This window comes from Streptomyces camponoticapitis, assembly GCF_014646115.1.
Classification (GTDB): Bacteria; Actinomycetota; Actinomycetes; order Streptomycetales; family Streptomycetaceae; genus Streptomyces; species Streptomyces camponoticapitis.
Genome location: NZ_BMMV01000019.1, coordinates 112998 through 168034, shown reverse-complemented (window position 1 = coordinate 168034; position 55037 = coordinate 112998). Strand labels below are relative to the sequence as shown.

The following is a 55037-nucleotide window of genomic DNA, read 5'->3' as shown; positions in this document are numbered from 1 at the left end:
CGTACCGGACCAAGACCTCCCGGACGCGGACGCCGGGCCCGGCCGGGATCCAGGTCCACACCGCCGTCGATCCGCAAGTGGCCGCTTCCGGCGACGGTCTGGTCAAGCGGATCCCGGCGGTCATGAAGTGGGGCGAGAGGACCTTCGGCCCGTATCCGTTCTCCGCCACGGGCGTGATCATCGGGCGGCCCGGCGACGCCGACTACAACCTGGAGACCCAGAACAGGCCCTTCCTGCCCGGCCCCAGCGGCGTCGAGATCCTCGTCCACGAGCTGGCCCACCAGTGGTTCGGCAACTCGGTGACCCCCAAGTCGTGGCGGGACATGTGGCTCAACGAGGGCTTCGCCGAGTACGCCGAGTGGCTCTGGGCCGAGGACATGAACGGCGTCCCGGCGAAGAGCAGCTTCGACCGGGCCTACGACGACCCGGAGAACTGGGGCTTCCCCCCGGCCAGACCGCCGAACGCCGCCCAGCTCCTGGGGCGGCCGGTCTACGGGCGCGGCGCGATGGTGCTGCATCAGCTCCGGCGGGCGGTCGGCGACGAGGAGTTCTTCGCGCTCCTGCGCGGCTGGGCGCGGGCGTACCGGCACGGCAACGCGTCCACCGCCGACTTCACCGCCTTCGCGCAGAAGCGGACGGACCGCGATCTGACGCCCCTCTGGGACACCTGGCTGTACGGCTCGGGGAAACCGCCGCGTCCGGCCGTCTGAGGCACCGCGCGTCGCCGCCGCACGGTCCCGCACCGACCGACGCGCACGGTCCCGCACCGCCGCGCCCGGGTCGGGCACCGGTCGGGCACGCCAAAGGCCCCCGGCCGCGGCCGGAGGCCCTTCGCACTCACTCGGCCGGCGGAGTCACCCGGTCAGGAACCGGGCTGTCGGCGACCGGGACGTCGGTCACTCAGAGGTTGACGCCGAAGTCCGTGGCGATGCCCGACAGGCCGGAGGCGTAACCCTGGCCGACCGCGCGGAACTTCCACTCGGCGCCGTTGCGGTACAGCTCACCGAAGACCATCGCGGTCTCGGTGGCGGCGTCCTCACTCAGGTCGTAGCGCGCGATCTCGGCGCCGCCGGCCTGGTTGACGATGCGGATGTACGCGTTGCGGACCTGGCCGAAGTTCTGGCTGCGGGTCTCCGCGTCGTAGATCGAGACGGGGAAGACGATCTTGTCGACGTCGGCGGGCAGACCCGCCAGGTTGACGTTGATCGCCTCGTCGTCGCCCGCGCCCTCGCCGGTGCGGTTGTCACCGGTGTGGACGATGGTCTGGTCCGGCGTCGACTTGTTGTTGAAGAAGACGAAGTGACTGTCGGAGACGACCTTTCCGGTGGCGTTGACCGCGATCGCCGAGGCGTCGAGGTCGAAGTCCGTACCGGTGGTGGAGCGGACGTCCCAGCCGAGGCCGACCGTGACGGCTGTCAGGCCCGGTGCCTCCTTGGTGAGCGAGACGTTGCCGCCCTTGGACAGGCTTACAGCCATGGGGATGGTCCCTTTCGTTGTCTACGAGCTCTGGTGCGGGCTTCGATCGGCTCCGAAGCTACCGTCACCCCGCATAACGCAGACAGAGGACTCAGAGGTTCCTTAACGCCTTTGATTTGTCTGTGCGGACACGGGACCATGGACACATGTCCGGTTCCCCGCACGTCATCCGCGGCTCCGTCTCCCTTCCGGAGGCCGAGCTCATGTGGCGTTTCTCGCGCTCCTCGGGACCGGGCGGGCAGCATGTCAACACCAGCGACTCGCAGGTGGAGCTGCGCTTCGACCTCGGCAAGACGGAGGCCCTGCCTCCGGTGTGGAAGGAGCGGGCGCTGGAGCGCCTCGGGAGCCGGCTCGTGGGCGGTGTGGTGACCGTACGGGCGTCCGAACACCGTTCACAGTGGCGCAATCGCGAGACGGCGCTGGTCCGGATGGCCTCGCTCCTGGCGGAGGCGACGGCGCCGCCGCCCCGTCCGCGCCGGGCCACGAAGATCCCGCGCGGCATCAACGAACGCAGGCTTCGGCAGAAGAAGCAGCGCGCGGAGACGAAGCGCGGGCGCAACGGCCGGGATTGGTCCTAGGAAACCCGCGGCGGCCGGAGCCGCGGGGCCCGCTCAGCTCTTCCCCAACTGCCGGTATTTTCCCCGGAAGTACGTCAGCGGGCCCGCGTCCCCGGTGCCGCCAGGCACCGACGCCGTCAGCACCCGGCCCACGACCAGCGTGTGGTCGCCCGTCACGATCCGCTGTTCCGTACGGCACTCCAGCACCGTCAGCGCGCCGTCGATCAGCGGCGCGCCACTGACCTCGCCACGCCGGTGGGACACGTCCTCGAAGAGCAGCCGGTCGCTGATCCGGCCCTTCATGGAGAAGCGGCCGGCGATCTGGACCTGGTTCTCGGAGAGCATCGACGCCGCCCACATCGGCTGCTCGTCCAGCAGGTCGTCCATCCGGGAGCCGGTCCGCAGGCTCACCACCACCAGAGGCGGGTCCAGGGACACCGACATGAAGGCGGTGGCCGTCATCCCCGCGTCCGCGCCGTTCGGGCCGTCGTCCGGGTCGTACGCGGTCACCAGCACCACCCCGGCGGCCAGCCGGGAGAGCGCGGCACGGAACTCGTCATTACTCACACCCTCAGGATGCGGGACGGCCTCGGCCTCAGGGGGGACGGCCTCGGGAGGGACGGCCTCGGTACGGGGGGCGGTTGTCTTCTGCAGCACGTCATCCACGCTAGCCCCGGCGGTGGCATACCCGCATCGGGCCACAGGACGAGCCAGGACCTAGGTCGTGCCCTCGGTCCAGGGACGGCCGGCGAGTGTCACGGCCCCCGCGGGCCACTGTGTGCGCCCTCGATGCGCCCCCCGGCGCGCCCCCGGCCCGCACCCCCACGCGCCCCCGTCGCGGACGCCGCCGTACGACTCCTACCATGACTCCCACCTCGATATTTGCGTTCACGAAAGCTCTGGAGCGCTCCCACGCCCCCACCCAACTCTCCCTCCCCTCGTGTGACTTGACTCACAGGGACCAGGAATTGTTGACCCTGTGTACCGAGTGCACAGCTCGCTGTGATTCAGTGGCCGGGATACCGCATCAAGCGAGCCGATGAGAATTCTGGAGTTGCTGTCGAGGTCTCGGGGAGAGCGAACGATGGAGACCGAGTCGGAGCCGTACGTCCGCCTTGCGACCCTGCGGCAGCTGCATGAAGTTGTCGGCGAGCTCAACACCGCGCGCAGCCTGGCCGACACCCTGCAGACGGTTGCCGACGGCATAGTCAAGGGTCTGGGCTACGAGCTGGCCTGCGTCAATCTCGTACAGCCCGACGGTGACCTGGTCGTCGCCGCCTTCTCCGGCAACGCGTCCGCCGAAGCGCTGATCACCGGCAGGGTCGGCGCGCGCGCCTCCTGGGAACGCCGGCTCAGCATGGGCGAGAGCTGGGGCGAGCTGCGGTACATCCCCCACACCGAGGGCTGGATCCTGCTGGAGGACGACGTCCCCCAGTGGTACACCGAGGGACCCGACCCGCGCTTCGAGGACGAGTGGCACCCCCAGGACCGCCTCTACGCCCCCATGTACGCCTCTGGGGGCGGACGCGAGCTGCTCGGGGTCATATCCGTCGACCGGCCGCGCGGCGGGCGCCGTCCGGGCCCCTGGGGGCGCGAAGCGCTCCAGATGTACGCCTCCCAGGCCGCCATTGCGATAGGCAACGCCCGCCTCAGAGCAAACATGCAGCGCGCGCTGGTCCGGCTGGAGCGCGAGCAGCAGGCGCTGCGTGCCAGCGAGGAGTCCTTCCGGCAGGCGTTCGAGTACGCGCCCAGCGGTATGGCCATCGCCGAGATGGGCGGGGACCAGCACGGCAGGCTGCTGCGGACGAACGACGCGCTGTGCCGGCTGCTGGGCCGCTCCGCCTCCGCGATCCGCCGCTACTCCTTCTCCGACCTCGTCCACCCCGAGGACATCGGCACCCTGCTCCGTACGTCAGCCGAGGGCGGCCGCGCCGAACTGCGGCTGGCGCGGCGGGACAACAGCTACGTGTGGGTGTCGCTGCGCAACTCCGTCGTCGCCGACACCACCGACGGCCCCCGCTTCCTCCTCACCCATGTCGAGGACATAGAGGAGCGCAAGCGCAACGAGCTCCAGCTGGCGCACCGCGCCTCGCACGACTCCCTGACCGGCCTGCCCAACAGTGCCGAGCTGCGCGCCCGTCTCAGTGCCCGTCTCTGCGAGCGGCCCAACGCGGTCGCGGTGCGGGAGACGGCGGTGCAGGCCGTGGACAAGGCGTTCGGCGGATACGAGGCCGAGTACGACCCCAACGCCGGGGCCGGCAACGGCGGCTACGACGAAGCCTCCTACGGAGGCGTCGTCCCCTACGGCTCCGGACAGGGGGCCTACAACGGGACCAGCGGCGCCTCCTACGCGCCCGTGCCCGCCGCCGGCTACGGCCCGCCTCCCGGCGGCGCGGGCTACGGCGGCGCGGTCGAGGGCTACGAAGGCTATGAGCCGTACGAGCCCTACGAGCCGTACGGCACGGAGCCCTCCGGCGAGCGCCCCTTCCACGGAGACGGCTACGACCCGTCCTCCGGAGTCGCGCCGCTCGACCACCACGTGCACACCGTCGCGCCGGGCGCCGACCCCGACGACGGGAGCAAGGGCCTCGCCGTCCTCTTCTGCGACCTGGACGGTTTCAAGTCGATCAATGACCGTTTCGGCCATAACACCGGCGACGCCGTCCTCATCGAAGTCGCCCGCAGGCTGAACACCGGCGTGCGGGACGGCGACACCGTCGCGCGCCTCGGCGGTGACGAATTCGTCGTCCTCGCCGACGGCCTCGGCGCGACCGACGCCGCTGACCTGGCGGTTCGGCTGCGGAACGCGATCATTCCGCCGATCAGGGTGGACGGCAGGGCGGTCCGGGTGGGCGCCAGCTTCGGTATCGGCTGGGCCAGTTGCGGCATGACGGTCGAGGAAGTGCTCCAATCCGCGGACCAGCGGATGTACATCGAGAAGCGCTCGCGGAGCAAGGTCCACCGCCGGGCGGGATAACGTCGTTGCTGTATCGGGGGCGCCGGGACCCGCCGTGTCCTATCTCTCTGTACGGCGGTTCACCGCTGTCCACCGATGTCCCCGGAAGTTCATCGTGGGAACGGGCAACCGCCCACTCCCGTCAAGGCCCGTCCGTATGCTTGCCCAATCGAGGTAGGCTCGGCCGGTCGGCGACGCTGGCGAGATGGTAAGGAGTGACCCAGGGATGACGGCCGGGAACAACGGCGCGAGTACGCCCGAGGACGACGATCCGTTCGGCTATCTGTACGAGGACGGACAGACGGCGGCGAACGGTGCGCAGGCCCGGCGCGGCGGCTACGGCTACCCCGGTCCCGCCTCCCAGCCCGGTGTGCCGAGAACGTCGTACAACCAGGTCAGGACCGTCGGCGAGCGCCAGTACGGCCAGGTCCCGCAGCAGGGCGCCTACGGACAGCAGCCTCAGTACGGAGGCCAGCAGCAGTACGGCCAGCAGCAGCCGAACGGCCAGGCCCCGTACGGTCAGCAGCCCTACGGCCAGTCCCCCGACGCGCACTACGCGGCGCCCGAGGCCGGCGGTGCCCAGACCCGTTCGGTTCCGTCCCAGCGCGGTCGCGGCAACGGCGGCGGACCCAACACGAAGGGTCTGCTCATCGGCGCGGTCGCCGTGGTGGCGGTCGTCGTGATCGGGATCACGGCCGCGCTGCTCACCAACGGTGACGACGACAGCAAGAACGCCGACGGCGGTCCGACGGACGCCCCGACCACCGGCGAGACGACGGCTCCCAGCGAGGACTCCGGCAAGCAGGAACCGGGCGACGACAAGCCGGTCGAGCTTCCGAAGCAGGACGCGGCGACGCTCAAGCTCGGTGCGCCGGCGGTGCTGGCGAAGGACATCCCCGGCGCGAAGGGCGCGGACGGCGCGTATGTGACGTTCAACGGACCTGGTGGGTCCGCGAGTTGGACGGTCGAGCTGCCCGAGGCCGGTCCGTACACGCTCTTCATCACGTACGGCGTGCCGGGCAAGGACGCCAAGACGTCGCTCACGATCAACGACGAGAAGCCGCGCTCGGTGAACATGTCCAATTTCGCCAAGGCGAAAGAGGGTGACTGGGAGAAGGGCTGGACCACCACCTACGCCTACGTCAACCTCGACAAGGGCAGCAACACGCTGAAGCTCTCCTGCGAGGTGGGCGACCAGTGCGAGGCCATCCTCGACCAGGTCTCGCTGGAGCAGGGCCAGACAAAGGGCTGAGCCCGCGCACGACGGCCGTGGGCGGCCCGGATCTCAGGGCTCCCCGGCTATCACCTTCAGGAACGCCGCCACCGTCCCGGTCATCGCCTCGCGAGCCGGGACGAGGTATTTCCGGGGGTCGACCAGCCTCGGGTCGGCCTCCAGGCACCCGCGGACCGCTCCGGTGAAGGCTGTGTTCAGCGCCGTACCGACGTTGATCTTGACCATGCCCGCGGCGACCGCCTGCCGGATCTCCGCGTCGGGGACGCCCGACGAGCCGTGCAGCACCAGCGGTACGGGCACGGCCCGGCGCAGCGCGCCGATCAGGTCGTGGTCCAGGGCCGCCGTGCGGTCGGTCATCGCGTGCGAGGAGCCGACCGCGACGGCGAGCGCGTCGACGCCCGTGTCGCGTACGTACGCCACGGCCTCGGCCGGGTCGGTGCGGACACCGGGCGCGTGGGCGCCCAGCGGGGGTTCGCCGTCCTTGCCACCGACCTTGCCCAGCTCCGCCTCGATCCAGATGCCGCGCGCGTGGCCCCAGGCGACCGCCTCCGCGGTGGCGGCGACGTTCGCCCCGTAGCTCAGTCTCGACGCGTCGAACATCACCGAGCTGAAGCCCTCGCCGTCGGCCGCGCGCAGCAGGGCGGCCGATTCGACGTGGTCGAGGTGGAGCGAGAGCGGGGCGTCCGAGGCGCGCGCGACGGCGGCGGTGGCGGCGGCGACGGCGGTCAGCCGGCCGCCGTGGAACTTCACCGCGTTCTCGGAGATCTGGAGGATCGCGGGGCGGCCCGCGCGTTCGGCGCCGGCGGCGATCGCCTCGGCGTGCTCCAGCGTGATGACGTTGAACGCGGCGATGCCGTACGGGTGTTGGTCTGCTCGGGTCGCGGAAGCCGCCGCGGCCGAGACGAGTTCACCGGTGCTGACGAGTGGCATGAGGCCCCTGTTCCGACTGCTCGGACTGTTCTGTCACATCGATCTGGCGCAGCAGGTCCGCGTACGCCTCCCGGTCGAACTCGCCCGCCGCCGGCGCCAGGACCGTCGCCGTGGCCAGCGCGACCGCCCTCGCGAGCCTCTCCGGCCACGGCAGCCGCTCCACCAGCCCCGACAGCAGCCCGGCCACCGCCGAGTCGCCCGCGCCCGTCGGGTTGCCGCGCACGGTTCTCGGCGGGGTCGCCCGCCACGCGCCGTCCGGTGTCGCGGCGAACAGCCCGGCGGCGCCGAGCGAGGCGATCACGGCGCGGCCGCCGCGCCTGCGCGCGTCACGGGTCGCGCGGACCGGCTCGCGCGAGCCGGTGAGCTGGGCGAGTTCGTCGGCGTTGGGCTTCACGAGGTCCGGGCGGGCGGCGATGCCCCGGCGCAGCGGTTCGCCGCTGGTGTCCAGCAGGACGGGCAGGCCGGCGGCTCGCGCGGCGCGTACCAGCTCCGCGTACGCGCCGACGTGGATGCCGGGCGGCAGGCTGCCGCACAGGGCGACGGCGTCCGCGCGGGCGACGAGACCTTCGTAGGAGGTGAGGAAAGTGGCCCATTCGGCGGACGTGACGGTCGGGCCGGGTTCGTTCAGCTGTGTCGTGTCGCCGGTCGCCTCGTCCACGACGGCGACGGTGCGGCGCGTGGTGCCCTCGATGGCCACGAGCGCGTCGGACGGGCCGTCGGCGGCGAGCAGTTCGCGCACCGCGTCCCCGGTCCGGCCGCCGGCGAAGCCGGTCACGACGGTCTCGTGGCCGAGCGCCGACAGCACGCGGGCGACGTTGACGCCCTTGCCGCCGGGCCGCTCGGAGACCTCGGCGACGCGGTTGGTGGTGTGCGGGGTCAGTGCGGCGGTCCGGTAGGTGATGTCGAGGGCGGTGTTGAGCGTGACGGTGAGGATCATGCGCCGTGCCCTCCCTCGGGGATACGTCGGGGAGCGGGCCCGCCTGCCCGCTCCGTTCCGGACCTGATCATGCCAAACGCGAAGCGTCAGGTGGAGGGGTCGTCCCCGAACGCCCGTGCGGCTCCCGATGGGATGTACGACTTGCGGGCCGCGCGAGCCTTCCTCAGTGCCCGCCGGCCGGACGGAGTTTGCCGGACACGACCTAGCCCACTTGGGGCTTGACCACCCATTCGCCCTGGCGCAGCACCCCGGCGACCGCGAAGTCCGCGTCCAGGATCACCAGGTCGGCGTCCTTCCCCGGTTCCAGCGAGCCCACCCGGTCGTACACGCCCAGCAGCTTCGCCGGGTTGGCGGAGATCGCCCGCACGATGTCGGCGACCGGCAGCCGGTCGATCGTGACGGCGCGTCTGAACGCCGTGTCCAGGGTGAGCGTGGAGCCCGCGATCGACCCGCCCACGGCGAGCCGCGCGACGCCGTCCTTGACCTCGACCTCCAGCGGGCCGAGTTGGTAGACCCCGTCGCCGAAACCGGCCGCGTCCATCGCGTCCGTGATGAAGGCGACCCGGTCCGCGCCCGCGCGGTGGAACGCCAGCTCCAGCGCCGCCGGATGCAGATGCGTGCCGTCGTTGATCAGCTCGACGGTGACCCGTTCGTCCTCCATCAGCGCGGCGATCGGTCCCGGCGCGCGGTGGCCGAGCGGGGGCATCGCGTTGAACAGGTGCGTCGCGACCGTCGCTCCCGCGTCGATGGCCTCGACGGTCTGCTCGTACGTCGCGTCCGTGTGCCCGATCGCCGCGATCACGCCGTGCTCGGCCAGCAGCCGTACGGAGTCGATGCCGCCCGGCAGTTCGGTGGCGAGGGTCACCATCCTCGCCGTGCCACGGGCCGCGTCGAGGAGCTTGCGCACCTCGGCCGGGTCCGGGTCGCGCAGCAGCTCCTCGCTGTGCGCGCCCTTGCGGCACGGCGAGATGAACGGGCCCTCGAAGTGGATGCCGGCCAGGTCGCCCTGCTCGACCAGCTCGGAGAGGAACCCGGCGCGCTGGGCGAGGAAGTCCATCTCGCCGGTGACGGTGGAGGCGACGAGCGTGGTGGTGCCGTGCTCCTGGTGCGTACGGACGCCCTTGAGGACGGCGTCCGCGTCGCCCGACGTGAAGGACGCGCCGCCGCCGCCGTGGTTGTGCATGTCGACGAAGCCGGGCACCACCCAGTGGCCGGTCAGATCGAGCGCCCCGGCGTCTCCTCCCACGGAGGCCGCCCCGGTCGCGGAGGCCGTCGGCCCCGCCTCGGTGATCCGTCCGCCTTCGACTCTCACCCGTCCGTTCTCCACGACCCCGGTCGGCAGCACCACCCGGGCGCCGGCGAGAACAGTGCTTTCGGCGCGTGCGGCCATCAGGCGGATACCTCCGTCGAGAGAAGATCCCAGGCGAGCAGGCCCGCGCCCAGGCATCCGGCGGTGTCCCCGAGGGCCGCCGGGACGATCTCGGGCAGCTTCTGGAACGTGACCCGCTCCTCGACCGCGGCCCTCAGGGGTGTGAACAACGTTTCCCCGGCCTCGGCGAGACCGCCACCGATGATCAGCCTTCGGGGGTCGAGCAGGGTGAGCGCGGTGACCAGTCCGGCGGCGAGCGCGTCGACCGCGTCCGCCCAGACCGCCGCGGCCCTCGGGTCGCCCGAGGCCACGGCCTTGGCGCAGTCGGCCGCGTCCGCCTCGGGATCGCCGCTGGCCGCCGCCCACGCGCGGGTCACGGCCGCGGCCGAGGCGAGCGCCTCCATGCAGCCGGTCTGTCCGCAGCCGCACACGGGCCCGTCGGGCCGGACGACGACATGCCCGATCTCACCCGCGTAGCCGTGCGCGCCGGCCTCGATGGCGCCGTCGATGCCGATGGCGCCCGCGATGCCGGTGCCGAGCGGTACGAAGAAGAACCGGTCCGAGCCCTTGCCCGCGCCGATCCGCCCCTCGGCGAGCCCGCCGGTGCGTACGTCGTGCCCGAGGGCGACCGGTACGCCGCCGAGGCGCGCGCCGAGCAGATCCCGCAGCGGTACGTCACGCCAGCCGAGGTTCGCCGCGTACAGCGCCATCCCGCGCTCGGCGTCGACGATCCCCGGTACCGCGACCCCGGCGGCGACCGCGCTCTCGCCGAAGTGCGCGATGCCGTGGGCGCGCAGATCCGCCGCGAAGTCGAGGATGGTCTCGACGATCGCGTCGGGGCCGCGCTCCCTGCCGGTGGCCCGGCGCGCCTCGTACAGCAGCGCGCCGTCCGCCCCGACCAGGGCGGCCTTCATACCGGTGCCGCCCACATCCAGGGCGATGACGTGTCTCACAAGCGCATTCTCGCGCGAAAACCCAAGAAAGGTCTAGTCCACTGTGCGGGATTGTTGCCAGCCCATACAAAGCCTTCGCCAAACCCCCCTGGCAGAGAAGTTGCCGAAGCGATATGGGACTGGAGTAGACCTCCGACAGCGCATCGTGGAAAATCGCAGCTCGTCAACGCAGGACGTCGCGGGGGACTGACTGGGACTCAAACGCCGTACAGACGGCCGAGAAAAACAAGGGTGGGAAAAGAGCTGTGCAGCGCTTCCTTAGGGCTTCCGCGGCGATAGCCGCACTGGGCATGACGATGGCGCTGAGCGGCTGCGGCAGCTCCAGCGGATCGGGTGACGTCACCCTGAAAGTCGTCGCGGCGGATTACGGCAGCAGTCCCGCCAACAGCTCGGAGAAGTACTGGAACAGTCTGGCCAAGGAGTTCGAGTCCAAGAACCCGGGCATCAAGGTCGACGTCGACGTCCGTTCCTGGAAGACCGTGGACGCCGATGTGGCGAAGATGGTCAGGGAGGGCAAGGCCCCCGACATCGCGCAGATCGGCGCCTACGCGGACTACGTGAAGCAGGAAGAGCTGTACAGCGCGGACGAGCTGCTCTCCATACCCACCCAGGCGAACTTCCTCTCCCGCTTCGCCGACGCCGGAAAGGTCGAACAGACCCAGTACGGACTGCCGTTCGTGGCCAGCACCCGGCTGCTCTTCTACAACAAGGGCCTCTTCGCGCAGGCCGGTCTGTCGGCGCCGCAGAACTGGAACGACATCAAGTCGGACGCCGAGGCGCTCAAGGAGAAGGGCGTACCGACCCCGTTCGCCCTCCCGCTCGGCGCGGAGGAGGCGCAGGCCGAGACCATGATGTGGATGCTCAGCGGTGGCGGCGGCTACACGGACACGGTCGACGACGCGTACGCCGTCGATTCCGACGTGAACATCAGCACCTTCGAATGGCTCCAGACGGAGCTGGTCGGCAAGGGCCTCACCGGTCCCGTGGCCCCCGGCGAACTGGACCGCGCCGACGCCTTCAAGGCGTTCACCAGCGGCAAGGTCGGCATGCTCAACGGGCATCCGACGATGATGCAGGAGGCCGAGAAAGCGGGCGTCGAGGTCGGGATGGTGCCGCTGCCCGGCGTCAACGGCAAGTCCAAGGCGACGATGGGTGTCGCCGACTGGATCATGGCCTTCAAGCAGGCCGGGCACCGCGAAGAGAGCGGTAAATTCCTCGACTTCACCTTCGAGGACAAGAACGTGATGGACTTCGTCGGGCAGTACGACCTCCTGCCGGTCACCTACAGCGCGTCCGAGACGATGGTGGCGGACGACGAGCACAAGGACCTGCGGAAGTTCCTGGAGGCGCTGCCCACCGCGGAGCTGTACCCGTTCGGCAAGACGTCGTGGGCGGGTGTCAGCGAGGACATCAAGAAGAACATCGGCAAGGCGGTGCAGCCCGGCGCGGTGCCCTCCGAGATCCTGGCGAGAATCGGCCGGGACGCGACCACGGCGGAGAACGCCGAGTAGCGTGTCAGCCCTATGACCGCACCCACCCCTGAGTCCGGGCCCGAGCCCGCGTCGGAACCCGGGCCCGAGCCCGAGACCACGTCGGAACCCGGGCCCGGGCCCGCGTCGCACGAGGGGCGTGGTCCCGCCGGACGGTCGGAACTGACCGAGCGGGACCGCGCCGTCCTCGCCGTGGAGACTTGCTCCTGGCCGGGCCCGGGCGCCAAGGAACGCGTCATCCGGGAGGAGCTCGGTATCTCGCCGACCCGGTACTACCAGCTGCTCGGCGTGCTGATCGACGATCCGCTGGCCCTGGCCCACGACCCGGTGACCGTCAACCGTCTGCGCCGGATCCGGGACGCCCGCCGCGCCCGCCGCTGAGCGGCGTCCTTCGCCGCCCCCCCCGCGGCCTCACGCGGATAGGGTCGGACCATGGGCAGCCACTCGAACCCCCTGCCGACCCCCGTCACCTCCGCCGGCGCCGAAGGCCTGGCCGCGCTTCTCGCCCGGCCCGGGAAGGCCGTCGTCGCGCTCGACTTCGACGGCACACTCGCCGACATCGTCCCCGACCCCGAGAGCGCCCGCGCCCATCCCGGCGCGGTCCCCGCGCTCGCCGCGCTGGCCCCGCACGTCGCCTCCGTCGCCGTGATCACCGGCCGCCCGGCCGATGTCGCCGTGCGGTACGGCGGCTTCGCCGGCGTACCCGGCCTGGAACACCTCGTGGTGCTCGGCCATTACGGCGCCGAGCGCTGGGACGCGGTCAGCGGCACCGTGACCGCCCCGCCCCCGCACCCCGGGGTCGCCGCGGCCCGTGACGAACTCCCGCGACTGCTCGAACGGTTCGAGTCCTGGAGCGGTACGTGGATCGAGGAGAAGGGCCGGGCGGTCGCCGTCCACACCCGCCGCGCCGCCGACCCCCAGGGGGCCTTCGACGCCCTGCGCGGGCCCCTCGCGGACCTCGCGGCCCGGCACGGCCTGGTGCTCGAACCGGGCCGCATGGTCCTGGAGTTGCGCCCGCCGGGCATGGACAAGGGCGTGGCCCTGACGGAGTACGTCCGCGAGACCGGCGCCGAGACGGTCGTGTACGGCGGCGACGACCTGGGCGACCTCCCGGCCTTCGCGGCGGTCGACGCCCTCCGTGCGAAGGGCCGTTCGGGCCTGCTCCTGTGCAGCGGTACGGGGGAGGTCCCCGAACTCGCCGAGAGGGCCGACCTGGTGCTGCCGGGCCCGGAGGCGCTGACCGGCTTCCTCGCGTCGGTGGCGGCCCGCCTCTGAGGGCCGCGGCCGTCGACCGGTCGCCGGACCGGGCCCGGTCGACGGCCCGAAACGCGGAAGACACCGGGCGGACGCCTCGCGCATCATGGTCGTTCGGTGTGAGCGGGGGGCGAGGGGTCGATGGACGACGAGCGGATACAGGCGACGCTGGAGTTGCTGAACGAGGCACGGGACCTGTCGATCGAGGATCCCCGACGCGAGCGGCTGGAGCGGGCGGCGAGCGGGCTCTTCCGGGACGGGCGGCGCAAACGCCGCTCCGCCACCCGTGGAGCCCGCGCCGCGGCGGACGCCCGGATCCAGGCCGCCACGGTCATGGGCGCCACCGACCGCGTCATGGACGCCCCGCTGCCCCTCGACCCTCCACCGCCGGACGCTCAGGGCGAGGGGACGGCAGGCGAGTTGAAACGGCCCCAGCGGTGCTACGTGTGCAAGGACCACTACCGGCGGATCCACCACTTCTACCACCGGCTCTGCCCCGACTGCGCGCGCGACAACCTCACCCGGCGCGGTGCCCGCACCGACCTGACCGGCCGTCGCGCGCTGCTGACCGGCGGGCGCGTCAAGATCGGGTACCAGCTGGCGCTGATGCTGCTGCGCGACGGCGCCGACCTGACCGTGACCACCCGCTTCCCCCAGGACGCGGTACGGCGCTTCGCGGCCGCTCCCGACTCCGCCGACTGGTGGGACCGGCTGCGTGTCGCCGCGCTCGATCTGCGCGATCCCCGGCAGGTGCTGGCCTTCACCGACCGGCTGCTGGCCGAGGCACGGCCGTTGGACATCCTGATCAACAACGCGGCCCAGACGCTGCGCCGTTCGCCGCGCGCCTACTCCGCCCTGGCCGCAGCCGAGGCCGCACCCGTGCGCGAGGCGCTGCCGGTCGCCGGCATGCCCGCCGTCTGGACGGCACCCGACTTCACCGTCCCCGGCACCGGGAAGGGTGAGCTGGAGGGCCCGTCGTGGGCCGCCGGGCTCCTACCGCGCGCGGCGGACACCGCCGTACTGCCGAGCGTCGACGAGGCCGGGCTGCTGGTCGAGACCGCGGCGGAGAACTCCTGGACCGCGCGGCTCGGCGACATCGACCCGGCCGAGATGCTGGAGGTCCAACTCGTCAACGCGGTGGCCCCGTTCCTGCTCGCCGACCGGCTCCTGCCCCTGCTCGCGGCGTCACCGCACCCACGGCGGTATCTGCTCAACGTGTCCGCCGTGGAGGGCCGGTTCACCGTCCGCAAGAAGACCGGCGACCACCCGCACACCAACATGGCCAAGGCCGCCCTGAACATGCTCACCCGCACCAGCGCCGCCGGCCTGGCGAAGCGCGGCATCCACGTGTGCAGCGTCGACACCGGCTGGGTCACCGACGAGAAGCCCCTGCCCGCCAGGGAGCGGCACGCCGCCATCGGGTGGCGCCCGCCGCTGGACATCGTGGACGGCGCGGCGCGGGTCTACCACCCGATCGTCCAGGGCCAGGCGGGCAGCCCCGTCCACGGCGTCCTGCTCAAGGACTACCGTCCCGTCGCCTGGTAAGCCGCCCGCCGTTCAGCCGGCCCGCCGCTCAGCCGTTCAGCCGGTCCGCAGCGCCTCCAGCTGGTCCAGGAACCACTGCTGCGGCGGCAGCGACGTCGCCGCGGCGGCCAGCCGCTTGGTTCGGGCCGCCCGGTCGTCGTCGTCCATCGTCAGGGCCTCGTGCAGCGCCGCCGCCGTGGCCGTCACGTCGTACGGGTTCACCACCAGCGCGTCCTCGCCCAGCTCCTCGTACGCGCCCGCCTCCCGCGACAGCACCAGCGCGCAGCCGTTCGCGGAGATGACCGGGATCTCCTTCGCGACCAGGTTCATGCCGTCGCGGATCGGGTTGACCAGCGCCACGTCCGCCAGGCGGTAGGCGGCGAGCGAGCGCGCGAAGTCGTCCTTGACGTGCAGCACCACCGGCGTCCAGCCGGGCGTGCCGAACTCGGAGTTGATCTCGTCGGCCACCTCCTGGACCCGCGCGGTGTAGTCGCGGTAGACCGCGAGGTCCTGCCGGGACGGATAGGCGAACGCCACATGCGTGACCCGCTCGCGCCACTCGGGCCGCTCCGTCAGCAGCTGCCGGTACGCGTAGAGGCCGCGCACGATGTTCTTCGACAGCTCCGTGCGGTCCACCCGCACGATCGTCCTGCGGGGCGCCTCGGGGGTGCCGCCGATCTGCTCGCGCAGTTCGGCGAGGCGCTCCTCCACGTCGGACCGGTTCGCGCGCTCGCGCAGGAAGTCCGCGTCCGCCCCCAGACCGTGCACGCCGATCCGCGTCTTCCCGGTGCCGCCCAGCAGCTCCGTACAGCACGCGGTGAAAGCGTCGGCCCAGCGGCGGGTCAGGAACGCGGCGCGGTCCGCGCCGAGGATGCCGCGCAGCAGCTGGCGCGCGATGTCGTCGGGCAGCAGCCGGAAGTAGTCGACCGGGGCCCACGGTGTGTGCGAGAAGTGTCCGATCCGCAGATCGGGACGGAGCGCCCGGAGCATGCCGGGCACCAGGGCCAGGTGGTAGTCCTGGATCAGTACGGCCGCGCCGTCGCCCGCCTCGTCGGCCAGGGCCTCCGCGAACGCGCGGTTGTACGCCTCGTACGACGCCCACTGCGCCCGGAACTCGGTGCCGAAGGCCGGCTCCAGCGGTGTCTGGTAGAGCAGGTGGTGGACGAACCAGAGCGTGGAGTTCGCGACGCCGTTGTACGCGTCCGCGTAGACCTCCGGCGGGATGCCGAGCATCCTGACCCGCTGTCCGCCCGTGTCGCCGGTGTCCAGGCGCCCGCCGGTGCGCCGCACCGCCTCGCGGTCGCCGTCACCGAGGGCCGCGCAGACCCACACGGCGTTCGTGTCGGGCCCGATGGCCGAGAGGCCGGAGACGAGGCCTCCGCCGCCGCGCCCGGCGGTCAGGGTGCCGTCCTCGCCGAGCTTGTACGAGACGGGGCCGCGATTGGAGGCGACAAGGACCTGGGCGGCTTGCTCGGGGACCATCTCGGAGACCATGTGGCGAAACCTAGCCCTTCGCGGAAACGCTCAAACGTACGGTTTCAGGTCGGCGTGGATCAGCCACGGCCCCTTCCACGGGCCGCCGCCACCGCCACCACCCCCGCGCCGACGAGGGCGAGGGCCATGCCGCCCAGCAACCAGAGCTGTTCCGAGGTCAAGGCCGTCATGGCCATCGCAGTAATCGACATACCAGGCAATATAGGCAAATCGATACTTAAAGCATACGAACTCAATGGCTAGGCCGCGCGCCGCGCCGCGTACTCCGCGATCTCCCGCATCGGCGGCCGCTCCTCGGTGTCGACCGCGTACGTACGCGGCCGGAAGCCCTCCTCGCCCCGCTCGAACTGCGTGAGCTCCGGCCGCACCAGATGTCCCCGCGACAGCCGCAGCTGCGCCGTCCGGTAGATCGCCGCCGCCATCCGACCCAGCGCCTGCCCGTCCTGGTGCCGGTGCTTGCGCACCCCGACATCGACCTGACCCAGCGCGTCCAGCCCCACCGTGTGCAGCGCGTCCACCAGCAGCCCCAGCTCCACCCCGTACCCGACGGGGAACGGCAGCCGCTCAAGCAGCGAGCGCCGTACCGCGTACTCACCGCCCAGCGGCTGGACGAAGCCCGCCAGCAGCGGCCAGTGCAGATTCAGCAGCGGGCGCGCCACCAGTTCCGTCACCCGGCCGCCCTGCCCCGGCTCGTCGCCGAGCGGACGGTCGTACATCGCCTTCACGAACTGCACGTCCGGCTCGGTGAGCAGCGGCCCCACCGTCCCCGAGACGAACTGCGCCGAGAAGTCCCTGAGATCCGCGTCCACGAAACAGACGATGTCGCCGCTCGTCACCAGCAGCGAGCGCCACAGCACCTCGCCCTTGCCGGGCACGGCCGACAGCCTCGGCAGGATGTCGTCCCGGTGCACCACGCGCGCCCCGGCCGCCTCCGCGAACTCCCCCGTACGGTCGGTCGAGCCCGAGTCGATCACGACCAGCTCGTCGACGAGCGGCGCCGGACCCGCCATCAGTTCGCGCCGGATCACCGACACGATCGCGCCGACCGTCGCCTCCTCGTTCAGGGCCGGGAGTACCACGCTGACCTGCGCACCCTGCTTGGCGGCGACCAGCTGTTCGACCGGTCGGTCCGCCGCCGGCCAGGACCGCCGGGCCAGCCAGCGCTCCACTTCTCGCAGCACGTGATCTCCATCTCGCGGATCGGACGAAGGCCTCAACCGTCCAGGGGTTCGGTTACAGTCTTGAACAACGCGAATGTCCGTCGCATGTCGGGGGTCATGACGCTGACAACCGAATACCGCTCATCCAGAGGGGCAGAGGGAACGGCCCGTTGAAGCCCCGGCAACCCTCCCGCCGACCGCGAGGTCACGGTGGGGAAGGTGCCAATTCCGTCTCGCGGCGAGATGCGTCGCGAGGAAGATGAGGAAAGGGCCTCGCCTTCATGGCTGTGCAGACCGTCCACAACAGTTCCAACAACGACGCCGCCGCATCCGATGCCGGCATCGTGGATCTCGGACCCGCCGCCGCCCTCTCGTGCCGCGAATGCGGGGAGCGCTTCGAACTCGGCCCGATCTTCGCCTGTCAGAGCTGTTTCGGCCCCCTCGAAGTGGCCTACGACCTGCCGACGGACAGCCCCGAAGAGCTGAAGAAGCGCATCGCGGCCGGCCCCGACAACATCTGGCGCTACGCGCCGCTGCTGCCCGTCCCCGCCGACGTCGCGTCGAAGCCGAACATCAACCCCGGCTTCACCAAGCTCGTCAAGGCCGACAACCTCGCCCGTGAGCTGGGCGTCACCGGCGGTCTGTACGTGAAGGACGACTCCGGCAACCCGACGCACTCCTTCAAGGACCGCGTCGTCGCCATCGCCGTCGAGGCGGCCCGCGCCTTCGGTTTCACCACGCTCTCCTGCTCCTCCACCGGCAACCTGGCGGGCGCCGTCGGCGCCGCCGCCGCCCGCGCCGGCTTCCGCTCCTGCGTCTTCATCCCGCACGACCTTGAGCAGGGCAAGGTCGTCATGGCCGCGATCTACGGCGGCGAACTCGTCGGTATCGAGGGCAACTACGACGACGTCAACCGCTTCTGCTCCGAGCTCATCGGGGACCCGCTGGGCGAGGGCTGGGGCTTCGTCAACGTCAACCTGCGCCCGTACTACGGCGAGGGCTCCAAGACCCTCGCGTACGAGATCTGCGAGCAGCTCGGCTGGGAGCTGCCCGACCAGCTCGTCATCCCGGTCGCGTCGGGCTCGCAGCTGACGAAGATCGACAAGGGGCTGAAGGAGCTGATCGCGCTCGGCCTGGTCGAGGAGAAGCCGTACAAGATCTTCGGCGCGCAGGCCGAGGGCTGCTCGCCGGTGTCGGTCGCCTTCAAGGCCGGCCACGATGTCGTACGGCCGCAGAAGCCGAACACCATCGCCAAGTCACTGGCGATCGGCAACCCGGCCGACGGCCCGTACGTCCTGGACATCGCCCGCCGCACGGGCGGTGCCGTCGAGGACGTGGACGACGAGCAGGTCGTGGACGCGATCAAGCTGCTCGCGCGGACCGAGGGGATCTTCGCCGAGACCGCGGGCGGGGTGACCGTGGGCGTGACGCGCAAGCTCATCGAGGCGGGGCTGCTCGACCCGGCGCTCACGACGGTCGTGCTGAACACGGGTGACGGGCTGAAGACGCTGGACGCCGTCGCGCCGACGACGGGGCCGACCGCGACGATCCCGCCGAGCCTCGACGCTTTCCGCGCCGCCGGCCTGGCGCGTTGAGCCCCTCAAGAACCCGCTACTCTCCGGAAGGCAGACACCGATGAGCGTGAACGTCCGTATCCCCACCATCCTCCGTACGTACACCGGCGGAAAGGCCGAGGTTCCGGCCGAGGGCACGACCCTCTCCCAGGTCATCGAGTCCCTGGAGTCGAACCACCCGGGCATCGCCGCCCGCGTCCTGGACGACCAGGGCAAGCTCCGGCGCTTCGTCAACGTGTACGTGAACGACGACGACGTCCGCTTCGAGCAGGGCCTGGAGACCGCCACGCCCGACGGCGCCGGCATCTCGATCATCCCGGCGGTCGCCGGCGGCTGAACACGGCCGAACGGTACGCACAGTGAACGTGGTTGCCCCCTCCGCGAGAGAAGCGGAGGGGGCAATTCCATGAGGTTGAACGCGGTACAGTTGGGGTAGCCCCGCCGCCGCCCCCCGTCGCGCCCGTGCCCCGAGCATATGAGTTCGCGACAAGATGCGGTCAAAGTGTGGACGCTGTTTGCGCGGTTCCTTGCGCTTTGCCCGGCCCGACTTGCCCTGGTAGCCCGGCAATTCACCTCTTTGCGTGTTCCGTCGCGCCCATAATTCTCGTCCGATTGACCTGTTGCAGAGGGCAGTTGGGCAGATACATTCAGCCGCGGTCGACGCGTTCCGGCGCGAAGTGCGGTCCCGCGCAGGGGCCAGTAATAGGGGAGTTAGGCATGGCTCAGGGCACCGTCAAGTGGTTCAACGCGGAGAAGGGCTACGGCTTCATCGCGGTCGACGGTGGTGCGGATGTTTTCGTCCACTACAGCGCGATCCAGATGGACGGCTACCGCACCCTTGAAGAAGGTCAGCGAGTTGAGTTCGAGATCTCGCAGGGCCAGAAGGGTCCGCAGGCGGACATGGTCAAGCTCGCCGTCTGATTCCGGCGCGATCGGCCAACGACGCACTCACACACGAGGGGCTCGCATCCCGGCAGGGGATGCGGGCCCCTCGTGCGTGCGCGCGTCCCGCGTGCCCGGGTCCCGCGTGCGCGTGCTCCTCCGGTTGCCGGGGTTGCTCGGGAGTCGCTTGCACTCTCGGGGGTCGAGTGCTAATCATTGGCGTTAGCACTCTGCAGGTGAGAGTGACAACTTATGGACCGGGTCAGCGAGGCCCGAGAGCCTGTGGGGCAAGGAACCGCACGGCTCTTCGGCCGTCCGTCGCGGGCGCGGACACGGTCCGGAGCAATCCACCCCAGTCCGGGAGGACCACTTCACATGGCCAAGATCATCGCGTTCGACGAGGAGGCACGGCGCGGTCTCGAGCGCGGGATGAACCAGCTCGCCGACGCCGTCAAGGTAACCCTTGGCCCCAAGGGCCGAAACGTCGTCCTCGAGAAGAAGTGGGGCGCCCCCACGATCACCAACGATGGTGTTTCCATCGCCAAGGAGATCGAGCTCGAGGACCCGTACGAGAAGATCGGCGCCGAGCTGGTCAAGGAAGTCGCCAAGAAGACGGACGACGTCGCCGGTGACGGTACGACCACCGCGACCGTCCTGGCCCAGGCGCTGGTCCGCGAGGGCCTGCGCAACGTGGCCGCCGGCGCCAACCCGATGGCCCTCAAGCGCGGCATCGAGAAGGCCATCGAGGCCGTCTCCGGTGCGCTGCTGGAGCAGGCCAAGGACGTGGAGACCAAGGAGCAGATCGCTTCGACGGCCTCCATCTCCGCCGCCGACACCCAGATCGGCGAGCTCATCGCCGAGGCGATGGACAAGGTCGGCAAGGAAGGCGTCATCACCGTCGAGGAGTCGCAGACCTTCGGTCTGGAGCTTGAGCTCACCGAGGGCATGCGCTTCGACAAGGGCTACATCTCGGCGTACTTCGCCACCGACATGGAGCGTATGGAGGCGTCGCTCGACGACCCGTACATCCTGATCGTCAACTCCAAGATCGGCAACGTCAAGGACGTCCTGCCGCTCCTGGAGAAGGTCATCCAGTCGGGCAAGCCGCTGCTGATCATCGCCGAGGACGTCGAGGGCGAGGCCCTGTCCACGCTCGTCGTCAACAAGATCAAGGGCACCTTCAAGTCCGTCGCCGTCAAGGCCCCGGGCTTCGGTGACCGCCGCAAGGCGATGCTGAACGACATCGCCATCCTCACGGGCGGCACGGTCATCTCCGAGGAGGTCGGCCTCAAGCTGGAGAACGCCGGTCTCGACCTGCTGGGCCGCGCCCGCAAGGTCGTCATCACCAAGGACGAGACCACCATCGTCGACGGTGCCGGTGACAGCGAGCAGGTCGCCGGTCGCGTGAACCAGATCCGTGCCGAGATCGAGAACTCCGACTCGGACTACGACCGCGAGAAGCTCCAGGAGCGCCTCGCGAAGCTGGCCGGCGGCGTGGCCGTCATCAAGGCCGGCGCCGCGACCGAGGTCGAGCTCAAGGAGCGCAAGCACCGCATCGAGGACGCGGTGCGCAACGCCAAGGCCGCCGTCGAGGAGGGCATCGTCGCCGGTGGTGGCGTGGCTCTGCTCCAGGCTTCCTCGGTGTTCGAGAAGCTGGAGCTCGAAGGCGACGAGGCGACGGGCGCCGCTGCCGTCAAGCTCGCGCTGGAGGCCCCGCTCAAGCAGATCGCGGTCAACGCGGGTCTTGAGGGTGGCGTCATCGTTGAGAAGGTCCGCAACCTCAAGATCGGTCACGGCCTGAACGCCGCGACCGGCGAGTACGTCGACATGATCGCCGAAGGCATCATCGACCCCGCGAAGGTCACGCGTTCCGCCCTGCAGAACGCGGCGTCCATCGCGGCGCTGTTCCTCACCACCGAGGCCGTCATCGCCGACAAGCCGGAGAAGGCCGCCGCCGGCGGCGCGCCGGGCGGCATGCCGGGCGGTGACATGGACTTCTGATCCTGACGGATCGGCGGTTCATGGCGTAGCACGCGGACGCTTGTACGACCGAGGGCGGCACTCCCCAGCAGGGGGGTGCCGCCCTCGGGGCGTTCAGCGGACCGCACGGGCTCAGGGCCGGAGCTCGCGGTTGAAGGCCGCGCGGGACCAGAAGTAGCCGAGCAGTACGAGGGCCGTGCACCAGGCGAGCGCGATCCAGCCGTCGTTGCCGATCTCGGTGCCGAGGAACAGGCCGCGCAGCGTCTCGTTGATCGGGGTGAAGGGCTGGTACTCGGCGAACCAGCGCAGGGCGGTCGGCATGGAGTCCGGGGGGACGACCGCGCTGCCCAGGAAGGGCAGGAAGGTCAGCGGCAGCGGGGCGTTGCTCGCGGACTCCACGGTCTTGGCGCCGATGCCCATCGCGGCGGACAGCCAGGCCATCCCGAAGGCCAGGAAGAGGAGCAGGCCCATGGCGGCCACCCACTCGATCGGCGAGGCGTCGGGCCGGAAGCCGATCACGAGGGAGACGCCGGTGATCAGGAAGAGGACCGCGCCGACCTGGAGGACGCTGCCGAAGACATGGCCGGTGAGGATGGCGCCCCGGGAGATCGACATCGTACGGAAGCGTTTGACGATGCCTTCGGTCATGTCGGTGCAGACGGAGACGGCTGTGGCGACGGCCCCGGAGGTCGCGGCCATCAGGATGATGCCGGGCACCAGGTAGTTGATGTAGTCACCCCGGTCGCCGCTCCCGCCGATACCGGCGCCGAGCGCGCCGCCGAAGACGTACACGAACAGCAGCAGCATCAGCAGCGGCATCACGAGGATCGAGATGGTCATCGAGGGGTAGCGCCGCATGTGCGTGATGTTGCGGCGCAGCATCGTCATGGAGTCGCGCATCGAGGACGAGCGGGCTGCCTTGGTGGACTTGGCGGGCTTGGCCGGGGTGAGGGTCGCGGTGCTCATCGGTTCGACTCCTTGCGGGCGGCGGGGGCGGCGGGGGCGGCGTCGGCGTTCTGCCGGCCGGTCAGGGTGAGGAAGACGTCGTCGAGGTCGGGGGTGTGCATGGTGAGCGACTCGGCCCGTACGCCGGTGCTGTCGATGATGGCGAGGAGGGCGCGGAGATTGGCGATGGAGCCGTTGTTCGGGATCTGGAGGGAGAGCGACTCGTCGTCGCGGGTGGCGACGTCGAAGACCGAGGCGGCTTCGGTGAGACCGGCCGCGTCGGAGAACTGGAGGCGGACGTGGCCGCCGGGGATCAGCCGCTTCAGTTCCTCCGCGGTGCCCTCGGCGACGAGCTTGCCGTGGTCCAGCACCGCGATGCGGTCGGCGAGTTGATCGGCCTCCTCCAGATACTGCGTGGTGAGGAAGATCGTCACGCCCTGGTCCGCGACCAGGTTCCGGATGAGCTCCCACATGACGCGGCGGCTGCGCGGGTCGAGACCGGTGGTCGGCTCGTCGAGGAAGATGATCCGCGGCCGGCCGACCAGGGTCATCGCGAGGTCCAGCTTGCGGCGCATACCGCCGGAGAAGGTCGCGACGTTCTTGCGGGCCGCCTCGGTCAGTTCGAACCGCTCCAGGAGTTCGGCGGCGCGACGGCGGCCCTCGCCGCGGCCCAGATGGTGCAGGTCGGCCATGAGGAGCAGGTTCTCCTCGGCGGTCAGCAGCCCGTCCACGGCGGCGAACTGTCCGGTGACGCCGATCTGGTCGCGTACGGAGTCGGCGTCGGTGGTCACGTCGTGGCCCCCGATCCACGCCTCGCCCGAGTCGGCGGCGATCAGCGTGGAGAGGATCTCCACGGTGGTGGTCTTGCCCGCCCCGTTGGGGCCGAGGAGAGCGAAGACCGTGCCCTCGGGGATCCGCAGGTCGATGCCGTCGAGCACCACCTTGTCGCCGTACGACTTGCGCAGGCCGAGCGCGGAGATCGCGGCTGTGCGGGTGGAGGTGGCCGCTGTGGTCGCGTTGTTCATGGGAGCGGGCCCTTCTCTTTGAGGGGGTTCGGGTTCCGGGACTGCCGGCGGGTCGTGGCGCGGGGCGGTACGAGGCGGTGCGAGGCGGTGCGGTGCAGTGCACATGGCGCCAGACTCTGGCGCCGTGCTGCGCTCGCGCCATCATCATGGCATAAGTATGGCGCCATAGCGAGTCTATATGGCGCCATCGGGGTTCTGGGTGGCGCCGCATGCCCGCTCCGGGCCGGCGAACCGGTCGGCCCGGAGCGGAGGCGTGGGGATCAGGCGCGGCGGATCACGATGTCGCCGACGCTCGTACGGCCGCGGACCTCGACCTTCTCCTCGGACTGCTCCGGGGCGTTCGCCATCCCCAGCTCGTTGCGGACGCGGCCTGCCTTGGACTCCACGTCCAGCCAGGCGGCGGTGCCCTCGGCGATGCCGATCTCCAGACCGCCCGCGGAGGACTCCACGGTGATCCGCCCGCGTGCCACCCGGTCGATGCGCACGGAGCCGCTCGACGTCCTGGCGGTGACCGAGGAGTCCGCGCGTACGACGCCGATGGGGCCGTTGGACGAGTTCACGTCCAGCTCGCCGGTGACCTCGCCGATCGTGGTCTCGCCGTTGTGGTTCCTGACGGTCGCGTCCCCGTCGATCCGGCCGGCCCGCACCCGGCCCGACCCGTGGATCTCGGTCCGGCCCGTCGTGCTGTCCACCGTGATGTCGCCGTGCCCGGTCTTCAGCCGTACGGTCGCGGCCTCTTCCAGGTGGATGTCCCCGGCGCCGGATGTCAGACGGCAGTCGCCGAACCGGCCCTCACCGACGAGGGCGCCGAGACCCGTGGTGCCGATCAGCTCCGAGCCCGCGGGGAGCTCGACGGTCACGTCGACCGTGCCGGTCTTGGTGAAGGGCGAGCGGGACTTGGGGCCCTTGACGAGCAGCTTTCCGTTCGCGTAGGTGACCTTGGTCTCCTCGGCGGCGAGTACGTCCTTCTCGTTGCCGGGGTCGCTCGGGACCACCTCGACCACGGTCTCGGTGCGCTTGCCGGCGATGATCCGGGCGCGTCCGACCTCGATCTCGACGGTGGCGGAGATGGCTTCGATGGTGTCGAAAACAGGCATGGCTGTGCCGTCCTTTGGGTGAGTGAGGGTAAGTGCGCTGGTGAGACGGTGATGTGAAGCCGCTGGGTGCTCAGCGGACCCAGCCGGTGAGGCGCTGCCCGGCCGACAGGTCGGGGCCCGTCGTGGGTCCCCGGTCCGCCGTGCCCTCCAGGGCGGCGGCGACCGCCCGGACGAGCCAGGCGTTGACCGACAGGCCCTCGCGGCCCGCGGCCTCCTCGATCCGGTGCTTGAGGCGGCTGGGCGGCCGGAAGTTGACCCGCGAGGTGCCGCCGTCCTCCGCGTCCACGGGAACCGGGGGAGCGGGGGGCGTCGGTGGCCGTCCCGGGACATCGGCGATGGGGTCGACGGCCGGTGGCGCGGTCACCACGAACTCGGGGTCGCGGCCGCGCAGCCGCAGCTCGACGGAGCCGGGCGCCAGTTCGCGGGTGACCTCGTCCATCGCGTCGGACAGGGCGTTGAGCAGCGTCAGGCGGACGGCCGAATCGAGCGGGCCGACGAGCCGTTCCAGCTGGGCGCGGGGCGCTTCGTCATTGCCCGCCTCGGTGCCGGCTCCGAGCTCGTGGCGGAGGCTGTCGACATATGGGGTGAGGTCCATGACGTAATAGTGGCACCATCATGGCGCCATTGCAAGTCATCTGGCGCCATGATGTGCCATTCGGTTGTCGGGTGGCGCCAGGAGTCCTTCCCTCGGCGCTACGGCCTCACGGCCTCACGGGGCGGTACGGCGCGATCGGGCGCGAGTCCGTCGAGACCGCGACGTACGCCAGGCCGTCGTACTCGTTCGACAGCCGCACCGGAGCGACCTCGCGCCGGTAGAACCAGCGCGTCACCAGTGCGCCGAACGTCCGCGTCTCGTGCGTGGCGCCGACCCACTCCCGTACGGCCTCCGGCGCGTCACCCGCCTCGGCGGGGCGCAGGTCCAGCAGATGGTCCGCCGGTGTGGCGGCGGCGAGTTGGGCCTCCACCGAGGTCTTCGGGGCGGGGCCGATCGGGTTGCCCTCGGCGATACGGCCCGTCAGACCGCCAACGCCGCTCCAGGGCCCCGGCCAGAGACGGTGGGCACGGAAGGAGCCCTCGCCGAAGAGGAGTCCGAAGGCGTAGTACGCGTCGCCGTACCGCTCGCGCAGATGCCGGCCGAGCGGCGGTGGCGCCGTGTCGTCGCCCGTACGGCCCTTCGCCACATGGCTGTTGTGGCCCCAGAGCACCACCTTGGCCGCCGGGGCGTCCAGGATCTCCCCGACCGCCTCGGCCATGTACTGGTCGCGCGCGGCGAGGACCGTGCGCTCCGGGTCCGGGTGCTGTCCGTCGCGCGTCACCAGATCGGCGGCGCGGACCAGGATCCGGGCGTGCCGCACGGCCACCGCCCCGGCCGGGGTGTCCTCATGGCCGCGGACGTACTCCAGCAGGTTCACCGCCTCGCGCATCAGCTTCTGCTCGGGGTCCGGGCGCGATCCCGGATACGCGGTGGCGAGCACGCCGAGCGCGGAGTGCAGGGCGGGCAGCCGGTCCGGCGCCACGCTGGTCAGGAACGCCTCCAGCACCGCCAGCGAATCCCCGGCCCGCTGCGGGTCGATGCCGACGAAGCGCACCTTCTCGCCGTCCGGGCGGCCGTCGTTGTACGTCCGCATCCACTCGATCATGGACAGGACCTCTTCGGTCCGCCACGTCCAGAAGCCCAGCCCGGTCAGCACCTGCGCGGCGTCGCCGACACCGTCTCGTACGTACGCGTCGACGGCCGGACCGGCGGACGCGCTCGCCTCCATGGCCAGCGTCGTGAAGCCCAGCTCCGTCACCAGGTACTCCAGCAGCCGGTGTTTGAGCTGGAAGAACTCACGTGTGCCGTGGGTGGATTCGCCCAGACCGACGACTCGCACGCCGTCGAGCACCTCCTTCAGCGGCCGGAGGTCGGTGGTGGAGGCGCCGGCGGTCAGACCGCCGCTCAGGGGCAGGGCGTTCTCCGAGAGCCAGCCCGTCACCTCGCCGGACATGGTCTCCCGATCATTCGCTGACATGCCGCCGAGGCTACAGCCGGACGGGAGCCGTACCCGCACGGGGAACTCGGCGGCGGGTGCGGGGCGTTAGGTGTGCGCATAGCGCACCGGAGTTGTCCCTGTCCCCAGGCACCCCGAAGCCCACGGAGGCTCGACGCCATGTCCCAGACACCACCCGACTCTTCCCGCCCCTCCAGCCCCTCGCGCCGGGCCCTGCTCGGCGGCGCCGCCGCCGCCACGTTCGCGCTCGCCGCGACGGCGTCCGGCGCGGGTGCGGCAGCCGCGCACGCCGGGCGCGACAGGCCGGGCCGCCCGGGCCGTCCGTCCTGGCCCACCGACTTCCCGCTGCCCAACGGCTTCCGCCCCGAGGGCATAGCGATCGGCGGCGGCCCGTACGCCTACATGGGCTCCCTCGCGGACGGCGCCATCCGCCGCGCCGACCTGCGCACCGGCGAGAGCCGCACCGTCCTGGCGGGCGCGACCGGCGGAGCCGCCACCGGTCTGAAGCTCGACCGCGACGGGCTGCTCTACATCTCGGGCGGCCTCAGCGCCTCCATCCGGGTGCTCGACACCCGTACGAACCGGCTCACCGCCACGTATCAGCCGACGGCCGCCGGATTCGTCAACGACGTGATCCTGTACGGCGACCGGGCCTGGTTCACCAACTCGCACGCACCCGTTCTCTACGCAGTCCCCCGCGGCCACCGCAGGCGCGGCGACGACCTGCGGGAGGTCCCGCTCGGCGGCGAGTGGGAGCAGGCACCCGCCGGCTCCATCAGCGCCAACGGCATCGAGACCACCCCCGACGGCCGCGCGCTGATCGTCGTCAACAGCCCGATCGGCAAGCTGTTCCGGGTGGACCCGAAGACCGGGCACGCCACGGTCATCACCCTCAAGGGCGCGGAGAACGTCATCAACGGCGACGGTCTGCTGCGCGTCGGCGACACGCTGTACGTGGTGCAGAACCGCCTCAACCTGATCACCGTCTTCGACCTCGACGCCCGCGCCCGCACCGCCACCCTGCGGCGCTCGATCACCGCCCCGACCTTCGACGTCCCCACCACGGCGGCCCGCTTCGGCAACCGCCTCTACCTCGTCAACGCCCGCTTCACGACCCCCCCGACGCCGGAGACCACGTACAACGCGATCTCCGTTCCGCTGCGCTGAACCGGCCCCGCCGACTCGCGCGGGGGTGCGCCGGGCTCCGCCCCGAGCCCGGCGCACACGGCCGGGGCGCCGCCCTCAGAACGGGGGCTCAGTGAATGTGCCCGACCAGACGGGTGTGAACGGCTCCGGTTCGCGGTGCTGAAGGAGCGCCACCGCTTCCTTGACCCGGCCGAGGCTGATGAGATGGTCGGCCAGAGGACGCGCGTGGGTGGGTGTGTACGGTTCCAGAACCGCGACCGCCTCCTCGGTCCGGCCGGCCTTGGCGAGCAGGTCGGAGATGGTCCACGCCGCGTACGAGGCGTCGCCCTCGGAGTGCCCCCGCGCCAGCTCGACCGCCTCGTCGAGCAGCCCGCAGTCGGCCATGAGCCGGAGCCGGGGCCTGAACAACTCCCATTCCTCCTCGCCGCCGTGGCGTGCCTTCAGAGCGTCGAGGTGGGCCAGGCCGTCCCGGGCCCGGCCGTGGTCGGAGTACAGGGTGCACAGCGTGTCGACGAGCCAGTCCTCCGCGCCGCCGGGTGAGTCCACGAGCTCGCCCATCACCTCTGTCGCCTCGTCGCCCCGGCCGTGCCGGGCCAGGAGCTGGGCCAGTTCCACCGCCCGGTGATTGCGGCCGATCGGCGACTCGTACTCCTCCCGGTACACCGCGATCGCGCCCTCCACATCGCCGCGCTCCTCCAGCACCTCGGCGAGCCGCCGCGTGGCCTGCCCGAGGGGCTCGGTCGCCGCGTACGCCCGGAGTTCCCCGATCCGGTCCTGCCTCGCCAGCAGGTCAGCCAGCTGGTCGTGGTTGTTGATGGAGGTGATCTCCTGCCGGGTGTGCAGCAGGGCTATCGCCTCGTCGACGCGGCCCTGGCGCTCATGGATCGCGGCAAGCAGCCCGATCGCCATGTCGGGTCCGAGGCCACGGCAGCACCACGGGCCGTCGCACCGGTGCCCGGCCGGGATCCGGGCGGCCAGCAGTGCGGCGACATCCTCGTCACGTCCCGTTCCCTCGGCGACGTCGACCAGGGCGGTGGCAAGGAACCAGTCCTCGATTCCGGCGCTCAGCAGCGTGACCGCCTCGTCCTCCTGACCGTGCCGGGCCAGCAGGCGCGCGAAGAAGTCCAGCGGCGTCCCGCCGGCCGCCGCGTACGGCCGGGCCAGTGTGATCGCCTCCTCCGCACGCCCCCAGGACTCCAGCAATCGCGCCTTGGCGCGGGCGGCGGGCCACCAGCCGGTGGCGACATACGGGGCGAGCACGTCCAACGCCTCCGCCCGCTGCCCCCTGTCACCGAGGAGCCGCGCCCACTCATGCGCGCAGAACCATTCCCCGCGGCCCGCCTGGAACTCCACCTCCTCCGCATGGCCGAGATCCAGAAGCCGGGTGACGAGGGGCGGAGGAATGCAGCCGGACTGGGTCCGGACCCGGTAGTCGAGATCAGTGGCGTCCATGGCAGCGCACCCTAACCGCCGCCCCGAGGAGCGGGCGCCCCGCACCCGCTCGACTCAGCCGGGGCACTCGGTCCGGAGTTCCTCTCTCGGAGGTGTGGCCTTTATGTTCTCCTCCTGGAGGTGATCTTCCAGCTCCTCCCGGTAGATCTCACGCCAGGTGCCGTCGTCGATCTGGTCCGCGATGGATTCGCACACGAAGTGGCGCAGGGCCGCGTCTCCCTTCGCTATGCCGACGCCCCACCCGGTCGTGCTGGCCTCCAGCGGGTTGGGGACCATGGCCAGATCCGGGTTGGCGGCCAGGAAGCCGGCGAGGATGGGCCGGTCGGTGACCACGGCTCGGACGGGGGGCTCCGTGGAGCCGGTCGTGCCGTCGGTGGAACTGTTGAGATTGTCGACGCAGGTCTGGTAGTCGGATTCCTCCTTTATCTTGAACTTGGAGGCCGGCAGTTTGTCCAGAATCGTTTTCGAGATGGATTTGCCCACCGTGCACACAACCGTGCCGTCGGGGAAGTCGTCGGGCTCGTTGATCTTTTTACGTGTCTGCTTCCCGTTCTGCTCCACCCAGGCCTCGTCGCCCGAACTGCCCGTGTACACCATCATTCCTTGATCGGTGATGAAGTAGGGGCCGGCGAAATCCACTTCCTTCTTGCGATCGTCGGTGACGCTGTAGCTGCCGACCATGAGATGGATCTGACCGTTGTTCAGCTGGTCGTCCCTGGTCTTGGTGGTCACGGGGATGAAGTCGATCACGCTCTCGCCCTCGAACCCGAGATCCTTCGCGATGTTCTTGGCGAATTCGATGTCGAAGCCGACCCATTCCCCTCCGATCTCCTCGCTCAGTCCCGGCTGGTCTGCCTTGACTCCGATCCTGAGCACCCCGCCGTCGGTCTGCGCGTCCTTGATCGCGGGCGAGTCCGTGAGCGCGTACTCCCGGGTCGGGTGGTACTGGTTCCAGACGAGCCAGCCGCCGCCGGCGAGGACGGCCAGACAGATCCCGCCCGCCAGCAGCGCACGGCGTTTCGGGCCGTTGCGGACCGGCTCCGGCTCCGGCCCCCGCTCCGGCCGGGGCCGAACCTTGTCCGGGCTGTCCGCGCCGTCCGCGCCGTCCGTGGACACGGCGCGGACAGTGTTCGTGCCGGTGTCGGGCCGGTCCGGGCTGTCCGTGGAGGGGCCCGGGACAACCTGGCCGGGGATGGTGCGCGCCCGGTCGGGCGAGGCGGGGTCGAAGTCCGGGGCGGGGGCCGGGGCTGCGCTGCCGATCTGTTCGCGGATGGCCACCATGCCGGCTTCGTGGTAGTCGAGTTGCGCGTCGGCGGTTTCGAGGAAGTGGTCGTACTCCCAGGGCCGCGGAACAGGTACCGAGCGGCTGCCCTCCTCGAACGAGCCGGGGGGAGTGCCTTCCCCGGGGGACGGCTCTATGGCACGGCGGCGCTGTTCGGCTTGTCGGAACGCCTCGATACGCAGGTCCTCGGCGTTGTGCTTCTCCCAGCGGGCGCGGGCCAGCCTCTCCTCGAACTCGATCAGCCGCCGCTCGGTCTCCGCCAGCCGCTCTTCCGCCTCGGCCACGCGCCGTGCGTCGTCGGCGGCACGTCTCTTGTTCTCCTCCGCGCGCCGCTGGTTGGTCGTCGTCTCCATCTCCTGCCGGCTCAGCCGCAGGCGCGCTTCGTCCCGTTGGATCTCCAGGTTCCGGCAGCGCTGGTTCAGGTCGGCCATCGCGGTGATGAAGGCGTAGATGAGGTGGGTGAGGCTCTGTACGGTCTCCTGCGCCTTGATCTGGCCTTCAAGGGCGTCGTTCAGACGGACCTGGTGCTCGTGCGCGGTCGTCCCCTGCGAGGCGGTCGTCGGGGATTCCGCCTCCCGTCGCGTTCTCCCGGCCTCTTCGGCGGCAGCCAGCAGTTGCCGCCCGAGCCCGCGGTGCAGTTGCTGGTCCTGCGGGGCGACCAATTTGGTGACGACGTCATTCAGCAGCCATAAGGGAATCAGCTTGCGGCCCTTGAGGAATTCGCTCCACTGCGTACGCCGGGGGTGAGGGAAGATCCCTTCCAGTTGTCGCAGGGTCCGGCCGCCCACGCGGGCGCGCAACCACTTGGCGAGTTCGGCGCCCTCAGGCGTCTCCGCTTCCACAGGGCCGTGCCGCGAGGTCCTCAGCGGATGGGTGGGGCGTTCCTCGTCGCGCATGATTTCCGTCCCCTCATGGTTCGTATCCGTCCGGGGTGTCCTCGGGATTTGGCCGGACCCAGCGCCGTGACGTGCGCGGACATGCGCGGACGGGAGCGGACATGAATGGACATCAGATCACCATCCCACTCTGGTCTTCCACCCGTTCCGCGAATCTGGAAGGCAACCGCAATGGGAAAGCGAACGAAGGGCCGCGGCAGGTTCCTCAGCCGCCACAGGCGTGTCACGGCAGTCGGTGTTCTGGCCGTCGGAGCGGTGCTCATCTCCCTGGGGCTCTCCTCCGACTGGATCGACCTGGCGGCCCTCGCCCTCGCCGCCGCGTCGTTGAGGCCGGCCGGCGCCGACCGGCCCGGCCGCACTCCGCGGCCGGGGCGGCACCCCCTCCGCCGGCTCCGCAGGAAGAACCCCTCCGCGAACCGGCGAACGCCTCGCGACCCCGGCCGGCCCGGCTGACGCCGGTGCGCCGGGAGAGCGGTCCGAGAATCCGCGGCGCCCGGCAGGGCGGCTGTCGCGGACCGGGCGGTGTGAAGTCCGTCACCGCGGGGTGAGTCGTTCGGCACAGGGGTCGGCCGCAACGGCCCACCCCTGTCGTCCGATCCGGGTACGGCTCGTCACCCCAGGTCACAGGGGGCTACTTAGGGTACCCTTCCCTCTGGCGGGTGTGCCTGGTAAAGATGGAAGTGTTCCATCGGCACATCGGAAGTCTTGCCATGAACCAGGAAAACAAAGACGACCTCACCCCCTTCACGATCGACCTGACCCTGGAGGAGGCCCGGCGACGGGCCGAGGTCCTCGCCGCGCTGGGCCCCGACTGGGACCCGGTGGAAGCCCTCCGGGGCGAGGACGAGGCGTACGCCCTCCTCTACTCGGGCCTGGACGCCGAGCAGCAGCGCATTTACGACCGGCTGGTGGCGGCCGGTGTCCTGCCAGGGGACGAGCCGGGCCGTGCGGCTACCCATTGACCCCCAGGCGGACCCCTCGCGCCGCGCCTGGCTCCCCTGCCCGGTCTGCGACGACGCCCGCCACTGCGAGACGTGCGCTTCCCGCCGCAACTGCGGGGAGCACTGGCGCTACCTGATCTCCAACAACGGCCCGGTACTCCATCTCCAGTGCCCTCGCTGCACCCATGCCTGGTCCCTCGACACCCGGCCGGGCACGGCGCGCTGAACCAGGCGATGGCGGAACCGGACAGTTCCCTGAGCAGACCCGTCGCCGTGCTCAGCTCCGGCACCATCGCGGCCAGCGTCCGTCCGTCGTCGTCAGCGTCAGCTCACCCAGCCGTACCTTGCCCTGGCGGTCGTAGACCTCGCGGATCCGCCGGGTGATCCGGTCCCGGGTGCGGTCCACGATCACGGCCGACAGTTCCTCCTGCCGCCGCGAACCGAGGAGCGGCAAATGCTCCCGTGTGCCGTCCCGGGCCGGCTCGCAGAGAGCCGGCCCGGGGTGGGCGAGCTCTTTGCGGTGCCATACGACGCGTACCGCGTCCCAGGGGATCACAAGCCTCCACTCGTGGGTGACGAGCACGAGTCCGTCCGTGTGCACCAGGTACGGCCGCGAGCGCGGCGGGAACGAACGCTCCAGCGGGCCCGGGTCCGGCCGGTCGCCGCCGCACAACTCCGCCAGGCCGGTGGGCCGCCGCCCGTGCTTCGAGGGCAAGGCGCTGCCGGTATCCCATACGGCCGAGGGCCGCCATGACCGCGCCCGAGGTGATCAGCGCCGCCCCGCCGGCCCACTCGAACCGGACCCCCACCCATACCCCGGCGGCCATCACCAACGCGCCGAAGACGACGAACCCGAGCAGCATGCGGCGCATGAGACGTCCCCCTGATCCCGGCGGTGACTGGGTGGCGAATTGTACGAACGCCCCCACCTGTTCCACAGGGGCTCGGCTAGCCCTTGGGACGAGCGCGGCGGGGGAGGTGGAGCGCGATGTCGGTGAGCACCGGCTTCGTTCTGCGGCCCGCGCTCAGCGCGTAGTACGTCTCCCAGGCCGACCGCCAACGCACCAGCAGCTCCCGCATGTTGGCGTTGGTGTCCGCGTCGCGCGCGGACAGGGCTCGGGCGGCGTCCCGGAGCAGGGTGGTCTCCGAACGGAGCACGTAGCGGTGGCTCAGTTCCTCGGCGAACCAGGAGTCCGGATCGAATCGCTCGTGGAGGGCAGCCCGGAACTCCTGGCGGCCCTCCACATGCGCGATCACCGTCTGCGCCGCCAGCCGCTTCGTCGCGGCGCGCTCCCGCTCGACGGCGCCTTCGGTGACCGTGCGGACGAGCTGAGTCCTCGCGCTCCGGGGTATCGGGACGCCCTTGGCGGCGACGGCGTCCGCCACACAGCGCTTCGCGTACGCGCGGTCCGACAGGATCCTGCGGATCGTGCCGAAACCCCAGATCGGACCCCAGACGGGCAGCGTCGCCACGATCACCGGCGAGAACAGGATCAGAGCCGCCCACGTAAGGACGTTGGCGATCTTCGACCCGGAGGTGGTCAGCAACTCGTCCGTCAGAGGAAGGACGACGAAGATGAGCGTGAAGAACCCCAGGCCGGCGACGACGAACCAGGTGAGGAAGAGAAGCACGGCGGTGGCTAGCCGAGGGGCGACCCGCTCTTGAGGTTCGCCACGAACGCGGACCAGGCCGGGGCGGGGAACACGATGCCGGGGAGTTCGGGGGACTTGGAGTCACGGACGGGGACGATGTCGGCGAGCCCGTCGGCGACTTCGAGGCAGTCACCGCCGCTGCCGTCGCTGTATGTGGACTTGCGCCAGGTGGCCATCTCCAAGCAGTCGCCGCCGCTCGGACCGCTGTAGGTGGACTTGTGCCAGGTCGCTGCACTCAGATTGTGCTCATGGCTGCTGCGTTTCATGGTCGTAATCCTCCGCCAACTGTTCGATCAGAGCCAGAGATTCGCGTGGTGACAACGCATCGGCCCCCAGCAAATCGTAAGCCAGCTCGTGTTGCGAAACCGAGGCCGGATCGTCCAGCAGTTGTCCCGAGCCCGCCCCCTGGAGGTAGGCGAGTGGCGGTGCGTCGGAGAAGGACATCAGCTTCAGGCCACCGCCCATTGCCGCGTGCGCGCCCGCGTGGAACGGGAGCACCTGCACGATGATGCGGCGGCGGCGCATCAGATCGGCCACATGTCCCAGTGCCTTGGCCATCACCGTCGTGTCGCCGACCTGCCGTCGCAACGTCGCCTCGTCCAAAACTCCCCAGAACAGCGGGGTGGTTGGATCGGACAGCAGCTTGGCCCGCTCCAGCCTCGCCTCGACTAGTTGGTCGATGACGTCGTCCGTCGCTGTGGGCTGGTACGCGTAGAAGACGGCCCGCGCGTACGCCCGAGTCTGCAAGAGCCCTGGAATCAGCTGCGGCGCGTACTCCTTGATCGCCGTCGCGATGGCCTCCGCCTCCGCAGCCGCGGCGAAGTGGTCCGGGTACTTCGACTTCGTCGCCGCGTCGCAGTTCCGCCCGAAGAACCCCGCCGTGCCCAGGATCTCGTCCAGCTTCACCGCGTACTCCCGTTGCATCCGCCGCGTGCCCGCCTCAAGTTGGCCGATGAACGCCCCACTCACGAACAGCGGCGCGCCCAGCGCCTCCTGGGTCATCCCCGCCCTCTCTCGGGCGTACCGAAGCTCCGCTCCCAGCAGCGCGCGTGGTGACGACGACGGGTCGAGCTTCTTGGGTCCGGGCATGGCAGCTCCCATCGGCAGAACGTTAATCACGTGCGCTTGTTGGCCGGATGTCTCTGTTCAGGCTAACCAGCGATGACCACTCTGTGTGGTGAAAGCGAGCACTCAGAGTGGAGTTGGCGTTCAGTGGACAAGACTGTGAAAGAGCGGCGCATGGCGGCTGCGGATCAGGTAAGGGCGGCCGAGGAGGCCGTCGAGAGGTTGCGGTCCGGCCTCGCGGCGGCGGGGATCACGCTGCCGTCGCTGCGGATCGACCCGGTCTCGTGCTCGGGCGACGAGCCGGCCAATCCGCTGGTGGAGCTGGGCCGTTGCAACCTGGCGACCGCGCGGCGCATGGCCGACGTGCTGGAAGGGGTCCGGTCGTGAGCGGCTGCGCCGACGGCGGGTTCGTGCCGGAGGTCGGGACGTACGCGGTCGACTCGCGTGACGGTCGCGTGGGTCAGGTGATGGGCCTGGAGCACGACTGCGTACAGCTACGACCGCCGGGCGGCGGTGTGGAGTGGGACTGTCCACCGGGCTGGATCCACCCGGCCCCGCCGAACGAGACGCTGCGCGCGAAGGTGACGGAGATGAACCGCGCCCGGCGCCTGCCATGAGTCCGGCATAGGGCGCCGTCCTTCCCCGGGCGGGTCGGCCGCCCGGGGGAGCGGGACGCGGGCCGGGCAAGGGCAGGTCGCTGCGTTCGTCACCCGATCGTGAGAGGCCGGGCAAAGGTGGTGGGAACCGCCCATCTGGCGATCTACGCTCGCTTTACCCAGGCCACAGAGAAGGGACGCACGATGACCGCCGCGATGGTCGAGAACGACCCGTCATCTGAGTTCCGCCCGTGGGAGTACCTGCTGGAGACATGGCGTGAACTGGACGTGCCCGACGGGTGGCGCGCCGAGATCGACGAAGCGCAGATCGTCTTGGTCCCGCCGCCGCACGCGCACCACAACGGCATCGCAGCCAAAGTACAGCGCGCGCTCTACCGGAAACTGTCCGAGGACTTGGAGATCTACCAGACTCTCGGCGTGCACATCGCGTCGCTGGACAAGCTCTACGTGCCGGACCTCGTGGTCATGCCCTCCGACGCCGTCGATGCCGTCGATCCGGACAGTAACGACCCAGTGGACGCCGCGGACGCCCTGCTCATCGTGGAGATCACCTCGAAGGGCAACGCACGGGACGACCGGACGAAGAAGTACCGCGCCTATGCCCGCGCGCTGGTTCCCCTCTACCTGCTCATCGACCGGTTCGACACGCGCGGTCCCATCGTCACTCTTTTCACCGAGCCGAACGAGGACGGTACGTACAAGCACTCCGAGCAGGTCCCGTTCGGGAAGCCGATCGAGTTGCCCGAGCCGTTCGGGACGACGCTGGACACCGCGGCGTTCCCTGCCTGAACGCGACTCGGCGCCCGCGAGGGGGTTACTGGTCTCCGTCACGCCCCATACCGTGCGGAGGCGTGCGCAGCAGGCTCACGCTCGTCGCGTACAGCGCCGCAGCCGAGCCGAAGCCCGGGAGTGCCGTCCAGAGGGCGGGCGTCGAGGTCAGCGGGGCCAGTACGGCCGCCGCCAGTGCCGCCGCGCATATCGCCGCTCCCGTGAGGTGGTACACGCGGACCCCGAACAGCCGGGCCAGCGGGAAGAAGTGGACGCCCACCACCGCCGCGACGAAGGCCGGGATGGCCTCCGCGTGGTCCGTGGCCACCAGGACCCGGGCGATCACGAAGATCGCGACCCACTCCGCCACGACCACCAGGGCGAAGCGCAGCCCCGCCTTCTTCTTGCGGTCCGCGGTCGGCTCGCCGCTCGTCGGGGCGTCGGCCGCCCGGCGGCTCATGCGGGAGCCCAGCACCGCGAAGGTGATCGTGACGGCCACCCCCAGCGCGAATACCGCGCGGCCCGCCGTGACCGGCATGTCCGTCACGCCGCAGGCCGTCCAGCCGAGGCCGAAGAAGGCCATCACGCCCACGCCGGTCGCGCGGCCGCGCAGCTCGGCGCGGGATATGGAGGGGCGGGCGTCTGCGGCGGGGGCCGTGGTCATGGGCGGTGGTCCTCTACTTCGACGTGCGGTCGCTGTTCTTCGATGCCTGGAGTGCCACCCGCAGATGGCCGTGTGATTCTGCCAGCAGCTCGGCCGCCGTGGGGCCGTCGACCGCGCCGAGAATCGTCAGGATCGCGTTCTTGACCTCGCCGTCCGTCGCCGTCAACGCGGCCTCGATCTCCTCGTCCGGCGCGCCCGTCGCGAGCGCGACGATGCGGCGGGAGCGGGCCCGCAGCTTGTCGTTGGAGGCGCGGACGTCGACCATGAGGTTTCCGTACGTCTTGCCGAGGCGGATCATCGTGATCGTCGAGATCATGTTGAGGACCAGCTTCTGCGCCGTACCGGCCTTCAACCGCGTTGATCCGGTGAGCAGTTCGGGACCCACGACGATTTCCAGGCCGTGCTCGGCGGCGGCCGCGAGCGCGCTGTCCGCGTTGCAGGACAGGCCGATGGTGAGCGCGCCCAGGGCGCGCGCGTGCTCGACCGCGCCGATCGCGTACGGCGTGCGGCCGGAGGCCGAGATGCCGACGACCGTGTCGTTCACGTCCACCTTCAGCTCGTCCAGGTCCGAGGCCGCCAGCTCCTTGGAGTCCTCGGCGCCCTCGACGGCCTTGACCATCGCGCCCGGACCGCCCGCGATGAGGCCGACAACCTCCGAGGGGTCGGTGTTGAAGGTGGGAGGGCACTCGCTCGCGTCCAGGATGCCGAGGCGGCCGGCCGTGCCGGCGCCCGCGTAGATCAGCCTGCCGCCGCGGGCCATGCGCTCGGCGGTGGCGTCGATGGCATCGGCGATACGGGGGAGCTGCGCGGCGACGGCGGCGGGGACGGTCTGGTCCTCGCCGTTCATGACACGGGCGATCTCCTCGGTGGACCGGCGGTCGATCTCGGCGAGTTCGGGGCGGAACGCCTCGGTGGTGAGCGTCGCGAGTTCGGCGCGGAGCTCGCCGTAAGAAGGAGAGGAGGAGGCGGAACTACCGGCGCCGGACGTCGAAGAGGCGTCGGTGGGCATGGAGGTCATGGAGAAGCGGCTCTTTCTGGCGAGCTGGCAGAAACCTGAGGAAGCCCCGTTGGCGTGCGGTGAAGCGGTGCGCGCGGGCGCGCGTGCGGTTCAGCGCGTGCGCGGCGAGTGGCGGTGCGCCAGCGCCTCGTAGGACGCGGCGAGCGCGGGTGCGGCCGTCTCGTACGTCCGCTGTGCGACGCCCACGAACAGGCAGTCCACGACGAGGAGTTGGCTCGTACGGCTGGACATCGCCGCGGGCCGCAGCTCGCTCTCGCGGGCCGTGGACGTGGTGAGGACATGATCCGCGTACTGCGAGACCGCGCCGTCCGGGCGGCCGGTGATCGCGACCGTCGTCGCGCCCCGGTCGAAGGCCACGCGCAGCGGCTCTATGACGTCCCCCGTCGAGCCGGAGTGCGTGATCGCTATGGCCACGTCGCCCGCCCTGAGCTGCACGGCGTTGGTGACGGCGAGGTGCGGATCGCTGTGCGCGTGGGCTATCAGGCCGATGCGCAGGAGCTTCTGCGCGAGGTCCATGCCGACGAGACCGCTCGCGCCCACGCCGTAGATGTCGATGCGGCGCGCGTTGGCGGCGGCGGTGATGACGGCGCCGAGCTGGACGGTGTCGAGCCCGGCCGCCGTGTCGGCGAGGGTCTGCTGCTCGTCGTAGGCCAGTTTGGCGACGACGTCGGCGATCGGGTCGTCGACCGCGATGTCGGCGGTGACCGCCGGGGCGGCGCCGGACTCCTGGTGGGCGGCGAGGCCGGCGAGGGCGAGACGCAGATCGCGGTAGCCCGGGTAGCCGAGGAGGCGGGCGGTCCTGACGACGGTGGCCTCACTCGTGCCGGTGAGCTCGGCGAGACCGGTGACGGTGAGGGCGGCGGTGCCCGCGGGGTCGGCGGCCACGGCTTCGGCGACGCGCTGCATCGAGCGGGTCATGGAGGGCGCGAGGGTGCGCACCTTCGCCGCGAGGGCGGCGGGGGCCGGCGGGGCGCCGCCGCTGTAAATTTCCTTCACGTCACTGGTCACGAGTGAAAGATAATTTCAGGACGGGAGGGCGTCAAGGGTTCTCGCGGTCGCTCCCGCGGGGCGCGGCGGCGGCGTACGACAATGGGGGCATGGAAGACATGAACCCCCTGGAACAGGCGCTGCACACCGCACGCGCCCTGGTCCTCGCCGACCTCGCGGCGGGTGACGTCGCGCGGGCCGAGATCGTCTCTTTGGTGGAAGACGCCGTGTCGCACCGGCGCTGGTGGGTGGAGCAGTGGCCGGAGGGGATCGACTTCGTCGCCGGGCTGGTCGCCCAGGACGTACAGGACGCCCTCCTGGAGACACACGGGCGGTGGCCGCTCTGCCCCGTCTGCGGTGAGTCCCGGACCGAGCTCGCGGCGGAGGGCGGGCCGCACGCGCTGGAGATCGAGCCGGAGCTGGGCGCGGATCCGCACTGGGTGTGCGGCAAGGCGGCGGTCGTGGTGGCTCCGGTGGGGTCGCTGGGCGCGGTTCTGGGAGCCGGGTGACGTGACCGTCTACATCGATCCGCCGACCTGGCCCGGGCACGGGCGGATGTGGTCGCACCTGGTGAGCGATGTGTCGTACGAGGAACTGCACGCGTTCGCGGCCGGGATCGGCTGCCCGGCGCGCGCGTTCGAACGGGACCACTACGACGTACCGGCGCACCGGTACGGGGACGCGGTGCGCGCGGGCGCCGTGGAGGTGGGGTCGCGGGAGCTGGTGCGGAGGCTGACGGGGGCGGGGCTGCGGCAGCGGAAGCGGTGGGACGGGGGGTAGGGCGTGCCCCAGGGCGTGTTGCGCTCCCGTTCGGTCTCCTCAGCTGCCCTCTCTGTCTTTTCGGGCGCCTTCAGGTGTCCTCACGTGCGCCGGGCGGGCTCCCCGGGCACCGCCGACACCGTCGAACCCTTCGCGACCAGCCGCGTACCGCCCGAGCGCTGGTGCCGCATCGCCAGCGTCACCAGGCCCACCGCGAGGATCGTCATCGCCGCGCCCGCCCATGCCGTCGACGCGAAGCCGAGGCCCGCGTCGATCACCGTGCCGCCCAGCCAGGGGCCGCCCGTGTTGCCCAGGTTGAAGGCCGATGTCGCCGTCGCACCCGCCAGGATCGGGGCCGCCGCCGCCACGTTGAACATCCGGGCGTTCAGCGCCGGCGCCGTGAAGAACGCCGAGAAGCCCAGCAGCAGGGACAGCACCACCACCGCCACCGCGCTCGACGCGAACAGGGCCAGCGCGGCCAGGAACACCGTCGATGCCACCACGCCGCTCAGCAGCACCCCGAAGAGGTGCGCGTCCGCGACCCGGCCGCCGATCACCGTGCCGATCAGCGCGCCCACGCCGAACAGCGCGAGCACGGTCGGGACCCAGCTCTCGTCGAGACCGGCCACGTCCGTGAGCAGGGGGGCCAGGTAGGAGAACGCGCAGAAGACGCCGCCCGCCGCGAGCGCCGTGATGGCGATCGCGAGCCAGACCTGGCGGTCGCGGTAGATCAGCAGCTCGCGGCGCAGCTCCGGCTTCCGCTCCGGCAGCGGGATGCGCGGGATGAGGGTCGCGACACCGATCAGCGCCACCGCGGAGGCCGCGCCGACCGCCCAGAACGCGGAACGCCAGCCCAGATGCGTACCGAGGAACGCCCCCGCCGGTACGCCGAGCACGTTCGCGATCGACAGCCCGCCGATCATCACGGCCATCGCGCGGGCGCGTGCCGTCTTCGGCACCATCGCGATGGCGACCGCCGCGCCGACCGCCCAGAAACCGGCGCAGGCGAACGCGCTGACGACGCGCGACACGAACAGCACCTCGTAGGTGGGCGCGAGCGCGCCCGCGACCTGGCCGAGGCCGAAGACGGAGATCAGCGCGATGAGCGTCGTACGGCGCGGCAGCCGCAGCGTCGCCACCGCGAGCAGCGGGGCGCCGACCACCATGCCGATCGCGAAGGCGGATATCAGCAGACCGGCCTGCGGGATGGTGACATCCATGTCCTCGGCGATCGGTGGCAGCAGCCCGGACAGCATGAACTCGCTGGTCCCCAGGGCGAAGACGGACAGCCCGAGGATGTAGACGGCGAGCGGCATTCGGGCACCGGTGGGGGCGACGGGAGCGGAGTCAGGCATGGCACGTACAACCACCGCGCCCGGCTCCGCCATTCCGGTCGGCGGCGGTGAGCGCCGGTCGGTGCCGGTCAGGAGCCGAGATGTGTCAGCTCGCCGTTGAGGTTCGCGCGGGCCGGTTCCTCCCAGCGGGCCGCACCCAGCGGCGTGTGGAACAGCCTTTCCAGGTCGAGGAGTTGGCGCAGTACGGCCGCCCGGCCCGCCCGGAAGGCGTCGTCCGGGACGAAGCCGTACTCCTCCCGTACCGCGCGCGTGTACGCCTCGTACCCCTCCGGTTCGCTCGCCAGGATCGCGAGATCCGCGTCACACAGCACCTCGCCGTTGGTGTCCCCGGGCGCCGGGTCGTGGGTGAGGGTGAGTCGGACGAGGCGGGCGACCTCGTCCGTGACGTCGGCCGGTACGCCAGCCTCGGTCAGCGCGCGCACGGCGACGGCGGCGCTGCGCTCCTCGTTCTCGGAGCGCTCGGGGTGGTAGACGGCGTCGTGGAACCAGGCGGCGAGGCGTACGGCCTCCGGGTTCTCGGCGTGGGCCGCGAGGGTGTCGATGTGGTCCAGGACCGCGATGAGGTGATCGGTGGTGTGGTACCTGCGCTGGGGCTCGGCCCAACGGGCGAGGAGGTTGTCGGCGTAGGGGAGGGCGTCGGGGGTGGTGACCTCGCCCCGTACGGCGGCGAGGGTGTGCAGCCAGCGTTCGCGCAGGCTGCGGGTGCGGTCGTCGTCGGGGACGTCGTGGACTGCTGCCATGGAGGGAGAGCCTAGATCCTTCTCGGCGTCGGCCCCGGCGGCCCCGGCCCCCAGCCCGGACCCCGACCCGGCCGCCGACCGGGCAGCCGATCGGCCCGCCGTGCCGGCCGGCCCCGCCGCCAGCTCCGCGTTGAACTGGGCGCCCGCCACCAGCGACAGATTCGACAGCCACACCCAGACGAGAAAGACGACGCTGCCCGCGAGCGAGCCGTACACCCGGCTGTACGTCCCCGAGTGGGACGCGTACACCGCGAACAGCGCCGACACCCCCAGCCACAGCACCACGGCGAGCACCCCGCCGGGCAGCGCGTGCCGCAGATGGCGGGTCTCGGACGGCCCCGTACGGAAGACGATGAGGACCAGGACCGCCGCGAGCGCCAGCAGCAGCGGCCACTTCACCACCGTCCACAGCACGGTCGCCGTACTCCCGATGCCCAGCACCGGACCGATCTCGCGGACCACGTCACCCGTCAGCACCAGCGTGAACGCGCTCGTCACGAGCAGCGCGAGCAGCACGACGGCCGTGATCACGATGCGCGGGGCCTTGCGCCACGGCGGGCGGTGGTCGGTGGCGCCGTTGATCCGGTGCAGCGCGCGGCGGAAGACGCCGAGATAGCTGGAGGAGGACCAGAGCGCGCCGATCGCGCCGAAGATCAGCAGCAGCCGGGCCGCGGTGCGCTGGTGCGCCATCTCGCCCAGCGCCTCGCGGACCAGGTGCCGGGACTGGGCCGGGACGAGCGCGGTGATCTGCTCGGAGAGTTCGTTGGTCGCCTGCGGGCCGGCGAGTCCGATGGCGGCCACGGTCACCAGGAGGGCCGGGATGATCGCGAGGACGGTGTAGTACGTGAGGGCGGCGGCCCAGTCGGTGGCGTCCTCACGCCACAGGGACATCGGGATGCGTTTGAGCGCGCTCCCGTAGCGGTGGCCGTCGCGGGGGCGGCGGGAGCGGTGGGCGCGCCGGGGATGCGGGGGCCACCAGTGGTGTGCCTGATGGGACTTGGGCACTCTGGTCTCCCCGTCGGGTGGTCGGCGGTCCGGCCGAGCGGCCGTCCTGTCGTGCTGCCTGCCCTTCAGGGTGCCCTGAGACCGGCCTTCGACGCGGCTCAGCGGCGCGGCGCGCGTGTGGTGTCGCGGCGCGGCGCGGCGGAGGCCGGTGACACGACGCGTGTCGCGTCGTGTCACCGGCCTCGGCCGATCGGGCGGACCGGACGGAACCGGTCAGTGGGGCGCTACTGCGCGGCCAGCCACTTCAGACCATTGATCACGAAGCGGTTCTGCGTCGCGCTGTCGAACGTGGACGACAGGCCCGTGTTGGTGTTGTAGTCCATGGCGTTGTGGCCGAAGTTCGCGTACAGCATCTTGTAGCCGCTGTTGGTCCAGAGGATCGGGTAGTCACCGCTGTACCAGGACTGGTTGGGGTCCGTACCGAGCGGGAAGCTCGACTGGTCGACCGAGGCAAGCACCTTGATGTTCGGGTTCGACCGGAGGTTGTTGGACCAGCTGTACCACTCGCTGACCGACGAGGTGAAGGTCGACGGGATGCCCGCGAGCGCCGGGTGCGAGGTGTTCTCGGTCTTCAGCTTGGCGGTGGTCGGGCCCCAGGTGTTGGACTTGAAGTTGCCGCTGCCGAGGAAGGTGTTGTGGTACCAGGGCCACGACGAGGCGCCGGTCGTGAAGGCCGCGACGTGGAAGCCCATCCAGCCTCCGCCGTTGCGCATGTACTGCTCGAAGCCCGATCGCTGGGCCGCGCTCTGCGGCAGGTCGTCGAGGAACAGGACGACGTCCACGCCCTGGAGACCGCTGCCGGTCAAACGGTTCCAGTTGTTGGTCGACTCGTACGTGAAGTTGTTCGCCGCGGCGGTCTGCGGGAACCACTTGTTCGCCTCTTGGACGAAGTTGATGTGCGCCGCGTCCCAGGTGCCGCTGTAGAAGCCGAGGACCTTGAAGTCCGCGGCCTTCTTGGCCGCGGGGGCCGCCGAGGCCGCGGGGCCGGTGGCGGGTACGGCGGCCAGGCCGAGGAGGACGGCGAGCAGCAGGAACAGGCGGAGCGGGCCTTGGGCGAGACGTGTCTTGGTGGGCACGTGACGATCCCTTCCTGAGTGGGGGACTGTCATGTATATGACAGACAGGTGGATCGGGCGGGGCTGGGGCGGAGCGGGGCGAGCGGGGGAGAAGCGCGGGAAAAGCGGAGCCTGCAACGACAGAAAGCGCTTCACCTCTTCTGATCTAAGAAGTGAAGCGCCAGCCTGTCAAGACTTTGGTCTGGACCAGCCGTCCCGACCGTTCGTGCCCTTCCCACCGCTCAGCCGGTTGCCTTGAAGCCCCGCAGCCGCAGGGAGTTGCCGACGACGAAGACCGACGAGAACGCCATGGCCGCGCCCGCGATCATCGGGTTGAGGAGCCCGGCCGCCGCGAGCGGGAGCGCGGCGACGTTGTAGCCGAAGGCCCAGAAGAGGTTGCCCTTGATGGTGCCGAGGGTTCGGCGGGAGAGCCGGATGGCGTCGGCGGCGGCACGCAGGTCGCCCGTGACGAGGGTGAGGTCACCGGCTTCGATGGCGGCGTCCGTGCCGGTGCCCATGGCGAGACCGAGGTCGGCCTGGGCGAGTGCGGCGGCGTCGTTGACGCCGTCACCGACCATCGCGACCGACCTGCCCTCCGCCTGGAGGCGCTTGACGACGTCGACCTTGTCCTCGGGCATGACCTCCGCGATGACCTGGTCCGCGTCGATCCCGACCTCCTTGGCCACCGTCTCGGCGACGGTGGTGTTGTCGCCGGTGAGCAGGACGGGGGTCAGGCCGAGGGCCCGCAGCCGGCGGATCGCCTCGGCGCTGGTGTCCTTCACGGCGTCGGCGACTTCGAGGATGCCTCGTGCCTCCCCGTCCCAGGCGACCGCGACGACGGTACGGCCCGCTGCCTCGGCGGTCTGCTTCCTGGCCGCCAGGTCCTCGGGGAGGTGGATCTCCCACTCGGCGAGGAGCTTGGCCCGGCCGACGAGGACGGCGTGGCCCTCCACGATGCCCTGGACCCCCAGGCCGGGGACGTTGGCGAAGTCCTCGGGGGTGGGGAGGGGGCCGGTGCGGTCGGTGGCTCCGGCCGCGATCGCACGGGCGATGGGGTGCTCGGAGGCGTGCTCCAGGGCACCGGCCAGGCGCAGGAGTTCGGTCTCGTCCGTGCCCGGTGCGGGGTGGCCGGCGAGGAGGGCCATCCGGCCGGTGGTGACGGTACCGGTCTTGTCGAGGACGATCGTGTCGACCGTACGGGTGGATTCCAGGACTTCGGGGCCCTTGATGAGGATGCCGAGCTGGGCACCACGCCCCGTACCCACCATGAGGGCGGTCGGAGTCGCGAGCCCGAGGGCGCAGGGGCAGGCGATGATCAGTACGGCGACGGCGGCCGTGAACGCGGCCGTCAGTCCCGCTCCGTTGCCCAGCCAGAAGCCGAGCGTGCCGAGCGCGAGCGCGATGACGACCGGCACGAAGACGGCGGAGATACGGTCCGCGAGGCGCTGGGCCGCGGCTTTGCCGTTCTGCGCGTCCTCGACCATCCGTGCCATACGGGCGAGCTGGGTGTCGGCGCCGATACGGGTGGCGGTCACGACGAGGCGGCCACCGGCGTTGAGCGTGGCGCCGGTGACGGTGTCGCCGGGTCCGACCTCGACCGGGACGGATTCGCCGGTGAGCATGGACGCGTCGACGGCGGAGGTGCCTTCGGCGACGGTGCCGTCGGTGGCGATCTTCTCCCCGGGCCGTACGACGAACCGGTCCCCGACCGCCAGCTCCCCGGTGGGCACCGTCACCTCACGCCCGTCGCGCAGGACGGTGACCTCCTTCGCGCCCAGCTCCATCAGGGCCTTGAGCGCCGCGCCCGCCTTGCGCTTGGCGCGGGCCTCGAAGTACCGGCCGGCCAGGATGAACGCGGTGACGCCTGCCGCCGCTTCGAGATAGATGTTCCCGGCGCCGTCGCCGCGCTCGATCGTCAGCTCGAAGGGGTGCGTCATCCCGGGCATGCCCGCCGTACCGAAGAACAGCGCCCACAGCGACCAGAGGAAGGCGGCGGACGTACCGACCGAGATGAGCGTGTCCATCGTCGCCGCGCCGTGCTTGGCGTTGGTCCACGCGGCACGGTGGAACGGCCAGGCCGCGTACGTCACGACCGGGGCGGCCAGCGTCAGCGACAGCCACTGCCAGAACTCGAACTGGAAGGCCGGGACCATCGCCATCGCGACGACGGGGACGGAGAGGACGACGGCCGTGATCAACCGCTCGCGCAGGGGCCGCAGTTCGTCGTCCTTCCGCGCGCGGTCCCGCTCCCCCGCGCCCTGGGTGTCCGGGGCGCCCCGGGGCGGTTGGGGCGGGGGTGGCTCGGCCGCGGTGTAGCCGGTGGCCTCGACGGTGGCGATCAGGTCACGTACGGAGAGATCGCCCTCCGCGTAGCTGACCTTGGCCTTCTCCGTCGCGTAGTTGACGGTCGCCTCGACGCCGTCCATGCGGTTCAGCTTCTTCTCGATACGGGCCGCGCACGAGGCGCAGGTCATGCCACCGATGGCGAGCTCGACGTCGACCTTGGCGGGGGCCGGGGCGCCGGGGGCGCCGGCGGTTGTGTCGGTGGCCGGTGTGGTGCTCATGACTCGCCAGTCTCCTCTGTGTCGGGCGTATCGCGTCCGCATACCCGGGGAAATACCCCCATGGGGTATCTGCCTCCTGGTCCAGGTATACCCCTCGCCCCTATCTGGGGCAAGGGTAGTTCCTCGCTTGACTTTATACCCCCTGGGGGTATCTTCGAACCATGGACATCAACGCGAACACCGGAGTCAGGATCACCGCGTACGCCGCCGCGCTCGCCGCGACGTTCGGCATCGCGTACGGCGTGGGGACGGGGACGGACCCCGTCGTCGCCGAGAAGCCGCCGCCCGCGAAGCACGAGAAGGAACACGCGGCGGGGGCGGGGCCGGACACGGGGAAGGAGGGCGGCGGTGGGGGTGATGGCGCGGCGAAGCCGGCCGCCGGGGGGCTCCAGATCTCGGACGGCGGTTACCGCCTCGCCCTCGGAAGGACCGCGATCGCGGCAGGGGCGCGTACGGAACTGACGTTCTCGATCAAGGACGGGCACGACCGCAATCTCACCTCGTACAAGCGCGAGCACGAGAAGGAGCTGCACTTCATCGTCGCCTCGCGCGATCTGACGGTCTTCCGTCATCTGCACCCGGCGCGCGCGGCCGACGGCGTCTGGTCCATCCCCGTCGAACTGCCCAAGGCGGGCGACTACCGCGTCTTCGCCGACTTCACGCCCGGCGGGGCTGATGAGGGGGGCAGGACCGATGAGAAGGGTGAGGCTCACGGGGAGGGTGAGGCCACCGAGGAGGGTGGGGCTCACGGTGGCGGCGGGCACGCGGCTGTCGCGACGAACCTCACACTCGGCGCGGACCTCGCCGTATCGGGGCCGTACAAGCCGTCGGACCTCCCGCCCGTCCGCGCCACCGCCGAGGTCGACGGCTACCGGGTCGCACTCGACGGCGTGCTGACCCCCGGCAGGGCGAGCGACCTCAGGCTGACGGTCAGCAAGAACGGCGAGCCCGTCACCAACCTCCAGCCCTACCTGGGCGCGTACGGCCATCTCGTCGCCCTGCGCGCCGGAGACCTCGCCTATCTGCACGTCCACCCGGACGGCCGGTCGGGCGCGAGGGTGTCCTTCGGGGCGACCGCGCCGAGCGACGGCGCGTACCGGCTGTTCTTCGACTTCCGGCACGAGGGGAAAGTCCGGACCGCGGCGTTCACGGTACGGACCGGGGGCCACTGATGTGGTGTGCTGGAGGTTTGGTGATGCGGACGCGGGGCGCGGCATCGTAGGCTGGCTATTGGACTAGACCTGTAGCACCTGTAGCGGGTCGAGTGCCGACCGGTCGCCCCACGTCCGGCCCGGCTTGCCACCCCCACACCAGCCTCCCGAACGGAATGGGTTCCCATGAGCAAGCGCGCAGTCCTGGAGGTGATCGCTCTCGACGCCGAGGACGCAGTCGCGGCCCAAGCCGGCGGGGCGGACCGCCTTGAGCTGGTCACGGACATGGCGGCGGACGGCCTCACCCCGGCGGTCGAGACCTTTGCCAAGATCCGCGCCTCCGTCGACATCCCGCTGCGCGTGATGCTCAGACTCCAGGACGGGTTCTCGGCGGGCTCGCCGGAAGAGGTGGACGCGCTGGTGGACGCGGTGGGCGCGCTGCGGATCGAGGGCGCGGACGAGTTCGTGCTCGGCTTCCTCGACATCGCGGGCAACCCGGACCTCGTGACCGTGGAGCGGCTGGTCGCGGAGCTGGACCCCTGCCGCTGGACCTTCCACCGGGCGATCGACCGCGCGTCCGACCGCGACGCGCTGCGCAGGCAGCTCGCGGACCTGCCCGGCCTGGACACGTATCTGACCGCGGGTTCGGCGAGCGGGGTCGACGCCGGTATCGCGGTCCTGCTGGCGGAGGCGGCCTCGGCCGTCGAGGGCGAACCGGGTTACGGCCCCGAGCTCCTCGTCGGCGGCGGCCTGCGGCTCGACCATCTGCCGGAGCTCCGCGCGGGCGGCCTGAACGCGTTCCACATCGGGGGCGCGGCGCGGCCGAACGGCTGGGGCGCGCCGGTGGACGAGGCGACGGTACGGGAGTGGCGCGAGGCGATCGACGCGTAGGGCGCCTCGCGGGGCGGTGGTCCGTCACGGGCGCGTGGTCCGTCCTCGATCACAGGGCGGGCCCGCCCGCGCCACCCGCGACCCGGGGGTCACTCCGCCGGTCTGTCGGCTGCCGGTTCGGTGGCGGGCGCGGTGGCGGGCTCGGTGGTCGCTTCGCCGGCCGGTTCGGTCGGCCGCGCGGGATCGACCGCCTCTATGCCCTTGAACGAGAGCACCACGATCGTCACCGCGCCCGCGAAGATCCCGATGTCGGCGACGTTCCCGACGAAGAAGCCCGCGTAGTCGATGAAGTCCACCACGTGCCCGCGCCCGAAGGCGGGATCGCGGAAGAGGCGGTCGCCGAAGTGGGACGTGGCGCCGCCGAGGAGCAGACCGAGCGCGTACGTCCACGGGACGGAGCGCACGCGCCACGCGTACCAGCCGATGGCCACCACGGCGGCGCCGGCGAAGACCGTGAAGATCCAGGTCACGCCGGTGCCCATGGAGAAGGCGGCGCCCGGGTTGTAGACGAGCAGGAAACGGATGGTGTCGCCGATGACGGGGATCGTCTCGGAGTCGCCCAGCGCGCTGACCGCCCACCACTTGGTGCCCTGGTCGACGAGCAGGAGCGCGAGGGCGACGGCGAGGGCCGACCAGAACAGCCGGCGGGTGGTGGCGGCGGCGGGGGCGGGGGTGCCCGCACCGTCCGTACGGCCGGCACCGTCCGCACCGCTCGCACTGTCCGTACCGGTCACGCCGCCCGCCGCTCTGCCGGGCACCTCCCCCGTATCCGACACCGTCTCCGCCTCGGGCTCATCGTTCGAGTTCACTCGCACAGTGTCGCCTACCCGGCGGACCCCGCCCAGGGTGTGTCGAGTTCGTCCGGCAGCGGGGAGCCGTGGACCACGATCAGGCCCGACACCGCTCGGGTCAGCGCCACGTACAACCGGCGCAGGCCCGTGCGGTCGTCGGGCTCGCCCGCGACCACGGCCGACGGCTCGTCCAGGACCACGTAGTCGTACTCAAGGCCCTTCGCCAGCGACGCGGGGACCAGGGTGAGGCGGGAGGCCGCCGTCGTCTCCTCGCCCGGGGCCAGATACGGCAGGTCGGCCGCCGAGAGCGCGGCCGCCAGCGCCGGGATACGGGCGTCCGCCGCGATCAGGCCGATCGAGCCCTCGTGGCGCAGCGACTCCACGCAGGCCGCGACGACCGCCGCGTCCAGTGCGCGCGTGTCCGGTGCGCGCGTGTCCGGTGCGCCCGTGTGCGGAGTGCCTGTGTGCGTGGTGTCCGTTGTGTCCGTGGCCGACGGGCTCGCGACCGGGGTGCCCGCCGCATCCACCGCTCGTACCTCCAGTGAGCCCGGCGACTCACGGACCGACGCCACCTCCGTCAGCCCCGGCGAGATCGCGGGGAGCAGGCGCGACGCGTAGGCGATCACCTCGCGCGGTACGCGGAAACCGGCCGTCAGCTCCTCGACCACCGCGTCCGGCTTGCCCAGATGCGCCAGCGCCTCCGCCCAACTCGCCGTCGCCCAGGGCGTGGTGCCCTGCGCGAGGTCCCCGAGCACCGTCGCCGAACCGGTCGAGCAGCGCCGGCCCACCGCGCGGTACTGCATCGGTGACAGGTCCTGCGCCTCGTCCAGTACGACATGGCCGAGCGAGTGCGTACGGGACACCAGGTCGTTCGCCTCGTCGATCAGCACCGCGTCCGCCGACGACCACTTCGCCGTCTTCAGGCTGCGCGGCGGCTTCTCCCACAGCAGCGCCTTCTGCTCCTCTGCCGTCAGCAGCCCCTCCGCGTGCTCGGCGAGGAAGTCCGCGTCGGAGAGCAGCCGCAGCACCAGCTTGGCCGGGTCGACGGCGGGCCACACCGCCTTGACGGCGGCCTTCACGGCGGGGTTACGGGCCACCGCGTCCTGCACGCGGTCGTCGGGTGCCTCGCCGGATCTCTCCATCTGGACGAGCACGGCGTGCGCGATGCGCTGGGGGAGGGCGTCGTGCGCGGCGCCGTAGCGGATGTCGCGGTCCAGCAACTCCCGTACCAGCTCTTCGAGTTCGTACGCCGGAACCCGCCAGCGCCGGGAGCCGCGCACCACCATGACCGGCTCCGTCGGCAGCGTGACGTGCGAGCGGACCGCCCGGCGCAGCACCTGCGCCATGCGGGCGTCCCCCTTGACGACGGCCGTGGCCGCGCTGTCCACGCCCCGCACCCGCACCTGGCCGGGCCCGGACGCCACCAGCTCGTCGACGGTCGCCTGTTTGACCTCCAACTCGCCCAGCGCGGGCAGCACTTGCTCGATGTAGTGGAGGAAGGAGGCGTTCGGTCCGATGACGAGCGTGCCGGTACGGGCCAGCCGGTCGCGGTGCGCGTACAGCAGATACGCCACCCGGTGCAGGCCGACCGCCGTCTTCCCGGTGCCGGGACCGCCCTGCACACAGACGGAGCCGCCGAGCCCGGACCGGACGATCTCGTCCTGCTCGGGCTGGATCGTGGCGACGATGTCCCGCATGGGGCCGACGCGCGGGCGCTCGATCTCGGCCTGGAGCAGCTTGCTGGACTGGGCCGTCTCGGTCGGGTCGGAGAGGTGTTCGTCCTCGTACGCGGTCAGTTCGCCGGCCGTGTAACCGAAGCGGCGGCGCAGGCCGACGTCCAGCGGGTTCTTCTTGGAGGCCTGGTAGAAGGGCTGCGAGACGGGCGCGCGCCAGTCGATGACCATCGGATCGCCGTCGGCGTCGTGGACGTGCCGGCGGCCGATGTAGAAGCGCTCGCCCTCGGCGCCCTCGGCCTCGTCGGCGCCGACCGCGTGCAGATAGTCGAGGCGGCCGAAGAAGAGCGGGGTGTGGGAGAGGTCGGCGAGCGCCTTGATGCGGTCCTCGATCTGCGCTTCGAGGACGGCGGCGTTGACCCAGTTCGCCGTCACGTCGCGGATGTCGAGGGCCTGGACGTCCTCGCGCATGGAGCGGAGGGCGGCGCGGGAGGCGCTGAGGTGGGCGCGTTCGCGGGTGAGGAGCGGATCGGCGGCGGTGTCCGGGCCGGTGCGAGGGCCGGTTTCCCTGCCGGTTTCCCTGCCGGTTTCCGTGCTGCTGTCTCTGCTGTCTGTGCCGGGGTTCGACTGGGTCGGTGCGGGGTCGTGCGCGGACACGGTGGTGCCTCCGGAATGTACGCAGGCCGACGGGCCGCGACCCGGTGGGGGCGGGGTGGCGGCGAGCGTCGGCGGTGGATCACGTCAGGGCAGCCGCCCGGTTTCCGACCGGACAGCGGCGCTCCTCGGAGGGAGGCGGGAGAAGAGGGAGAGTGTAGTCATCGGGCGACGGCGGGGCGAACGGGTTTTTACGCCCGGCCGTCGTCCCCGTACGTCCCTGGTGGACGTCAGGGGCGGGGGTGTAGTCCCCGTAGGGGATGCCGTATCTCTGGAGGCGTACGGCGGGGCATTCTCGTTTCCCTCCGCAGAGCGATGTGTTTCGGCCGGCGGAGAAGCACCATTGAAGTATGAGTACAGCGACCTTCAACCACATCCAGCCCGTGCACGTCGGCCCCCCGCACAGCGGGGCGACGGCGCTCGGTTCCGCCCCCCACTCCGGCCCGCACGCCCCGCATCGGGTGGGCGACGCGCTTCGTGCGGTCAAGGTGTTCGTGACGGCCGCGTTCAGCGTGGCCGTGCTCGGGGAGTACGGGGAGGAGGCGGGCATATTGCGCTGAGCCTTCACCGCCCGCGCTGCTGATCCGGTACCGCCCTTGTCGTCGCCTGTCCTTCGACCGACACCGCCGTCAACGTCTTCCCGGGGTCCCGATCGACTAATGTCGCGGCCGTGACGTACCCGACCGTGACTGTCCGGTCACTTCTCGCAGTTGGCGCACTCGCCCTGTCGCTGACCGCGCTTGCTTCACTTGCCGCGTTCTGCCCGGCCTATTTCGACCGGTTCGCCGAGCCGCTTCCTGTCGTCGACCGCTTCGTGGTCACCGAGTGGCGCCCGCCCGCCACCTCTCCTCCGTTCGCCGCCATCCTGTTCGTCCCGGCCACCTGGCTGCCCGCCGTCACGCTCAACGCCGTTGTCGCCGTGGGCAACGTGCTGCTTCTCGCTTTCCTTGTCCGGCTGTCCTGGCGGTTCGCCGGGCGGCTCCCTCACGCCTCGCCATCCGTCACCCCCGTCCCCCCGCCCCTTCCCGCGGTCGCACTGGCTCCCGTCCTGCTGGGCATCCCCGTGCTCGTCGCCCTCGGGCTGTGGCTCGAACCCGTCCTGCGGACCCTCCTCTTCGGAGAGATCAGCCTCGCGCTGACCTGCCTCGTCCTCTGGGACCTGACCAGGCCCGACCACGCCCTCGGCAAGGGCTTCGCCCTCGGGATCGCGGCGGGCGTCGAGCTGACCCCGGCTCTCTTCATCGCCTATCTGCTGCTCACGGGCCGGGCCGAGTCCGTACGCGCGGGGCTCACCGCCCTCGCGTCGCTCATCGGCACGATGCTGCTCGGCGCGCTCGTACTCCCACAGGCCAGCCTCGACTTCTGGACGCTGCGGGTGTTCGAGACCGGCCGCCTGGGCGAGGGGTGGGCGGCGGACAACCAGTCGCTGCAAGGGCTGTTCGCCCGTGCCCTGCACACCACCGAGCCGGGCGTCGGCTGGGCGGCCGCCTGCGTCGTCACGACCTTCGCCGGCCTGTGGGTGGCGCGCGGAGTCGTCGTACGGGCGGGGCTCGAAACGTGGGGCGTGCTCGTCACCGCGCTGACGGCGCTGCTCGTCTCGCCCGTCAGCTGGTCCCACCACTGGGTGTGGTGCGTGCCGCTGCTGGCGGTCCTGCTCGCGGAGGGCCGTTGGCGTGCGGCGTCGGCGGTCGCGCTGGTCTTCGCCGCGCGGACGTTCCGGCTCGTCCCGCACGAGGGTGGGGCGGAGCTTCAACTGGCCTGGTGGCAGCAGCTTTTGGCGTCGCCGTACGCGGTGCTGGCGCTCGTGCTCCTCGGGTACGCGGGGTGGCGCTGCCGCCGTGCGGCCGGCCAGTGGCCGCCGCCCGCGAGTGTGCCGCGGCTCGGGGCAGGCGCGCCCCGCCGGGCCGCCGGGGCGGGCCGCCAACCCGCCGCGACTCAGCTGCCGGCCAGCAACTCGTCGGCGTCCACGATGCGGTAGGCGTACCCCTGCTCGGCGAGGAAGCGCTGGCGGTGCGCCGCGAAGTCCTGGTCGATCGTGTCGCGGGCGACCACCGAGTAGAAGCGGGCCTCGTGGCCGTCCGCCTTCGGGCGGAGCACCCGGCCCAGCCGCTGGGCCTCCTCCTGCCGGGAGCCGAACGTGCCGGACACCTGGATCGCGACCGTCGCCTCCGGCAGATCGATCGAGAAGTTCGCGACCTTCGACACGACGAGCACCGAGATCTCGCCCTGCCGGAACGCCTCGAACAGCTTCTCCCGCTGCGCGTTGCTGGTCTCGCCCTTGATCACCGGAGCGTCCAGATGCTCGCCCAGCTCGTCCAGCTGGTCGATGTACTGGCCGATGACCAGCGTCTGCTCGCCCTTGTGCTTGCGGACCAGCGCCTCCGTCACCTTGCGCTTCGTCGCCGTCGTCGCGCAGAAGCGATACTTCTCCTCCTGCTCGGCTGTCGCGTACGCCAGGCGCTCGCTGTCGGTGAGATTGACCCGTACCTCGACACAGTCGGCGGGCGCGATGTACCCCTGCGCCTCGATCTCCTTCCACGGCGCGTCGAAGCGCTTGGGCCCGATGAGCGAGAAGACGTCCGACTCGCGGCCGTCCTCCCGTACGAGCGTGGCCGTCAGCCCCAGCCGGCGCCGCGCCTGGAGATCGGCGGTGAACTTGAAGACCGGCGCGGGCAGCAGATGCACCTCGTCGTAGACGATCAGGCCCCAGTCGCGCGAGTCGAAGAGCTCCAGATGCGGATACACGCCCTTACGGCGGACCGTGAGCACCTGGTACGTGGCGATCGTGACCGGGCGGATCTCCTTGCGCGTACCGCTGTACTCGCCGATCTCCTCCTCGGTCAGCGACGTCCGCCTGATCAGCTCGTGCTTCCACTGCCGGGCGGAGACGGTGTTCGTGACGAGGATCAGCGTCGTCGCCTTGGCCTGGGCCATCGCGCCCGCGCCGACGAGCGTCTTGCCCGCGCCGCACGGCAGCACGACGACCCCGGACCCGCCGTGCCAGAAGCCCTCGACGGCCTGCTTCTGGTACGGGCGCAGGGACCACTCCCGCTCGTCCAGCTCGATGGCGTGCGCCTCGCCG

54 protein-coding genes, 2 pseudogenes and 1 riboswitch (2 of these 57 cut by a window edge) are annotated in these 55037 nt (G+C 71.1%); of the genes and pseudogenes, 25 read left to right on the top strand and 31 right to left on the bottom strand.

Annotation, left to right across the window (positions count from 1 at the left end; all coding sequences use genetic code 11):
• A protein-coding gene (locus IEY79_RS26255) for a M1 family metallopeptidase (RefSeq protein ID WP_189110073.1) crosses the window boundary here: on the top strand, positions 1 to 710 show its 3' portion. The gene continues 769 nt to the left of window position 1, outside the view; 710 of the gene's 1479 nt are visible here — the last part of the coding sequence; its start codon lies off the left edge, out of view; its stop codon occupies positions 708 to 710.
• A 190-nt stretch (positions 711 to 900) separates the two neighbouring features.
• On the opposite strand, the gene IEY79_RS26250 is transcribed toward IEY79_RS26255, so the two are convergent.
• Positions 901 to 1476 carry a TerD family protein gene (locus tag IEY79_RS26250; RefSeq protein WP_189110072.1) on the bottom strand — a complete coding sequence of 192 codons (576 nt, stop codon included), beginning with the start codon at positions 1474 to 1476 and terminating at the stop codon, positions 901 to 903.
• A 146-nt stretch (positions 1477 to 1622) separates the two neighbouring features.
• Between IEY79_RS26250 and arfB the strand changes: the two genes are divergently transcribed.
• Positions 1623 to 2054 (top strand): alternative ribosome rescue aminoacyl-tRNA hydrolase ArfB, encoded by a 432-nt coding sequence (gene arfB / locus IEY79_RS26245; protein WP_189110071.1) that lies wholly within the window; start codon positions 1623 to 1625, stop codon positions 2052 to 2054.
• A 33-nt stretch (positions 2055 to 2087) separates the two neighbouring features.
• Here arfB and IEY79_RS26240 read toward each other — a convergent pair whose 3' ends face one another.
• Positions 2088 to 2690, bottom strand: a complete 603-nt coding sequence (locus tag IEY79_RS26240; protein WP_373292629.1) for a flavin reductase family protein — start codon at positions 2688 to 2690, stop codon at positions 2088 to 2090.
• Between the two features lie 427 nt (positions 2691 to 3117).
• Here IEY79_RS26240 and cdgB point away from each other — a divergent pair, with 427 nt between their 5' ends.
• Together cdgB and IEY79_RS26230 are read left to right on the top strand one after the other, a co-directional pair.
• Positions 3118 to 5010 carry a diguanylate cyclase CdgB gene (gene cdgB, locus IEY79_RS26235; protein ID WP_189110070.1) on the top strand — a complete coding sequence of 631 codons (1893 nt, stop codon included), beginning with the start codon at positions 3118 to 3120 and terminating at the stop codon, positions 5008 to 5010.
• Between the two features lie 205 nt (positions 5011 to 5215).
• Positions 5216 to 6241, top strand: a complete 1026-nt coding sequence (locus tag IEY79_RS26230) for a carbohydrate-binding protein (RefSeq protein ID WP_189110069.1) — start codon at positions 5216 to 5218, stop codon at positions 6239 to 6241.
• A 33-nt stretch (positions 6242 to 6274) separates the two neighbouring features.
• On the opposite strand, the gene IEY79_RS26225 is transcribed toward IEY79_RS26230, so the two are convergent.
• From IEY79_RS26225 to IEY79_RS26210, 4 genes are all read right to left on the bottom strand, one after another.
• Positions 6275 to 7153, bottom strand: a complete 879-nt coding sequence (locus tag IEY79_RS26225; protein WP_189110068.1) for a class II fructose-bisphosphate aldolase — start codon at positions 7151 to 7153, stop codon at positions 6275 to 6277.
• Positions 7131 to 8090, bottom strand: a complete 960-nt coding sequence (locus tag IEY79_RS26220; protein ID WP_189110067.1) for a 1-phosphofructokinase family hexose kinase — start codon at positions 8088 to 8090, stop codon at positions 7131 to 7133. Before IEY79_RS26220 ends, IEY79_RS26225 begins: the two co-directional genes overlap by 23 nt.
• A gap of 202 nt (positions 8091 to 8292) precedes the next feature.
• Positions 8293 to 9480, bottom strand: coding sequence for an N-acetylglucosamine-6-phosphate deacetylase (gene nagA / locus IEY79_RS26215; protein ID WP_189110066.1), 1188 nt, complete (start codon positions 9478 to 9480; stop codon positions 8293 to 8295).
• Entirely contained in the window at positions 9480 to 10412 is a 933-nt protein-coding gene (locus IEY79_RS26210; RefSeq protein ID WP_189110065.1) for an ROK family protein, read from the bottom strand. The genes nagA and IEY79_RS26210 overlap by 1 nt, the downstream gene beginning before the upstream one ends.
• 290 nt (positions 10413 to 10702) lie before the next feature.
• On the opposite strand from IEY79_RS26210, the gene IEY79_RS26205 reads away from it, so the two are divergent.
• From IEY79_RS26205 to IEY79_RS26190, 4 genes are all read left to right on the top strand, one after another.
• Entirely contained in the window at positions 10703 to 11923 is a 1221-nt protein-coding gene (locus tag IEY79_RS26205; protein WP_189110101.1) for an extracellular solute-binding protein, read from the top strand.
• Positions 11924 to 11935: 12 nt separating this feature from the next.
• Positions 11936 to 12283, top strand: coding sequence for a DUF3263 domain-containing protein (locus tag IEY79_RS38450; RefSeq protein ID WP_189110064.1), 348 nt, complete (start codon positions 11936 to 11938; stop codon positions 12281 to 12283).
• 51 nt (positions 12284 to 12334) lie between these two features.
• Entirely contained in the window at positions 12335 to 13177 is an 843-nt protein-coding gene (otsB, locus tag IEY79_RS26195) for a trehalose-phosphatase (protein WP_189110063.1), read from the top strand.
• 120 nt (positions 13178 to 13297) lie between these two features.
• Entirely contained in the window at positions 13298 to 14701 is a 1404-nt protein-coding gene (locus IEY79_RS26190; RefSeq protein WP_189110062.1) for an SDR family oxidoreductase, read from the top strand.
• A gap of 36 nt (positions 14702 to 14737) precedes the next feature.
• Here IEY79_RS26190 and IEY79_RS26185 read toward each other — a convergent pair whose 3' ends face one another.
• From IEY79_RS26185 to IEY79_RS26180, 3 genes are read right to left on the bottom strand one after another with little or no spacing between them, the layout of a single operon-like run.
• The gene (locus IEY79_RS26185; protein ID WP_189110061.1) at positions 14738 to 16174 is read right to left on the bottom strand and encodes an alpha,alpha-trehalose-phosphate synthase (UDP-forming); all 1437 of its coding nucleotides are present in this window, start codon (positions 16172 to 16174) and stop codon (positions 14738 to 14740) included.
• A 59-nt stretch (positions 16175 to 16233) separates the two neighbouring features.
• Positions 16234 to 16365 carry a hypothetical protein gene (locus tag IEY79_RS38050; protein WP_268240605.1) on the bottom strand — a complete coding sequence of 44 codons (132 nt, stop codon included), beginning with the start codon at positions 16363 to 16365 and terminating at the stop codon, positions 16234 to 16236.
• Between the two features lie 48 nt (positions 16366 to 16413).
• Positions 16414 to 17355, bottom strand: coding sequence for a glucosyl-3-phosphoglycerate synthase (locus IEY79_RS26180; RefSeq protein ID WP_189110060.1), 942 nt, complete (start codon positions 17353 to 17355; stop codon positions 16414 to 16416).
• A gap of 117 nt (positions 17356 to 17472) precedes the next feature.
• Positions 17473 to 17600: riboswitch (SAM riboswitch) on the top strand.
• A gap of 15 nt (positions 17601 to 17615) precedes the next feature.
• On the opposite strand from IEY79_RS26180, the gene thrC reads away from it, so the two are divergent.
• The 4 genes from thrC to groL all read left to right on the top strand — a co-directional run bounded on the left by thrC (position 17616) and on the right by groL (position 21791).
• A complete protein-coding gene (gene thrC / locus IEY79_RS26175; protein WP_189110059.1) occupies positions 17616 to 18929 on the top strand; it encodes a threonine synthase in 1314 nt (437 codons plus the stop codon).
• Positions 18930 to 18969: 40 nt separating this feature from the next.
• The gene (locus IEY79_RS26170) at positions 18970 to 19245 is read left to right on the top strand and encodes a ubiquitin-like small modifier protein 1 (RefSeq protein ID WP_189110058.1); all 276 of its coding nucleotides are present in this window, start codon (positions 18970 to 18972) and stop codon (positions 19243 to 19245) included.
• Positions 19246 to 19625: 380 nt separating this feature from the next.
• On the top strand, positions 19626 to 19829 hold the full coding sequence (locus IEY79_RS26165) for a cold-shock protein (RefSeq protein ID WP_005315736.1): 204 nt from the start codon (positions 19626 to 19628) through the stop codon (positions 19827 to 19829).
• Between the two features lie 336 nt (positions 19830 to 20165).
• On the top strand, positions 20166 to 21791 hold the full coding sequence (gene groL, locus IEY79_RS26160; RefSeq protein WP_189110057.1) for a chaperonin GroEL: 1626 nt from the start codon (positions 20166 to 20168) through the stop codon (positions 21789 to 21791).
• A gap of 111 nt (positions 21792 to 21902) precedes the next feature.
• On the opposite strand, the gene IEY79_RS26155 is transcribed toward groL, so the two are convergent.
• The 5 genes from IEY79_RS26155 to IEY79_RS26135 all read right to left on the bottom strand — a co-directional run bounded on the left by IEY79_RS26155 (position 21903) and on the right by IEY79_RS26135 (position 26849).
• Complete coding sequence (locus tag IEY79_RS26155) at positions 21903 to 22736, bottom strand: ABC transporter permease (RefSeq protein ID WP_189110056.1); 834 nt, start codon at positions 22734 to 22736, stop codon at positions 21903 to 21905.
• Positions 22733 to 23740 (bottom strand): ATP-binding cassette domain-containing protein, encoded by a 1008-nt coding sequence (locus IEY79_RS26150; RefSeq protein WP_189110055.1) that lies wholly within the window; start codon positions 23738 to 23740, stop codon positions 22733 to 22735. Before IEY79_RS26150 ends, IEY79_RS26155 begins: the two co-directional genes overlap by 4 nt.
• A 260-nt stretch (positions 23741 to 24000) precedes the next feature.
• On the bottom strand, positions 24001 to 24837 hold the full coding sequence (locus IEY79_RS26145; protein WP_189110054.1) for a DUF4097 family beta strand repeat-containing protein: 837 nt from the start codon (positions 24835 to 24837) through the stop codon (positions 24001 to 24003).
• A 70-nt stretch (positions 24838 to 24907) separates the two neighbouring features.
• The gene (locus IEY79_RS26140) at positions 24908 to 25432 is read right to left on the bottom strand and encodes a hypothetical protein (RefSeq protein WP_189110053.1); all 525 of its coding nucleotides are present in this window, start codon (positions 25430 to 25432) and stop codon (positions 24908 to 24910) included.
• A 106-nt stretch (positions 25433 to 25538) separates the two neighbouring features.
• Complete coding sequence (locus IEY79_RS26135; protein ID WP_229701125.1) at positions 25539 to 26849, bottom strand: erythromycin esterase family protein; 1311 nt, start codon at positions 26847 to 26849, stop codon at positions 25539 to 25541.
• A gap of 138 nt (positions 26850 to 26987) precedes the next feature.
• Between IEY79_RS26135 and IEY79_RS26130 the strand changes: the two genes are divergently transcribed.
• A complete protein-coding gene (locus tag IEY79_RS26130; protein ID WP_189110052.1) occupies positions 26988 to 27995 on the top strand; it encodes an NHL repeat-containing protein in 1008 nt (335 codons plus the stop codon).
• A gap of 75 nt (positions 27996 to 28070) precedes the next feature.
• Here IEY79_RS26130 and IEY79_RS26125 read toward each other — a convergent pair whose 3' ends face one another.
• On the bottom strand, positions 28071 to 29426 hold the full coding sequence (locus IEY79_RS26125; RefSeq protein WP_189110051.1) for a tetratricopeptide repeat protein: 1356 nt from the start codon (positions 29424 to 29426) through the stop codon (positions 28071 to 28073).
• Positions 29427 to 29480: 54 nt separating this feature from the next.
• Positions 29481 to 31604, bottom strand: a complete 2124-nt coding sequence (locus tag IEY79_RS26120) for a transporter substrate-binding domain-containing protein (protein WP_189110050.1) — start codon at positions 31602 to 31604, stop codon at positions 29481 to 29483.
• Between the two features lie 171 nt (positions 31605 to 31775).
• Between IEY79_RS26120 and IEY79_RS26115 the strand changes: the two genes are divergently transcribed.
• The 3 genes from IEY79_RS26115 to IEY79_RS26105 all read left to right on the top strand — a co-directional run bounded on the left by IEY79_RS26115 (position 31776) and on the right by IEY79_RS26105 (position 32771).
• The gene (locus IEY79_RS26115; RefSeq protein ID WP_189110049.1) at positions 31776 to 32057 is read left to right on the top strand and encodes a hypothetical protein; all 282 of its coding nucleotides are present in this window, start codon (positions 31776 to 31778) and stop codon (positions 32055 to 32057) included.
• A 257-nt stretch (positions 32058 to 32314) separates the two neighbouring features.
• On the top strand, positions 32315 to 32566 hold the full coding sequence (locus IEY79_RS26110; protein ID WP_189110048.1) for a DUF6400 family protein: 252 nt from the start codon (positions 32315 to 32317) through the stop codon (positions 32564 to 32566).
• A complete protein-coding gene (locus tag IEY79_RS26105) occupies positions 32550 to 32771 on the top strand; it encodes a hypothetical protein (RefSeq protein WP_189110047.1) in 222 nt (73 codons plus the stop codon). Before IEY79_RS26110 ends, IEY79_RS26105 begins: the two co-directional genes overlap by 17 nt.
• Positions 32772 to 32822: 51 nt before the next feature.
• On the opposite strand, the gene IEY79_RS26100 is transcribed toward IEY79_RS26105, so the two are convergent.
• The 4 genes from IEY79_RS26100 to IEY79_RS26085 all read right to left on the bottom strand — a co-directional run bounded on the left by IEY79_RS26100 (position 32823) and on the right by IEY79_RS26085 (position 35287).
• Positions 32823 to 33260 (bottom strand): hypothetical protein, encoded by a 438-nt coding sequence (locus tag IEY79_RS26100; protein ID WP_189110046.1) that lies wholly within the window; start codon positions 33258 to 33260, stop codon positions 32823 to 32825.
• 233 nt (positions 33261 to 33493) lie between these two features.
• Entirely contained in the window at positions 33494 to 34177 is a 684-nt protein-coding gene (locus tag IEY79_RS26095; RefSeq protein WP_189110045.1) for a hypothetical protein, read from the bottom strand.
• An 8-nt stretch (positions 34178 to 34185) separates the two neighbouring features.
• Positions 34186 to 34464, bottom strand: coding sequence for a DUF397 domain-containing protein (locus IEY79_RS26090; protein WP_189110044.1), 279 nt, complete (start codon positions 34462 to 34464; stop codon positions 34186 to 34188).
• Positions 34445 to 35287: a helix-turn-helix domain-containing protein gene (locus IEY79_RS26085; RefSeq protein WP_189110043.1), complete on the bottom strand. Its 843-nt coding sequence runs from the start codon at positions 35285 to 35287 to the stop codon at positions 34445 to 34447. Before IEY79_RS26085 ends, IEY79_RS26090 begins: the two co-directional genes overlap by 20 nt.
• Before the next feature lie 150 nt (positions 35288 to 35437).
• Between IEY79_RS26085 and IEY79_RS26080 the strand changes: the two genes are divergently transcribed.
• From IEY79_RS26080 to IEY79_RS26070, 3 genes are all read left to right on the top strand, one after another.
• Positions 35438 to 35650: a hypothetical protein gene (locus tag IEY79_RS26080; protein ID WP_189110042.1), complete on the top strand. Its 213-nt coding sequence runs from the start codon at positions 35438 to 35440 to the stop codon at positions 35648 to 35650.
• Complete coding sequence (locus tag IEY79_RS26075; protein WP_229701124.1) at positions 35647 to 35880, top strand: hypothetical protein; 234 nt, start codon at positions 35647 to 35649, stop codon at positions 35878 to 35880. Before IEY79_RS26080 ends, IEY79_RS26075 begins: the two co-directional genes overlap by 4 nt.
• A 183-nt stretch (positions 35881 to 36063) precedes the next feature.
• Positions 36064 to 36669 carry a Uma2 family endonuclease gene (locus IEY79_RS26070; RefSeq protein ID WP_189110041.1) on the top strand — a complete coding sequence of 202 codons (606 nt, stop codon included), beginning with the start codon at positions 36064 to 36066 and terminating at the stop codon, positions 36667 to 36669.
• Positions 36670 to 36694: 25 nt separating this feature from the next.
• Here IEY79_RS26070 and IEY79_RS26065 read toward each other — a convergent pair whose 3' ends face one another.
• The 3 genes from IEY79_RS26065 to IEY79_RS26055 all read right to left on the bottom strand — a co-directional run bounded on the left by IEY79_RS26065 (position 36695) and on the right by IEY79_RS26055 (position 39338).
• Complete coding sequence (locus tag IEY79_RS26065) at positions 36695 to 37312, bottom strand: hypothetical protein (protein ID WP_189110040.1); 618 nt, start codon at positions 37310 to 37312, stop codon at positions 36695 to 36697.
• 13 nt (positions 37313 to 37325) lie between these two features.
• A complete protein-coding gene (gene murQ / locus IEY79_RS26060; RefSeq protein ID WP_189110039.1) occupies positions 37326 to 38330 on the bottom strand; it encodes an N-acetylmuramic acid 6-phosphate etherase in 1005 nt (334 codons plus the stop codon).
• A 90-nt stretch (positions 38331 to 38420) separates the two neighbouring features.
• The gene (locus IEY79_RS26055) at positions 38421 to 39338 is read right to left on the bottom strand and encodes a MurR/RpiR family transcriptional regulator (RefSeq protein ID WP_189110038.1); all 918 of its coding nucleotides are present in this window, start codon (positions 39336 to 39338) and stop codon (positions 38421 to 38423) included.
• 89 nt (positions 39339 to 39427) lie between these two features.
• Between IEY79_RS26055 and IEY79_RS26050 the strand changes: the two genes are divergently transcribed.
• Together IEY79_RS26050 and IEY79_RS26045 are read left to right on the top strand one after the other, a co-directional pair.
• Complete coding sequence (locus IEY79_RS26050) at positions 39428 to 39826, top strand: DUF8819 family protein (RefSeq protein WP_189110037.1); 399 nt, start codon at positions 39428 to 39430, stop codon at positions 39824 to 39826.
• A gap of 1 nt (position 39827) precedes the next feature.
• Positions 39828 to 40097, top strand: a complete 270-nt coding sequence (locus IEY79_RS26045) for a DUF4031 domain-containing protein (RefSeq protein ID WP_189110036.1) — start codon at positions 39828 to 39830, stop codon at positions 40095 to 40097.
• Between the two features lie 80 nt (positions 40098 to 40177).
• On the opposite strand, the gene IEY79_RS26040 is transcribed toward IEY79_RS26045, so the two are convergent.
• The 5 genes and pseudogenes from IEY79_RS26040 to IEY79_RS26025 all read right to left on the bottom strand — a co-directional run bounded on the left by IEY79_RS26040 (position 40178) and on the right by IEY79_RS26025 (position 46795).
• A complete protein-coding gene (locus IEY79_RS26040) occupies positions 40178 to 41392 on the bottom strand; it encodes a Cmx/CmrA family chloramphenicol efflux MFS transporter (RefSeq protein WP_189110098.1) in 1215 nt (404 codons plus the stop codon).
• Positions 41393 to 41499: 107 nt separating this feature from the next.
• A complete protein-coding gene (locus IEY79_RS37510; RefSeq protein WP_229701134.1) occupies positions 41500 to 42171 on the bottom strand; it encodes an HD domain-containing protein in 672 nt (223 codons plus the stop codon).
• A 174-nt stretch (positions 42172 to 42345) separates the two neighbouring features.
• Positions 42346 to 43062 (bottom strand): annotated as a pseudogene (locus tag IEY79_RS37505) (YihY/virulence factor BrkB family protein); the annotation flags it as partial.
• Between the two features lie 350 nt (positions 43063 to 43412).
• Positions 43413 to 44285, bottom strand: a pseudogene (locus IEY79_RS26030) (ThuA domain-containing protein); the annotation flags it as partial.
• 188 nt (positions 44286 to 44473) lie between these two features.
• Positions 44474 to 46795, bottom strand: coding sequence for a heavy metal translocating P-type ATPase (locus tag IEY79_RS26025; protein ID WP_189110034.1), 2322 nt, complete (start codon positions 46793 to 46795; stop codon positions 44474 to 44476).
• 161 nt (positions 46796 to 46956) lie between these two features.
• On the opposite strand from IEY79_RS26025, the gene IEY79_RS26020 reads away from it, so the two are divergent.
• Positions 46957 to 47967, top strand: a complete 1011-nt coding sequence (locus IEY79_RS26020; RefSeq protein WP_189110033.1) for a DUF8832 domain-containing protein — start codon at positions 46957 to 46959, stop codon at positions 47965 to 47967.
• A 165-nt stretch (positions 47968 to 48132) separates the two neighbouring features.
• On the top strand, positions 48133 to 48837 hold the full coding sequence (locus tag IEY79_RS26015) for a copper homeostasis protein CutC (RefSeq protein WP_189110032.1): 705 nt from the start codon (positions 48133 to 48135) through the stop codon (positions 48835 to 48837).
• An 89-nt stretch (positions 48838 to 48926) separates the two neighbouring features.
• Here IEY79_RS26015 and IEY79_RS26010 read toward each other — a convergent pair whose 3' ends face one another.
• Together IEY79_RS26010 and IEY79_RS26005 are read right to left on the bottom strand one after the other, a co-directional pair.
• A complete protein-coding gene (locus IEY79_RS26010) occupies positions 48927 to 49646 on the bottom strand; it encodes a signal peptidase II (protein ID WP_229701123.1) in 720 nt (239 codons plus the stop codon).
• Positions 49647 to 49660: 14 nt separating this feature from the next.
• Positions 49661 to 51772, bottom strand: a complete 2112-nt coding sequence (locus tag IEY79_RS26005; protein ID WP_189110095.1) for a HelD family protein — start codon at positions 51770 to 51772, stop codon at positions 49661 to 49663.
• Positions 51773 to 52305: 533 nt separating this feature from the next.
• Here IEY79_RS26005 and IEY79_RS26000 point away from each other — a divergent pair.
• On the top strand, positions 52306 to 52515 hold the full coding sequence (locus tag IEY79_RS26000) for a hypothetical protein (RefSeq protein WP_189110031.1): 210 nt from the start codon (positions 52306 to 52308) through the stop codon (positions 52513 to 52515).
• A 110-nt stretch (positions 52516 to 52625) separates the two neighbouring features.
• Positions 52626 to 53933: a glycosyltransferase 87 family protein gene (locus tag IEY79_RS25995; protein ID WP_229701122.1), complete on the top strand. Its 1308-nt coding sequence runs from the start codon at positions 52626 to 52628 to the stop codon at positions 53931 to 53933.
• On the opposite strand, the gene IEY79_RS25990 is transcribed toward IEY79_RS25995, so the two are convergent.
• Positions 53891 to 55037, bottom strand: partial view of a DNA repair helicase XPB gene (locus tag IEY79_RS25990; protein WP_189110030.1) — the 3' portion only. 497 nt of this gene lie beyond the right edge of the window; 1147 of the gene's 1644 nt are visible here — the last part of the coding sequence; its start codon lies beyond the right edge, outside the window; the stop codon is at positions 53891 to 53893. The two genes, IEY79_RS25995 and IEY79_RS25990, sit on opposite strands and share 43 nt — an antisense overlap.

What these genes read in the sequence shown, in the direction of transcription:
- murQ (WP_189110039.1), bottom strand. Translation starts at nt 38,330, where the DNA reads ATGACCTCCATGCCCACCGACGCCTCTTCGACGTCCGGCGCCGGTAGT.
- otsB (WP_189110063.1), top strand. Translation starts at nt 12,335, where the DNA reads ATGGGCAGCCACTCGAACCCCCTGCCGACCCCCGTCACCTCCGCCGGC.
- IEY79_RS26170 (WP_189110058.1), top strand. Translation starts at nt 18,970, where the DNA reads ATGAGCGTGAACGTCCGTATCCCCACCATCCTCCGTACGTACACCGGC.
- IEY79_RS26080 (WP_189110042.1), top strand. Translation starts at nt 35,438, where the DNA reads ATGGCGGCTGCGGATCAGGTAAGGGCGGCCGAGGAGGCCGTCGAGAGG.
- IEY79_RS26040 (WP_189110098.1), bottom strand. Translation starts at nt 41,392, where the DNA reads ATGCCGCTCGCCGTCTACATCCTCGGGCTGTCCGTCTTCGCCCTGGGG.
- IEY79_RS26230 (WP_189110069.1), top strand. Translation starts at nt 5,216, where the DNA reads ATGACGGCCGGGAACAACGGCGCGAGTACGCCCGAGGACGACGATCCG.
- IEY79_RS38450 (WP_189110064.1), top strand. Translation starts at nt 11,936, where the DNA reads ATGACCGCACCCACCCCTGAGTCCGGGCCCGAGCCCGCGTCGGAACCC.
- IEY79_RS26125 (WP_189110051.1), bottom strand. Translation starts at nt 29,426, where the DNA reads ATGGACGCCACTGATCTCGACTACCGGGTCCGGACCCAGTCCGGCTGC.
- IEY79_RS37510 (WP_229701134.1), bottom strand. Translation starts at nt 42,171, where the DNA reads ATGGCAGCAGTCCACGACGTCCCCGACGACGACCGCACCCGCAGCCTG.
- IEY79_RS26015 (WP_189110032.1), top strand. Translation starts at nt 48,133, where the DNA reads ATGAGCAAGCGCGCAGTCCTGGAGGTGATCGCTCTCGACGCCGAGGAC.
- IEY79_RS26065 (WP_189110040.1), bottom strand. Translation starts at nt 37,312, where the DNA reads ATGACCACGGCCCCCGCCGCAGACGCCCGCCCCTCCATATCCCGCGCC.
- IEY79_RS26225 (WP_189110068.1), bottom strand. Translation starts at nt 7,153, where the DNA reads ATGCCACTCGTCAGCACCGGTGAACTCGTCTCGGCCGCGGCGGCTTCC.
- IEY79_RS26070 (WP_189110041.1), top strand. Translation starts at nt 36,064, where the DNA reads ATGACCGCCGCGATGGTCGAGAACGACCCGTCATCTGAGTTCCGCCCG.
- IEY79_RS26140 (WP_189110053.1), bottom strand. Translation starts at nt 25,432, where the DNA reads ATGGACCTCACCCCATATGTCGACAGCCTCCGCCACGAGCTCGGAGCC.
- IEY79_RS26050 (WP_189110037.1), top strand. Translation starts at nt 39,428, where the DNA reads ATGGAAGACATGAACCCCCTGGAACAGGCGCTGCACACCGCACGCGCC.
- IEY79_RS26205 (WP_189110101.1), top strand. Translation starts at nt 10,703, where the DNA reads ATGACGATGGCGCTGAGCGGCTGCGGCAGCTCCAGCGGATCGGGTGAC.
- IEY79_RS26220 (WP_189110067.1), bottom strand. Translation starts at nt 8,090, where the DNA reads ATGATCCTCACCGTCACGCTCAACACCGCCCTCGACATCACCTACCGG.
- IEY79_RS26025 (WP_189110034.1), bottom strand. Translation starts at nt 46,795, where the DNA reads ATGAGCACCACACCGGCCACCGACACAACCGCCGGCGCCCCCGGCGCC.
- IEY79_RS26120 (WP_189110050.1), bottom strand. Translation starts at nt 31,604, where the DNA reads ATGCGCGACGAGGAACGCCCCACCCATCCGCTGAGGACCTCGCGGCAC.
- IEY79_RS26115 (WP_189110049.1), top strand. Translation starts at nt 31,776, where the DNA reads ATGGGAAAGCGAACGAAGGGCCGCGGCAGGTTCCTCAGCCGCCACAGG.
- IEY79_RS26110 (WP_189110048.1), top strand. Translation starts at nt 32,315, where the DNA reads ATGAACCAGGAAAACAAAGACGACCTCACCCCCTTCACGATCGACCTG.
- IEY79_RS26005 (WP_189110095.1), bottom strand. Translation starts at nt 51,772, where the DNA reads ATGCGCGAGGACGTCCAGGCCCTCGACATCCGCGACGTGACGGCGAAC.
- IEY79_RS26085 (WP_189110043.1), bottom strand. Translation starts at nt 35,287, where the DNA reads ATGCCCGGACCCAAGAAGCTCGACCCGTCGTCGTCACCACGCGCGCTG.
- IEY79_RS26145 (WP_189110054.1), bottom strand. Translation starts at nt 24,837, where the DNA reads ATGCCTGTTTTCGACACCATCGAAGCCATCTCCGCCACCGTCGAGATC.
- IEY79_RS26130 (WP_189110052.1), top strand. Translation starts at nt 26,988, where the DNA reads ATGTCCCAGACACCACCCGACTCTTCCCGCCCCTCCAGCCCCTCGCGC.
- IEY79_RS26155 (WP_189110056.1), bottom strand. Translation starts at nt 22,736, where the DNA reads ATGAGCACCGCGACCCTCACCCCGGCCAAGCCCGCCAAGTCCACCAAG.
- IEY79_RS38050 (WP_268240605.1), bottom strand. Translation starts at nt 16,365, where the DNA reads ATGTCGATTACTGCGATGGCCATGACGGCCTTGACCTCGGAACAGCTC.
- IEY79_RS26135 (WP_229701125.1), bottom strand. Translation starts at nt 26,849, where the DNA reads ATGTCAGCGAATGATCGGGAGACCATGTCCGGCGAGGTGACGGGCTGG.
- IEY79_RS26150 (WP_189110055.1), bottom strand. Translation starts at nt 23,740, where the DNA reads ATGAACAACGCGACCACAGCGGCCACCTCCACCCGCACAGCCGCGATC.
- arfB (WP_189110071.1), top strand. Translation starts at nt 1,623, where the DNA reads ATGTCCGGTTCCCCGCACGTCATCCGCGGCTCCGTCTCCCTTCCGGAG.
- thrC (WP_189110059.1), top strand. Translation starts at nt 17,616, where the DNA reads ATGGCTGTGCAGACCGTCCACAACAGTTCCAACAACGACGCCGCCGCA.
- groL (WP_189110057.1), top strand. Translation starts at nt 20,166, where the DNA reads ATGGCCAAGATCATCGCGTTCGACGAGGAGGCACGGCGCGGTCTCGAG.
- IEY79_RS26185 (WP_189110061.1), bottom strand. Translation starts at nt 16,174, where the DNA reads ATGGTCTCCGAGATGGTCCCCGAGCAAGCCGCCCAGGTCCTTGTCGCC.
- nagA (WP_189110066.1), bottom strand. Translation starts at nt 9,480, where the DNA reads ATGGCCGCACGCGCCGAAAGCACTGTTCTCGCCGGCGCCCGGGTGGTG.
- IEY79_RS26090 (WP_189110044.1), bottom strand. Translation starts at nt 34,464, where the DNA reads ATGAAACGCAGCAGCCATGAGCACAATCTGAGTGCAGCGACCTGGCAC.
- IEY79_RS26190 (WP_189110062.1), top strand. Translation starts at nt 13,298, where the DNA reads ATGGACGACGAGCGGATACAGGCGACGCTGGAGTTGCTGAACGAGGCA.
- cdgB (WP_189110070.1), top strand. Translation starts at nt 3,118, where the DNA reads ATGGAGACCGAGTCGGAGCCGTACGTCCGCCTTGCGACCCTGCGGCAG.
- IEY79_RS26000 (WP_189110031.1), top strand. Translation starts at nt 52,306, where the DNA reads ATGAGTACAGCGACCTTCAACCACATCCAGCCCGTGCACGTCGGCCCC.
- IEY79_RS26165 (WP_005315736.1), top strand. Translation starts at nt 19,626, where the DNA reads ATGGCTCAGGGCACCGTCAAGTGGTTCAACGCGGAGAAGGGCTACGGC.
- IEY79_RS26020 (WP_189110033.1), top strand. Translation starts at nt 46,957, where the DNA reads ATGGACATCAACGCGAACACCGGAGTCAGGATCACCGCGTACGCCGCC.
- IEY79_RS26250 (WP_189110072.1), bottom strand. Translation starts at nt 1,476, where the DNA reads ATGGCTGTAAGCCTGTCCAAGGGCGGCAACGTCTCGCTCACCAAGGAG.